The organism is Vitreimonas sp. (genome assembly GCF_035627415.1).
Taxonomy (GTDB): Bacteria; Pseudomonadota; Alphaproteobacteria; order Caulobacterales; family Aquidulcibacteraceae; genus Vitreimonas.
Genome location: NZ_DASPLU010000013.1, coordinates 1 through 56,664 on the forward strand (window position 1 = coordinate 1; position 56,664 = coordinate 56,664).

Annotated in this window: 51 protein-coding genes and 1 pseudogene (1 of these 52 only partly in view); 26 read left to right on the forward strand and 26 right to left on the reverse strand. The window is 66.7% G+C overall.

The genetic code is table 11. The annotated features are described in order from the left end of the window. Positions 1-277: pseudogene (locus tag VEA80_RS09545) on the forward strand (VCBS repeat-containing protein); the annotation flags it as partial. A gap of 31 nt (positions 278-308) precedes the next feature. Here the strand turns inward: VEA80_RS09545 and VEA80_RS09550 are convergent. The 4 genes from VEA80_RS09550 to VEA80_RS09565 all read right to left on the reverse strand — a co-directional run bounded on the left by VEA80_RS09550 (position 309) and on the right by VEA80_RS09565 (position 7,427). Further along, positions 309-1,673: a sulfotransferase gene (locus VEA80_RS09550; protein WP_325060500.1), complete on the reverse strand. Its 1,365-nt coding sequence runs from the start codon at positions 1,671-1,673 to the stop codon at positions 309-311. Positions 1,674-1,681: 8 nt separating this feature from the next. Beyond that, the gene (locus VEA80_RS09555) at positions 1,682-2,437 is read right to left on the reverse strand and encodes a TylF/MycF/NovP-related O-methyltransferase (RefSeq protein ID WP_325060501.1); all 756 of its coding nucleotides are present in this window, start codon (positions 2,435-2,437) and stop codon (positions 1,682-1,684) included. Positions 2,438-2,543: 106 nt separating this feature from the next. Continuing rightward, the gene (locus VEA80_RS09560; RefSeq protein WP_325060502.1) at positions 2,544-3,278 is read right to left on the reverse strand and encodes a class I SAM-dependent methyltransferase; all 735 of its coding nucleotides are present in this window, start codon (positions 3,276-3,278) and stop codon (positions 2,544-2,546) included. Positions 3,279-3,296: 18 nt separating this feature from the next. Next, entirely contained in the window at positions 3,297-7,427 is a 4,131-nt protein-coding gene (locus tag VEA80_RS09565) for a glycosyltransferase (RefSeq protein WP_325060503.1), read from the reverse strand. Positions 7,428-7,652: 225 nt separating this feature from the next. Here VEA80_RS09565 and VEA80_RS09570 point away from each other — a divergent pair, with 225 nt between their 5' ends. Continuing rightward, complete coding sequence (locus VEA80_RS09570; RefSeq protein WP_325060504.1) at positions 7,653-8,495, forward strand: class I SAM-dependent methyltransferase; 843 nt, start codon at positions 7,653-7,655, stop codon at positions 8,493-8,495. 3 nt (positions 8,496-8,498) lie between these two features. Here the strand turns inward: VEA80_RS09570 and VEA80_RS09575 are convergent, their stop codons facing one another. Genes VEA80_RS09575 through VEA80_RS09610 form a run of 8 tightly spaced genes read right to left on the reverse strand, consistent with a single transcriptional unit; the run spans position 8,499 to position 16,257 of the window. Further along, positions 8,499-10,229, reverse strand: coding sequence for a glycoside hydrolase family 99-like domain-containing protein (locus VEA80_RS09575; RefSeq protein WP_325060505.1), 1,731 nt, complete (start codon positions 10,227-10,229; stop codon positions 8,499-8,501). Next, the gene (rfbA, locus tag VEA80_RS09580) at positions 10,226-11,104 is read right to left on the reverse strand and encodes a glucose-1-phosphate thymidylyltransferase RfbA (protein ID WP_325060506.1); all 879 of its coding nucleotides are present in this window, start codon (positions 11,102-11,104) and stop codon (positions 10,226-10,228) included. Before rfbA ends, VEA80_RS09575 begins: the two co-directional genes overlap by 4 nt. After that, complete coding sequence (gene rfbD, locus VEA80_RS09585) at positions 11,101-11,964, reverse strand: dTDP-4-dehydrorhamnose reductase (RefSeq protein ID WP_325060507.1); 864 nt, start codon at positions 11,962-11,964, stop codon at positions 11,101-11,103. The genes rfbA and rfbD overlap by 4 nt, the downstream gene beginning before the upstream one ends. Continuing rightward, entirely contained in the window at positions 11,961-13,010 is a 1,050-nt protein-coding gene (gene rfbB, locus VEA80_RS09590; RefSeq protein WP_325060508.1) for a dTDP-glucose 4,6-dehydratase, read from the reverse strand. The genes rfbD and rfbB overlap by 4 nt, the downstream gene beginning before the upstream one ends. 10 nt (positions 13,011-13,020) lie before the next feature. Then, positions 13,021-13,569, reverse strand: a complete 549-nt coding sequence (rfbC, locus tag VEA80_RS09595; RefSeq protein ID WP_325060509.1) for a dTDP-4-dehydrorhamnose 3,5-epimerase — start codon at positions 13,567-13,569, stop codon at positions 13,021-13,023. Next, positions 13,566-14,672, reverse strand: a complete 1,107-nt coding sequence (locus VEA80_RS09600) for a hypothetical protein (protein ID WP_325060510.1) — start codon at positions 14,670-14,672, stop codon at positions 13,566-13,568. Before VEA80_RS09600 ends, rfbC begins: the two co-directional genes overlap by 4 nt. A 23-nt stretch (positions 14,673-14,695) precedes the next feature. After that, positions 14,696-15,466: an ABC transporter ATP-binding protein gene (locus VEA80_RS09605; RefSeq protein WP_325060511.1), complete on the reverse strand. Its 771-nt coding sequence runs from the start codon at positions 15,464-15,466 to the stop codon at positions 14,696-14,698. 2 nt (positions 15,467-15,468) lie between these two features. After that, positions 15,469-16,257, reverse strand: coding sequence for an ABC transporter permease (locus VEA80_RS09610; protein WP_325060512.1), 789 nt, complete (start codon positions 16,255-16,257; stop codon positions 15,469-15,471). Positions 16,258-16,488: 231 nt separating this feature from the next. Here VEA80_RS09610 and VEA80_RS09615 point away from each other — a divergent pair, with 231 nt between their 5' ends. The 3 genes from VEA80_RS09615 to VEA80_RS09625 all read left to right on the forward strand — a co-directional run bounded on the left by VEA80_RS09615 (position 16,489) and on the right by VEA80_RS09625 (position 20,512). Then, positions 16,489-18,855 (forward strand): HAD-IIIA family hydrolase, encoded by a 2,367-nt coding sequence (locus tag VEA80_RS09615; protein WP_325060513.1) that lies wholly within the window; start codon positions 16,489-16,491, stop codon positions 18,853-18,855. Positions 18,856-18,923: 68 nt separating this feature from the next. Beyond that, entirely contained in the window at positions 18,924-19,934 is a 1,011-nt protein-coding gene (locus VEA80_RS09620; RefSeq protein ID WP_325060514.1) for a DUF2793 domain-containing protein, read from the forward strand. A gap of 8 nt (positions 19,935-19,942) precedes the next feature. Then, a complete protein-coding gene (locus tag VEA80_RS09625; protein ID WP_325060515.1) occupies positions 19,943-20,512 on the forward strand; it encodes a class I SAM-dependent methyltransferase in 570 nt (189 codons plus the stop codon). A gap of 138 nt (positions 20,513-20,650) precedes the next feature. On the opposite strand, the gene VEA80_RS09630 is transcribed toward VEA80_RS09625, so the two are convergent. Continuing rightward, positions 20,651-21,304 carry a hypothetical protein gene (locus VEA80_RS09630; protein WP_325060516.1) on the reverse strand — a complete coding sequence of 218 codons (654 nt, stop codon included), beginning with the start codon at positions 21,302-21,304 and terminating at the stop codon, positions 20,651-20,653. 547 nt (positions 21,305-21,851) lie between these two features. Here VEA80_RS09630 and VEA80_RS09635 point away from each other — a divergent pair. Together VEA80_RS09635 and VEA80_RS09640 are read left to right on the forward strand one after the other, a co-directional pair. Next, positions 21,852-22,163, forward strand: coding sequence for a hypothetical protein (locus VEA80_RS09635; protein WP_325060517.1), 312 nt, complete (start codon positions 21,852-21,854; stop codon positions 22,161-22,163). After that, positions 22,160-23,146 carry a glycosyltransferase family 2 protein gene (locus VEA80_RS09640; RefSeq protein WP_325060518.1) on the forward strand — a complete coding sequence of 329 codons (987 nt, stop codon included), beginning with the start codon at positions 22,160-22,162 and terminating at the stop codon, positions 23,144-23,146. Before VEA80_RS09635 ends, VEA80_RS09640 begins: the two co-directional genes overlap by 4 nt. Here VEA80_RS09640 and VEA80_RS09645 read toward each other — a convergent pair. From VEA80_RS09645 to VEA80_RS09660, 4 genes are all read right to left on the reverse strand, one after another. Continuing rightward, positions 23,112-23,963 carry an SDR family oxidoreductase gene (locus VEA80_RS09645; RefSeq protein ID WP_325060519.1) on the reverse strand — a complete coding sequence of 284 codons (852 nt, stop codon included), beginning with the start codon at positions 23,961-23,963 and terminating at the stop codon, positions 23,112-23,114. The two genes, VEA80_RS09640 and VEA80_RS09645, sit on opposite strands and share 35 nt — an antisense overlap. After that, positions 23,960-24,829 (reverse strand): glycosyltransferase family 2 protein, encoded by an 870-nt coding sequence (locus VEA80_RS09650; RefSeq protein WP_325060520.1) that lies wholly within the window; start codon positions 24,827-24,829, stop codon positions 23,960-23,962. The genes VEA80_RS09645 and VEA80_RS09650 overlap by 4 nt, the downstream gene beginning before the upstream one ends. Next, positions 24,813-25,583 (reverse strand): DUF3108 domain-containing protein, encoded by a 771-nt coding sequence (locus VEA80_RS09655; RefSeq protein ID WP_325060521.1) that lies wholly within the window; start codon positions 25,581-25,583, stop codon positions 24,813-24,815. Before VEA80_RS09655 ends, VEA80_RS09650 begins: the two co-directional genes overlap by 17 nt. A 99-nt stretch (positions 25,584-25,682) precedes the next feature. Then, positions 25,683-26,306: a hypothetical protein gene (locus tag VEA80_RS09660; protein WP_325060522.1), complete on the reverse strand. Its 624-nt coding sequence runs from the start codon at positions 26,304-26,306 to the stop codon at positions 25,683-25,685. Positions 26,307-26,510: 204 nt separating this feature from the next. On the opposite strand from VEA80_RS09660, the gene VEA80_RS09665 reads away from it, so the two are divergent. From VEA80_RS09665 to VEA80_RS09685, 5 genes are all read left to right on the forward strand, one after another. After that, positions 26,511-27,668 (forward strand): O-antigen ligase family protein, encoded by a 1,158-nt coding sequence (locus tag VEA80_RS09665; protein ID WP_325060523.1) that lies wholly within the window; start codon positions 26,511-26,513, stop codon positions 27,666-27,668. A 79-nt stretch (positions 27,669-27,747) separates the two neighbouring features. Further along, on the forward strand, positions 27,748-28,758 hold the full coding sequence (locus VEA80_RS09670) for an NAD-dependent epimerase (protein WP_325060524.1): 1,011 nt from the start codon (positions 27,748-27,750) through the stop codon (positions 28,756-28,758). Further along, positions 28,748-29,653 carry a sulfate adenylyltransferase subunit CysD gene (gene cysD, locus VEA80_RS09675; RefSeq protein WP_349257242.1) on the forward strand — a complete coding sequence of 302 codons (906 nt, stop codon included), beginning with the start codon at positions 28,748-28,750 and terminating at the stop codon, positions 29,651-29,653. Before VEA80_RS09670 ends, cysD begins: the two co-directional genes overlap by 11 nt. Further along, positions 29,653-31,503, forward strand: coding sequence for a sulfate adenylyltransferase subunit CysN (gene cysN / locus VEA80_RS09680; RefSeq protein ID WP_325060525.1), 1,851 nt, complete (start codon positions 29,653-29,655; stop codon positions 31,501-31,503). The genes cysD and cysN overlap by 1 nt, the downstream gene beginning before the upstream one ends. Positions 31,504-31,582: 79 nt before the next feature. After that, complete coding sequence (locus VEA80_RS09685) at positions 31,583-32,647, forward strand: mannose-1-phosphate guanylyltransferase (protein WP_325060526.1); 1,065 nt, start codon at positions 31,583-31,585, stop codon at positions 32,645-32,647. Here the strand turns inward: VEA80_RS09685 and tkt are convergent. Next, positions 32,644-34,632: a transketolase gene (tkt, locus tag VEA80_RS09690; RefSeq protein ID WP_325060527.1), complete on the reverse strand. Its 1,989-nt coding sequence runs from the start codon at positions 34,630-34,632 to the stop codon at positions 32,644-32,646. The two genes, VEA80_RS09685 and tkt, sit on opposite strands and share 4 nt — an antisense overlap. 111 nt (positions 34,633-34,743) lie before the next feature. On the opposite strand from tkt, the gene fsa reads away from it, so the two are divergent. Continuing rightward, entirely contained in the window at positions 34,744-35,397 is a 654-nt protein-coding gene (gene fsa, locus VEA80_RS09695; protein WP_325060528.1) for a fructose-6-phosphate aldolase, read from the forward strand. 12 nt (positions 35,398-35,409) lie between these two features. Here fsa and VEA80_RS09700 read toward each other — a convergent pair whose 3' ends face one another. Continuing rightward, positions 35,410-35,688, reverse strand: coding sequence for a hypothetical protein (locus tag VEA80_RS09700; protein WP_325060529.1), 279 nt, complete (start codon positions 35,686-35,688; stop codon positions 35,410-35,412). A gap of 271 nt (positions 35,689-35,959) precedes the next feature. On the opposite strand from VEA80_RS09700, the gene galU reads away from it, so the two are divergent. The 6 genes from galU to VEA80_RS09730 all read left to right on the forward strand — a co-directional run bounded on the left by galU (position 35,960) and on the right by VEA80_RS09730 (position 41,247). Then, positions 35,960-36,853 (forward strand): UTP--glucose-1-phosphate uridylyltransferase GalU, encoded by an 894-nt coding sequence (galU, locus tag VEA80_RS09705; protein WP_325060530.1) that lies wholly within the window; start codon positions 35,960-35,962, stop codon positions 36,851-36,853. After that, entirely contained in the window at positions 36,853-37,539 is a 687-nt protein-coding gene (pgl, locus tag VEA80_RS09710) for a 6-phosphogluconolactonase (protein WP_325060531.1), read from the forward strand. Before galU ends, pgl begins: the two co-directional genes overlap by 1 nt. Before the next feature lie 100 nt (positions 37,540-37,639). After that, a complete protein-coding gene (locus tag VEA80_RS09715) occupies positions 37,640-38,455 on the forward strand; it encodes a hypothetical protein (RefSeq protein WP_325060532.1) in 816 nt (271 codons plus the stop codon). Continuing rightward, entirely contained in the window at positions 38,452-39,438 is a 987-nt protein-coding gene (locus VEA80_RS09720; RefSeq protein WP_325060533.1) for a TRAP transporter substrate-binding protein, read from the forward strand. The genes VEA80_RS09715 and VEA80_RS09720 overlap by 4 nt, the downstream gene beginning before the upstream one ends. 33 nt (positions 39,439-39,471) lie before the next feature. Then, positions 39,472-39,963: a TRAP transporter small permease gene (locus VEA80_RS09725; protein ID WP_325060534.1), complete on the forward strand. Its 492-nt coding sequence runs from the start codon at positions 39,472-39,474 to the stop codon at positions 39,961-39,963. Positions 39,964-39,966: 3 nt separating this feature from the next. Beyond that, positions 39,967-41,247 (forward strand): TRAP transporter large permease, encoded by a 1,281-nt coding sequence (locus VEA80_RS09730; RefSeq protein ID WP_325060535.1) that lies wholly within the window; start codon positions 39,967-39,969, stop codon positions 41,245-41,247. Here the strand turns inward: VEA80_RS09730 and VEA80_RS09735 are convergent. The 7 genes from VEA80_RS09735 to flgK are packed head-to-tail and all read right to left on the reverse strand — an operon-like array spanning position 41,244 to position 49,019. After that, positions 41,244-42,305: a DUF2332 domain-containing protein gene (locus VEA80_RS09735; protein ID WP_325060536.1), complete on the reverse strand. Its 1,062-nt coding sequence runs from the start codon at positions 42,303-42,305 to the stop codon at positions 41,244-41,246. The genes VEA80_RS09730 and VEA80_RS09735 overlap by 4 nt on opposite strands. Then, positions 42,302-43,057, reverse strand: coding sequence for a hypothetical protein (locus VEA80_RS09740; RefSeq protein ID WP_325060537.1), 756 nt, complete (start codon positions 43,055-43,057; stop codon positions 42,302-42,304). Before VEA80_RS09740 ends, VEA80_RS09735 begins: the two co-directional genes overlap by 4 nt. After that, the gene (locus VEA80_RS09745) at positions 43,054-44,217 is read right to left on the reverse strand and encodes a thiolase family protein (protein WP_325060538.1); all 1,164 of its coding nucleotides are present in this window, start codon (positions 44,215-44,217) and stop codon (positions 43,054-43,056) included. Before VEA80_RS09745 ends, VEA80_RS09740 begins: the two co-directional genes overlap by 4 nt. Continuing rightward, positions 44,214-44,708, reverse strand: a complete 495-nt coding sequence (locus VEA80_RS09750; RefSeq protein WP_325060539.1) for a PaaI family thioesterase — start codon at positions 44,706-44,708, stop codon at positions 44,214-44,216. Before VEA80_RS09750 ends, VEA80_RS09745 begins: the two co-directional genes overlap by 4 nt. A 24-nt stretch (positions 44,709-44,732) precedes the next feature. Then, complete coding sequence (gene mnmA / locus VEA80_RS09755; protein WP_325060540.1) at positions 44,733-45,890, reverse strand: tRNA 2-thiouridine(34) synthase MnmA; 1,158 nt, start codon at positions 45,888-45,890, stop codon at positions 44,733-44,735. A 39-nt stretch (positions 45,891-45,929) separates the two neighbouring features. Continuing rightward, positions 45,930-46,853 carry a flagellin gene (locus tag VEA80_RS09760; RefSeq protein ID WP_325060541.1) on the reverse strand — a complete coding sequence of 308 codons (924 nt, stop codon included), beginning with the start codon at positions 46,851-46,853 and terminating at the stop codon, positions 45,930-45,932. A 12-nt stretch (positions 46,854-46,865) separates the two neighbouring features. Next, the gene (gene flgK, locus VEA80_RS09765) at positions 46,866-49,019 is read right to left on the reverse strand and encodes a flagellar hook-associated protein FlgK (protein WP_325060542.1); all 2,154 of its coding nucleotides are present in this window, start codon (positions 49,017-49,019) and stop codon (positions 46,866-46,868) included. Between the two features lie 354 nt (positions 49,020-49,373). On the opposite strand from flgK, the gene VEA80_RS09770 reads away from it, so the two are divergent. The 7 genes from VEA80_RS09770 to VEA80_RS09800 form a co-directional block, all read left to right on the forward strand. Further along, entirely contained in the window at positions 49,374-50,774 is a 1,401-nt protein-coding gene (locus VEA80_RS09770) for a flagellar hook-length control protein FliK (RefSeq protein WP_325060543.1), read from the forward strand. Between the two features lie 11 nt (positions 50,775-50,785). Further along, entirely contained in the window at positions 50,786-51,454 is a 669-nt protein-coding gene (locus VEA80_RS09775) for a flagellar hook assembly protein FlgD (RefSeq protein ID WP_325060544.1), read from the forward strand. Positions 51,455-51,567: 113 nt separating this feature from the next. Next, the gene (gene flgE / locus VEA80_RS09780) at positions 51,568-52,881 is read left to right on the forward strand and encodes a flagellar hook protein FlgE (RefSeq protein WP_325060545.1); all 1,314 of its coding nucleotides are present in this window, start codon (positions 51,568-51,570) and stop codon (positions 52,879-52,881) included. 145 nt (positions 52,882-53,026) lie between these two features. Further along, entirely contained in the window at positions 53,027-53,308 is a 282-nt protein-coding gene (locus VEA80_RS09785; protein WP_325060546.1) for a DUF1153 domain-containing protein, read from the forward strand. Positions 53,309-53,551: 243 nt separating this feature from the next. Beyond that, positions 53,552-55,165, forward strand: a complete 1,614-nt coding sequence (fliF, locus tag VEA80_RS09790; protein WP_325060547.1) for a flagellar basal-body MS-ring/collar protein FliF — start codon at positions 53,552-53,554, stop codon at positions 55,163-55,165. 5 nt (positions 55,166-55,170) lie between these two features. Next, positions 55,171-56,244 carry a flagellar motor switch protein FliG gene (fliG, locus tag VEA80_RS09795; protein ID WP_325060548.1) on the forward strand — a complete coding sequence of 358 codons (1,074 nt, stop codon included), beginning with the start codon at positions 55,171-55,173 and terminating at the stop codon, positions 56,242-56,244. Beyond that, positions 56,244-56,664: the 5' portion of a hypothetical protein gene (locus VEA80_RS09800; protein WP_325060549.1), read on the forward strand. The gene runs 188 nt beyond the window's last position; 421 of the gene's 609 nt are visible here — the first part of the coding sequence; it begins with the start codon at positions 56,244-56,246; its stop codon lies off the right edge, out of view. Before fliG ends, VEA80_RS09800 begins: the two co-directional genes overlap by 1 nt.

The following is a 56,664-nucleotide window of genomic DNA, read 5'->3' on the forward strand; positions in this document are numbered from 1 at the left end:
CGACGGCTATTCCGACCTCATCTGGCAGCGCAATGACGGCCTCATCGTCAGCTGGCAGATGCAAGGTGCGACCGTGACCAGTTCGGGCGTGCTCGCCAGCATCGATCCGAGCGAATGGACGCTGCAGACTGTCGGCGATTACAACGGCGACGGCCGCGACGACATCGCCTGGCAGAACAACAATTCCGGCACCGTCTTCATCTGGCTGTTGAACGGCAATTCAATCCAATCCGCCGGCGCCGCCGCCAGCCTCGGCGACGAATGGGGATGGATCTGAGCGGCGGAGCGCACTGACGCGCTAGTGCGTGTCAGTGCGGCGCCCACAGGGTCTTCATGTAAGCCAGCACTCTGGCGTCGCCATTGCCCAGGACGGAGGCGACCGGCAACGCCGCTCTGCCGGCGTTCAACCTGATCAAGTAGAGCCGGCCACGTTTGGTCACGGCCGCCGGCGCCGCGTCACTCAACTTGATTGTGAGTGTCGTCAGCTTATCGATCGGCAGAGCCGCCTGCCCGACCGTTCGGCCCAGGCCGTCCCGAGCCGTAACCGACTGCTCGGCCAAGTCTAGGCTGGACGGGCAGAAAAGCCGCGCCGAGATGGCGTGGACGCCTTCCGGCGCGAACACCGCGAACCTTGCTTCGTCGCCGATCCAGCGGGTGGCAGGATTGGTGTCGCTTTCGAATGCGCCGTCCAGCGGCGCGGCGAAGAACGCCTCCGGCCCTTCATAGTCCTCGAGAACCGCGTCTTGCTCCGATCCATAATAATCGGAATCGTAACCGAGCAGCCGACGGGCGGGCGCCGTGATGCTCCGCACCAGCCAGAGGTCCTGCAGGTCGAAGCTTCGCCATGCATCGCGGTCCGATGCTGCGCTGACAAAGTTGCCGCTATAGCCGGCCGTCTCATCCCGGCCGAGTTGCTCCTGCAGCGGACGCACCAGCAAATCCGGGTCGCGGCACACAGCTTCGTAAGGCGCCTCTATCGCGCGCTTCGAGCGCAAGGCGGCGATCACGCGGATTGCGTAACGCTGATACTGCCCCAGACAAGATTCGAGTGTCGCCCAGTGGTCGGCGAAGGGATCGGCGCCGGCGCGCTTGCGCATGGATGCGATCACTGCGAACGGCTCGCGGTGACTGACGACCCAATGCAACGAGGGATCGTCACACAGATGCGTGAACGAGAAAATGTTGGTCGGCGTTTTCTCGGCAATGACCGGCAGGTCGGCGTAGTTTGCGAGAAATTCGTCCAGCGCACGGCAAGCCGCCAGCAAGGAGGAACGGACACTTGCTGCTTCATAAGCGCCGTCCACGACGGCGCACGCCAATCGATCGACATCCTCGCGAGAGGGGATCAGCAGTCCTTGGATGTCCTCGCGCGCCGCATTCCACGCCTGCATTTCCAGTAAGGCGAGCCGCAGCGTATGCGTGACAAACGCCTCGACCTGCTCGCGACAAGCGGGATTCGGCCGTCCGTTGGTCCACAGCAGCCGCGCCGTATCGACCACCGAGCTTTCGCCCAGCCACGGATAAACCCCGCAATGATCGCCGATCAGCCGCAGCATCATCGTCGTGCCGCCGCGCGGAATGCCGCCGACGAACACTTTCGCTGTCACGCGTTTGGCGACGTTTCTCCGCGCGGACGGCGCAGGTTCAGAGCGGGTGAGGTTCGCGGACGTCATGATCGCCATCAGTTCAGACCAACTCGAAACACGAAATGGGGATACGCCTGCTCACTGTGCAGACCGCGCAAGCGGATCAGATCCTCGACCGCCTGCATGGCGCCGATGCAGCTCGAGACCGTCGCGTCGTCATAAACGTAGTATCCCCCCTTGCACATGAGCGGCCACATTTGCTCCTGCGCGAAAACGGTCGGCTCGTAAATGTCCATGTCGAAATGGGCCAAGCCGAACTGCAGCGCGCGGGCCTTCGACGCGGCGAACGTCTCCTGCACCAATCCTTGCACGATGTGCAGCTGCGGCAGACTCGAACCCAGTCTCGCCTGCAGCAGACCCGAGAGGTCAGAATCGGAGAAGTCGCCGGCCTCGTGCAAGTCCGCGGCGTCATTGACCTTTGGCATGCCCTCGAACGTGTCGAAGGCGAACAAGCGCGCGCGCGGATAGAGCCGCCGCAACAGGTGCGCCATGAACAAGGCGCTGCCGCCTCGGTACGAGCCGAACTCGGCGATGTTCTGGTGCGGCAGCAGATTGAGATAGCAGGTGATGATCAAGAAGAGATTCATCAGCCGGTGTTCGCGCATCACCGACCTGCCGCGCGCCACTTCGAGCGCTTCGTTGTAGAGCGGATGAGCGGCGATCTGGTCGGCGAGCGTGCCGAACTCGAGTCCCCAGCCGCGCGCGTAGCCATGAGCAGGATAGCGCCCGGCGACCACGCCCGCTTCAAGGCGCGTGGTGATCGGCGGCAAATCCAAAGCCGGGTAGCCCATCTCCACGAGCCTGCTTCCCACGTCTCGCGTGCTGTCGGAATTCATTCGCGTTTCAAGAGGTCTTTGAGTCTCGCAGCTTGAACAAGCGTCGACTGGAGCAAAGCCGCTAGAGGTCGGACTTATCCCCAAATAGCGGCGCTGGAAGTTCCGCCGTTTTGAGAGCGGCTTGATCGTTACGGTATTGGTTGAAGTAGACCCGCTGTTCCGTCGCCGGCTGTGCGGTCGGCGGCAGCCGCCCGCCGGCGTCGAGTTCCCTCGCTGTGCGCTTGCGAACGATCATCTCGATGGCGCATTCGGCTACTGGCGTGAGGGTCTGGTCGAATCGCGGCAGCTCGAAGCGATAGGTCTCGTCGATGACTTCGATCTTGCGCACGTCCGCCGCGGGACCGAGCTCGCGCAGCAGCTCGAACACGTTGACCGATGCCGGGCACCAGGACCGGCTCTTGGCGATTGTGAAGCTCGACTTGTGATCACGGTTATGCGTCGAGGGCCAAACGCCCTGCTCGTAGAGATCCTCGTCCGGGATGGTGATGACGAGATGACCGCCGGGTTTCAGCACGCGGAACCAGTTGACGAGACCCTCGCGCGGATCGCGCAGATGTTCGAGGCAGTGGCTCGAGAACACGAAGTCGAACGCCTCGTCGGCGACGCCTTGCATCAGCTGCGCGTCGCCGTCCTCGATGTCCCACACCCGCAGCGCCGTGATGCCGGGAAAGAATTCGCGATAGATGCTGAGCGGATCGGGTTTGCCGCCGATGTCGACACCCGAGCCCACCAGATAGCGCGACGCGAAGCGGCTGTCCTTCAGCCGGCGCGGAATCGCCTTCGAACATTCCTTCATGATTGACTTCCTACCCCGTCAGGCGCCTGCAAGCGCCAGCAGCTCTTCGATGCGCCGCGCCGCGAGCTTGCTGCCGTAGCTGCGTTCCACGAAATCGAGCGCTTCGTCCGACATGCGCAGCCAGCGGCGCTCGTCATCGTAGAGCTTGACCACTTCCTCGGCGAACGCGCGCTCCTCGTCGCGGATGATGACGGCGGCGCCGTTCTTCAGCTCCATGCCCTCCGCCGCGCAGGAGGTCAGCACGCCCGGCACGCCATGTGCGAGACTCATCGCCACCTTGCCCTTGATGCCGGCGCCGTAGCGGATCGGCGCGACGCTGAGCCGGATACGGCCGAAGAACTCGGCCAAGTCGTCGACGAAGCCGACCACCTCGATGTTGTCGCGGCCGTGGAGCTGTAACAGCTCTTCCGGGCACTCGCTGCCGGCGACGATGAACTTCATATCCGGCCTGCGCGCGCGCACGTGCGGCCAGATCTTCTCGGCGAAGTAGCGCACGGCGTCGACGTTCGGGCTGTGCCGGTAACCGCCGAGGAAGGCGATGTCGCGCCGCGCCGCGAACGGCGCAGTCCGGCCTGCCGGATCGAGAATCCAGGGGAAGACGTAGACCTTGGCGTCGGGGGCGAGCGAAGCCATCGTGTCGCGCTCGAAGGTGGAGTGCACGATCGCGGCGTCGACAGTGCGCATGACGCCCAGTTCGCGTTCGCGCGTGGCCGCAACGGAGGCGAGCGCCGCGCTGTCGGCCTTCAGCCGCGCGGCGCGCTCCTCGCGCAGGAAATGCAGGTCCGAGGAATGAAAGATCACCCGCGCCTTCGGGCAGTGGCGGCGGATCACGTCGAGCCGCCGTTCGGCGACGCCGACGCGGAAGATCATGACGACGTCGAACTCGCCGCCGCGATCGGCAATGAAGCGATCGAAGCTTTCGACATAGGGCCAATAGAGCGCTTCGATGCCGAGCGCCTGCAGCCGGCCGGTCGCCTGCGGCAGATAGAGCAGATTGTCCTCGGCGACGAAGCTGACCTTGTAGCCGTCCGATTGCAGCGCCCGCATCAGTTCGAGGCAGGTGACGGAGCCGGCGTCTTTCTCCGGCTCCGGCGTGGTCGCGTCGATCACCAGCGCGCGCTTGGCGACGCCGCGGTCCTTTTCGAGCAGCGGCTGCTCGCCGTTCTCGCGGTGACGCGAGAGCGCCGGTTTCCAGGTCTCGAACAAGGTCTTGGCGTTGGCCACCTGGTAAGCCTTGACGCCGGTGGTGACGTCGGTGCCGGAGGTCTTACCTTCGTAATGGATGATCCGCGAGAGCGGCTGCAGCCAGACCTGCTCGCCGCGCGCATAACGCACCTTCAGCGCGAGATCGGAATCCTCGCCATAGGCGGGCTTGTAGCGGCGATCGAAGCCGCCGATCTCGTTCCAAGTCTTGCGGCTGATCGCCACCGATGCGCCGGAGACGTAGTCGACCGGGCGCGCATAGCAATATTCCGGTTTGCCGGGATCGTCGTTGCGGCCGTAATTCCAGGCCGAGCCGTCGCGCCAGATGATGCCGCCGGCTTCCTGCAGCGAGCCGTCCGGATAGAACAGCTTGGAGCCGACGAGGCCCGCATCTTTCAGCGATGCGAACGAAGCGATCAGCGCATCGAGCCAGCCGGCAACCACGCGCGTATCGTTATTGAGGAAAACGAGCCATTCGCCGCGCGCCTGCTCCGCACCGTCATTGCAGGCTTCGATGAAGCCGCCGTTCTGGGCGCGCGCATGCAGCCGCACGCCGCCGACGCGCGAAATCCAGTCCTTCGTCGCATCCGGCGAGCGATCGTCGACGACGATCACTTCGAACGCGTGCTTGGAGCGGTGCTGCAACAGCGAGTCGAGGCAGTTCAGCGTGTAGGCGAGCTGTCCGTACACCGGCACGATCACCGACACCGTGGGCCGGTTCGGCACGGCGCGTTGCAATCCGTTGAGATGCGCGACGGCGCCGGCATAGTCGGCGCTCGCGCCGGTCAATGCGTAGCGCGCCAGGAAGGCTTCGCCGCGCTCGGCCTCTTCCTTGACTATGTCGTCGGGACGAACCGCATAAGGATCGGACGGCACCGGCGCGCTCCGCTCGGGATTGGCTGGCGGCGTCAGCTCATGGTTGGGCGCGGACCTTCCCTCGCTGCGGCCGTGGCGCAAGTAGTGAAACAGCGGATTGGCGCCCGCGCGCACGACGTCCGGATTGCGGCGCAGATAGCCGGCGGTCGAGAAGCGCGCGGACGGATCGCGACCTTCGGCAGCGCCCGTTTCCAGATAGTGGATGACGGGGTCGCGGCCGCTCGCACGCACGTCCCAGCTTGCGGCGAGGTAGTGCTGGACGTCGAACTCGCCTGACCGGCGCACGGTTCTCGCAGCCGCTATCAACCTGGCCGCCTCGACCGGGCCGCGCTTGGCGCTGAGGCGCGCGAACTCCGCGGCGTCGGAAGCAAGCCGAAGCCACGACGAACGCCAAAGAGCATTGCGGAACCGCACGCCCAAAGGCCGGTGCTTCGTCAAGAACTCGGCTTGCGCTTCGGCGAGCGATTCGAAGCGCCGCCGTTCCTCGCCCTCGTGCCGCGCCGCCTCGGAAATCGAGCGAACCGATTCCTCGAGCGACGCGATGTGTGCGGCGTGTTTGGTCTCAGCCTCCTCGCGATCACGGCTCCACTGAACCTCGGCCGCGCGCGCCCGCGCGCGCTCGTCGTCGCGCTCGCGGGCCCGTTCAGTTCGTTCGCGCTCGATCTCGAGGACAAGGCGCGCCCTCTCATCGACCGCTTGGACGCGTTCGCGCGCGATCAGCGATTCAAGGTCGGCCTTCTCGTTGGCGAAACGCCCCAGATGCGCCTGCGCCTGAGCGAGTTCGGTGCGGCGCGCTTCCAGGTCCTCTTCCAGGATGCGTATGCGCTCGTTGCGAAGGTCCGCTTCCTCCGCCGCGAGCGCGAGCGCCTGCTCGGTCAGGGATTTCTGATCACGCAGAGCGGCTTCAAAGTGCGCCGACCGTTCGACCGACGCTCCGGCCTCGGCCCTTGCCGAGGCGAGTTCGTTTTCGAGCGCCTGGCGTTCGGCGCTCAGGTCCGCAATGCGGGTCTCCGCCGCGAGCAGATCGGCGTTCAGCGCCGCCAGCCGCTCCTCGCGATCACGCACATCCCCTTCCAGGGCCCAGATCGAAATATCGCGATCGCGGATGTCGTTCGACAGCGCGCCGGCGCGGCCTTCGAGCGCGCGCACGGCTTCGCGCAAAGAGGCTTCGGTCGCCCGATGCTCGGTGATCACCGGCGCGAAGATCGAGGTCGAGGCGGCGAAGTCGTCGGCGACCTCGTCGAGCAACTGTGCGTCGGGCTCGGCTTCGCGGGTGGCGGCCCCGGCCCAGGCGTACGCCTGCTTGACCCAGTCGGCCACGTCGCTGCGCTGATGAATGAGTTCGGGTGGAAGCTGATGGTGGCGATCGCGCCAGCTCAAATAGGCGTCGATCTCGCGCTCGGCGGCGGGCGTCCAGCCGGGGAAGCGCACGCCGAGTTTCGTTTCGATACGCCGCATCGCGGCGCGCCAATCGAGCAGGAAATCCTCGTAATGGACGAACACACGCTTGCTGCCGCGGCTCGCGCGCTCGGCCGACAGGAAATAGGTCAGCCACAGCAGGAGCGAGCGGCCCACCGTGAATTTGTTGCGTTCTCCGAGCGAGGCCGCCACTTCGAGCGGATCGCGCACCGGAATGATGACACACGGCGTAAAGCGCTGGTCGGCGAGCGCGTCCATCCAGAGATCGAGCAACAGCCCGACGCGCGGCTCCTTGAGCACCAGCGAGCGCGCCAGCGAATATTCGGAGCGCAGCACCTCGCCGATTCGGTGCTTGTATTCGCCGCCGATCAGGACCTCGCGGCGCCGGATGAGATGCGCGAGCAGATCGTCCCACGAAGAGCTGATCGAGCCGAGGATCTCGTCGTTGAGCGCGGCGACTTTGGCTGACTCCCAAAAGCCTTTCGGATTGTCGAATCCAGGCTGCATCAGGGTGAGCGGCAGTTCGGCGCCGAGCAGCGAGAGCACTCGAGATACGGCCGACGTGCCGCTTCGGTGCATGCCGGCGACGATGAACGCGTCCCCCAGCGCCGTTTGGTCGGCGATCACGCGCGCTGATAAGTGTTTGTTCATCCCCGCATGCCCGCTCGCTACGCCAGCTCCCACCGGGTCGGGAACTAGGCCGACCTCACCGCACAGGAGCCCCAAAAGTCACTAATGCCAGGTTTGAGAGCCGCCTTTCTTAAAACGCCCGTGTCGGCCCAGGCTAGGCTCTTCCGCACTGTTTTCGCGCATTTCGGCAGGGAATCCGGCTTAGGGCGTTGGACAGACGAAGGGCTCTGCGTCTAGGGAAAAGACATGAGCCGACTCCCCCATTACGAGCAGTTTCACGAAGTGCGCACGGGCTTTCCCGACCTAGAGGAATGGCGCGCTTTCGCACAGCGCTATCCCTGGATCTACGAAGCCGACTATGTCGAGGCGCTCGCCCGGACCATCGCCGAGCGGGGGTTTACCTCGGATTATCTAGGCTATTGCGCGCCGAAGCACATCGAGGTGGTCGGCAGGAACTACCGCGAAACGATTTCCGCGCACGGCTGCTCGGCGCGGTCGCGGGCTGTGCTCGACGAGATCGCGGCGACGCTGAAGCACACCGTCAACGCCCGCATTCTGATGCTGGAAGCGGTGACGCCGTTCGCGCTGGCTGTTCGAGGCCGCTATCCTTATGCGCTCGGGACGGAATATTTCGCGACGACGCAGGACCGCGCGCGGTACTTCCCGGTCTCCCACTGCGACATTCTGGCGTCCAACTTCCCGGGCGCCGTGTTCGATCTGGTCGTCAGCAACGACGTGCTCGAGCACGTGCCGGATCTGCGAACGGCGATGCAGGAAACACGTCGCATCCTGAAGCCCGGCGGCGTCTGCTTGGCCACCTTCCGGTTCGCCTCCGGCGCGCACGAGACGGTCGTCCGCGCCGTACTCGAAAACGGCGAGGTCAAGCACCTGATGCCGGCGGAATACCGCGGCAACCCAGTCGACCCGCAAGGCGGCTCGCTCGTTTTCGCGGCGCCCGGCTGGGACATTCTCGATCTCTGCCGCGATGTCGGCTTCAGCAAAGCGGAGATCGTGTTCTCCTCCTCGCTGCAGCGGGGCGTGGTCGGCGGCGACGTCGCCGGTGTCCACATCCTGCGCGCGGAAGCGTAGCGGCTAGTCGCCGGTCAGCGCCCGCGCCGTCTCCGCCAAGAAGGCGCGGCCGAAGGCGCGATCCGGTTCGAGATAAGCGCCCTCGGCCCACTCGTTCCAGGCATTGATGAAGACCAAGCGCCGGTTCTCCGGCAGCGTGCGCCGCGCCCGCGCGATCGCCGCGCGCAGCCATGCGCCGTACGCGCCAGGCTCGGCGTTGTGGTAGATCGTCCCGGCGCCCGGCCTGCGCGCCTCGTTGTCCCAGCCGGGCATCACGCCGGGAAAGACAACGCCGCGCGCCTGCGCGCGTTGTTGGCGTTGCACCTCCGCCGCGGCCACCCCGCCATAATCGAACACGGCGCCGCGATGATCGCGGTTGAGCCAGCGCAGCACGTTTCTGATCGGATCGGCGATGAAGCCGTGCGGCGGAAACTCGGCCAGCGCGTCGAAGCCGAGCCGCTCCGGCTCGTCGAAGCGGAACGCATTGGTGGCGACGAGATAAAGCCCCGGCCAGCCGCGCCGCGCCGCGCTTTCGCGCCAGATGTCCGTCATCGCCCGCGCGTCCGGGATGATGTCGGGACGATAGACGATGAGCAGCGGCTTGCCGTCGACGCGCAGATGGCGCGGATCGTTCAGGTGCCGCGCCATGTCTCCGAAGACGCGCGCGTGGTCTTCCGCCGAGTGCGTTTGCGCGATCAGCACTTGCGATTCATCGCCGTCCCAGCGGCGCGTCCAATTCTCGTTGGCCCAGCACAGGCAGAACTCGATATCGATGCTCTTGTCGGCGAGGAACGCCTCGATCGGCGCGTCCAGCAGCCGCTTGCCGCCGAACCAGTAATAATGGAACGCGAACGCGCCGATTCCGTACGCGCGCGCCAGCTCCGCCTGCTGCTTCAGCACGCCCGGCGTGCGCAAATCGTAGAAGCCCAGCTCGCCCGGCAGCCGCGGTTGATAATGGCCGAGGAATTGCGGCGCCGCTTTCGCGACATTGCTCCACTCGGTGAAGCCCTTGCCCCACCACGCATCGTTCTCGGCGATGGGATGAAACTGAGGCAGATGAAACGCGATGAGCTTTGTATCGCTGCGCGGCGGCGCCGCCGGCTGCTCGTCCGTATAGTCCGGATGGCGCAGGCCGCGGGCGACGCCGAGCCTGTTCTCGAAATCGGCCTGCAGCGCTTCGCTGTCGCCGTCGGCGCCGATTACAAAGCGTCCGCCGCCCTCCGGCGCATGGGCGCCGGCGCCGGCTTTGCGCACGCGTGACAGCCATCGCGCGCGCCTTCCGGGCGCGAGGATCGCCTGGCGCACTTCACGCGGCAGTTGGCGAAACAGCGCCCGGCCGATCGTCACCGCCCCCGCCTGTAACGACGGCTCGGCCTCCGCGCTGAACAGCGCCGTCTCGAGGCTTGCGCCGGCGAAGATCCATTCCGTTTTTGCGCCGGCCTCGAGCTTCAGCGCCGAAACGCTGCGCTCCACGGCGAGCGCGCAGCGCCAAGCGCCGGGCGTCGTCTCGACCAGCGCCTCGCCGCGCACCGCGCCATCGGCAAACTCGGTCACCAGACGCGGCGCGAGATCGCCTTCGACCGCACGCGCGCTGAGTTCGAACAGATATTCGCCCGGCGTCAGCCCGATCTTCTCGCCCGCCTCAGTCAACAGGCCAACGCTCGGCGCTTCGCCCGTCGCCCGCAGCAGCGGCAGCGCGGACGCGCCGTCGCTTTCCAGATCGTGCAGCGCGCCGAGCGAGAGCCTCAGCTTCAAAGCGCGCCCGCTTCGTCGGCGATCCGCATCAGGTATTCGCCGTAGGTCGACTTCGACAGCTTCTCGCCGAGCGCCCTGAGCTGGGCGCGATCGATGAAGCCGCGCCGGCACGCAACTTCCTCGGGGCAGGCGATTTTCATGCCCTGCCGCTTCTCCAACGTGCGCACGAACTCGGCCGCTTCCAGCAGCGAATCCGGCGTGCCGGTGTCGAGCCAAGCGAAGCCGCGCCCCATCTGTTCGACATTGAGCGCGCCCTGTTCGAGATAGATGCGGTTGAGATCGGTGATCTCCAGCTCGCCGCGCGGCGACGGCTTCAGCGCGCGCGCGATCTCCGCCACCCGCGCATCGTAGAAATAAAGCCCCGTCACCGCCCAATTCGATTTTGGCTTGGCCGGCTTCTCCTCGATCGAGAGCGCCCGCGCCTCAGCATCGAACTCGACCACGCCAAAGCGCTCGGGATCGGCGACGTGATAGGCGAACACGGTCGCGCCTTCGCGGCGGCGGGCCGCGCGCTCCAGCTGATCGACGAGGCCATGGCCGTAGAAAATGTTGTCGCCGAGCACGAGCGCGCAGGGCTCGCCGGCGATGAAGTCTTCGCCGATCAGGAACGCCTGCGCGATACCCGCGGGTGTCGGCTGCTCGGCATAGCTGAAGTTGACGCCCCAATGCGCGCCATCGCCCAAGAGACGCTGGAAGTGCGGCAGGTCCGCCGGCGTCGAGATGATGAGGATGTCGCGGACGCCCGCGAGCATCAGCGTGCAGATCGGGTAATAGATCAGCGGCTTGTCGTAGACCGGCGTCAGCTGTTTGGAGACGGCGAGCGTCACCGGATAGAGGCGGCTGCCGGTGCCGCCGGCGAGAACGATGCCCTTCATTCCACTCTCCAGCCGCCGGCGGCGATTTCGTCGAGGCAGGCGCCGAGCGCCTCGCGCCACGGCCGCATGACGAACCCATACTCGCGCGCCAGCTTGGCGCAATCCAGTCGCGAATTCGCAGGCCGCTTGGCGCGGGTCGGAAACTCGGCGCTGGCGATGTGCTTCACGTGGGCGTGCGGCCCGCCGCGCGCGCGCGACTGGGCGAAAATCTCTTCCGCGAACGCCGCCCAAGTGGTCTCGCCGGAACCGGCGCAATGATAGATGCCGGCGTGATGCGGATCGGCGGCGATCGCAAGCGCCGCCGCCGCCAGATCGTCCGCGAAAGTCGGACAGCCGTGCTGATCGGCGACGACCGTGATCACATCGCGGCTCTTCGCCAGGCGCAGCATCGTGCGCACGAAGTTCGCGCCGCAGGCGTCGAACACCCACGCCGTGCGCAGCACGATCGCGCGCGGGTTCGCCGCGAGCGCCAGCTGTTCGCCGCGCAGTTTCGAGGCGCCGTAGGCACCAGTCGGACCCGTTGGATCGTTCTCGACGTAAGGCGCCGACTTATCGCCGGCGAACACGTAGTCGGTCGAGACGTGCAGCAAAGCGGCGCCGATCTCCGCACTAGAGCGAGCGATCGCGCCGACCGCCTCGCCGTTGATGGCCATCGCCGCGTCCGGCTCGTCCTCGGCTTTATCGACGGCGGTGTATGCCGCGGCGTTGATCACAACGCGCGGACGGCGGCGCACGATCTCGGCGGCGATCGCGTCGGGCTGCAGCAGATCGAAGTCGGGCCGGCCGATCACCTCGACATCGCCGCGCCGCGCCAGGGCGCGCGCGACTTGGCCGCCGCGGCCGATCACCAGGATGGTCACGCCGGCAATCCCTGGCGCTTCACGCCGACGCCAGCGGCGCGCAGCGGCCCCCACCAGGCTTCGTTGTCGAGATACCAGCGCACGGTGCGCTCCATGCCGGTCTCGAACGTCTCTCGCGCGCGCCAGCCGAGTTCGTTTTCCAAGCGCGAGGCGTCGATCGCATAGCGCCGGTCGTGGCCCGGCCGGTCGGTGACAAACTCGATCAGTTCGCGGTGCGAATGTTCTTTCGGCGCCAGCGCATCGAGCAGATCGCAAATGCGGTGCACGACTTCGATGTTCTGCCGCTCGTTGCGGCCGCCGACATTGTAGCAGCGGCCGGCTTCGCCCTTCTCGGCGATCAGACACAGGGCGGCGACGTGATCGTCGACATAGAGCCAATCGCGCACGTTCGTGCCGTCGCCATAGACCGGCAGCCTGCGGCCGTCGAGCGCGTTCAGGATCGTCAGCGGGATCAGCTTTTCCGGGAGATGGTACGGCCCGTAATTGTTCGAGCAGTTCGAGATCAGCACCGGCAGCCCATAGGTGTGGAACCAGGCGCTGGCCAAGTGATCGGCGCCGGCCTTGCTCGCCGAATACGGCGAACGCGGATCGTACGGCGTCGTTTCGTGAAAGAGGCCCTCCTCGCCGAGCGAGCCGTACACTTCATCGGTGGAGACATGCACTACGCGGAAGCGCTCTTTCGCCGGCCCGCTCAGTTTCTGCCAATGCGCGCGCGAGGCTTCGAGGATGTTGAACGTGCCGACGAGATTGGTCTCGATGAACGCCGCCGCGTGCGTGATCGAGCGGTCGACGTGGCTTTCCGCCGCCAGGTGAAACACGACGTCCGGCTGATGCCGCGCGAACACCGCATCGAGCGCGTCGCGGTCGCAAATGTCGACCTGCGCAAAGGCGTAGCCCGGCGCCTGCGCCACCGGCGCCAGCGAGGACAAATGGCCCGCATAGGTCAGCTTGTCGACCACGACGGCGGACCAGCCGAGCGCGCCCACGACATGCCGAACGAGCGCCGAGCCGATGAAGCCCGCTCCGCCTGTGATCAACGCTTTCATGCGCGCCTTGTTAGAAAACCGCCTTGAGCTCGGCAAGGACGGGGAAGAGTCGATCGCGTTCGGCCATCAGCACCGCGGCTTCCGCGATACCCCAATCAATGCCGATCGCCGGGTCGTTCCAGGAGATGCCGCCCTCGTGTTCACGGCTGTAGAAGTCGCTGACCTTGTAGAACACCTCGGTGTCCGATTCGAGCGTCAGATAGCCGTGCGCAAAGCCCTTGGGCACGAAGATCTGCTTGCGGTTCTCGGCCGAAAGCTCGGCCGCGACCCATTTGCCGAATGTCGGCGAGCCGCGGCGGATGTCGACCGCCACGTCCAGCACCGCGCCTTTCAGCACGCGCACGAATTTGTCCTGCGCCTTCGGCGGCCTCTGGAAATGCATGCCGCGCAAAGTGCCTTTGGCGCGCGTCAGCGCCTGATTGTCCTGCACGAACGTGACGCCGCCCAGCGCTTCGGCAAGCGAGGCCGTGTTGAAGGTTTCGCTGAACCAGCCGCGCTCGTCTTCGAAACGGCGCGGCGTGTAGGTCCAGACGTCCGGGATCGACAGGCGTTCGATCACGCCGCGAGGCTCGCCACCTTGCGCAGATCTTCGCCGATGCGCCACGACATCACCCCGCCCGTGGTGAGGCCGGAAGCGAAGACGCGGCCCGGGAACGCCTCCAGCGCGCGCACCACATGCTGGCGCTTGCGCGGATCGACCAGGAACATCATGAAGCCGCCGCCGCCGGCGCCGGAGACCTTGCCGCCGAACGCGCCCGCAGCTTTCGCCGCATCGTAGGCGGCGTCGAGCTGCGGCGTCGTCACCGCCGAGGCGGTGCGCTTCTTGTGCGCCCAGCTCTCGTCGAGAATGGCGCCGACTTCGGCGATGCGGCCCATCAGCAGCGCCTGCTTCATCTGATAGGCGATGGCTTTGAGCTGGTGCATCGCCTCGACCGAGGCCGCTTCGCCGCCGCTCACATTGCGGGTCTGCTCGTCGATGATGCGCGCGCTCTCGCGCGAGACGCCGGAGAAGAACAGCACCAGCGAAGCCTCGAACTCGGCCGCCGTTTCCGGCGTGATCCTGAGCGGATTGACCAGCACGCCCGGACCCGGCCCGAATTCGATGAAGTTCACGCCGCCGAACGCCGCCGCGTACTGATCCTGCTTGCCGCCGTTGAGTTTGAGATCGATGCGCTCGATCTCGTAGGCCATGTGGGCGACGTCGTAGGCGCTCATGCGGGTCTGGAACAGTTCGTTGAACGCCTGCACCAGCGCCGTCACCATCGCCGACGACGTGCCCAGCCCCGAGCCCGGCGGCACGTCGGCATAGACGTTGATCGCCAGCGGCAGGCCGCGCCCTTCGTTGAACTCGGCGCAGAACCGGTTGTAGACGCCCTTGAGCAGGATGAGGTCGCCGCCGAGCGGCAGTTGCGCGCTCACCGGCCCCTTCCACGAGACGTCGCGGTCATCGAGATAAAGCTCGACCTGCCCGCTCTCGGACGGCGCGATGGTCACGTGCGCGTAGAGATCGACCGTGGCGTTGATGACGACGCCGCCATAGGTCTCGGCGTACGGCGATGTGTCGGTGCCGCCTCCGCCCAAACCCAGGCGGAGCGGCGCTCTGGCGCGTATGAACGAGTCCGGCATCCGCACGCCTTTCTGGCCCCGCAGCTTGGCTAACATGGCCCTGCGCTTACTCCCAGTTCTTATGCGACCGCTTCGAGCGGCGGCCGTTGATTGATGTACGCGTCCCAAACCGCATCCGGCGCGCCCGTCATCATCGGACGGCCGCCATGCACCCAGAGCGCCTGATTGCAGAGCTGCGTGGCGATTTCCCCGGAATGCGTCGCCAGCACCAGAATCTTGGCGCGCTCGAACATAGCCCGCACCCGCTTGGCCGCTTTCTCCACGAAGTGCGCATCGCCGGCGCCGATGACTTCGTCGACGATCAGGATGTCGCGCTCGACGCTGGTCGCCAGCGCGAACAGGAGGCGCACGGTCATGCCGCTCGAATAGGTGCGCACCGGCAGGTGCAAGAAGTCCGACAGCTCGGTGAAGTCAGCCACATCCTCCAGCAGCAGCTTGCGCTCCTTGCCGGAGACGCCGAGCAGTTGACCGATCATGTGCACGTTCTCGATGCCGCTCTTGTCGGGATCGAGGCTCGAGCCCAGCGTCAAGATCGAGGCGCGGGAGCCCCGGATGTCGACCTTGCCGCGGTCCGGCAGGATGAGGCCGGCGCACACTTTGAGCAGCGTCGACTTGCCCGAGCCGTTGCGGCCCATGAGCGCGAGGCGATCGCCTTCCTTGAGCTCGAACGAGATGCCGTTGAGCGCGGCGACGGTCGGGATTTGCCCGGCTTCGCGCGCGACCTTGCCGAACGAGGCGCGGTGGGCCGCGAACGTCAGAATCGAGCGCTGCCGGCCCGACGAATAGACCGGATACTCGACTTCGACGTCGGTGAGTTCGATGTGTGCCATGCTTAGAGCCAGTGATAGAGGCGGCGCCGTCCGATCAGGAACGACAGGAAGCCGAAGATGAAGAGCGCGACCGCGCCGCCGCCGGCGCTGATCCACATCTCCATCGGCGGCACGCGCCCGAGCAGCGGCTCGCGCGCCAACGTCACGTAGTAGTAGAGCGGGTTGTACTGATACGCCCACTCGTTCTCGAGCAGCTGATCGGCGCGCCACATCACCGGCGTGAACATGAACAGGAAGCCGACCGCCATCGACATCGCCGGCTGGATGTCGCGATAGCGCGCCCCGAACACGGCCAGGAACATGCCGACGCCAGTGCCGGCGATGATGACGATGAAGAGCGCCGGAATGGCGTACAGCATCTCGATCGTCGGCGTGACGCGCAGGATCGCCATCACCGCGAACAAAGTCACGATGTGATGCAGGAACAGCAGGACGTAGCTGATCGAGCGCCGCCACACCAAGGTGAGCCACGGCAACTCGAAGCTCTCGAGCACGCCCTTGTGCTGGATGAACGTGAAGGGCGTGTCGACAAGATACTGGGACATCAGAGCCCAGACCGGAAAACCCGCAGCGAGGTAGAGCGCGTATTCTTCCGGCGGCGTGTCGAAGAGACCGGAGAACACCAGAATAAAGCCGGCGATGATCGCCGCTTGGCCGATCGCGATCCAAAGCGGACCCAAAATCGTGCGCCGGTATTTGCCGTGGATGTCGTCCACCGCCAACCGCGCGGCCAATGGCAGCCGCGCGAGCGAGCCTGCCAAGTCGCGAAAGGCTACTGCCGCAATGCTCACGCAGCTCCCCCCAAAACCCGGGCCTTCTGGCCCGCCAATCGCCGCCGGCTACCACGCAGCAGTCAGTGGCGCTTCTACCATCGCCGCTGACGGCGCGTCAGCCGCCGGCCGCACATCCGCCTCACCTCGCCGCCGCTGTCGCAAAACTGGACGACGATGCTATGACACGCGGCGGCTTGCGCGAATCCGTCGAATTTATGCGCGGGATTCGCGCTGCGAGCGAGTGGGGTAATGCGTCAGGCTGTGATTCTCGTCGGCGGACGCGGCACGCGGCTCGGGGAACTAGCCCGTGATACGCCCAAGCCGCTGGTTCGGATCGCCGGCGAAACGCGGTTCCTCGATTACCTTCTGCACAACATCGCCCGCCACGGCGTCGCGGAGATCCTGCTGCTGGCCGGCCACCTGGCCGAGCAAGTCCGCGCCGAATACCACGAAAAACAGGTGCTCGGCGCGACCGTCCGCGTCATCGCCGAGCCCGCGCCCGCCGGCACCGCCGGGGCCCTGCGCCACGGCGCCGCAGCGCTCGACGACGTCTTCCTCATGGCCAACGGCGATTCGTTCTTCGACCTGAACTACCTCGCCCTCGCGGAGGCGCTGCGACCGGACGACATCGGCGCCATGGCGCTGCGCCGCGTGGGCGACGCCGCCCGCTTCGGCCGCGTCGAACTCGAAGGCGACCGCGTCGTCGCCTTTCACGAGAAGGACGCCGCCTTCAAGGGCGAGGCGCTCATCTCGGCCGGCGTCTACGTGCTGCGCAAAAGCGTGCTCGACCGCATTGCCAGGACGCCCTGTTCGATCGAGACCGACATCTTCCCTGGGCTCGCCGCCGAGCGCCGGCTCGCCGGCCGAGAGAGCCAAGGTTATTTCATCGATATCGGCCTGCCGGAAACGTTGGGCGAAGCGCGCGCGTCATTCGTGGATCAAATGCGCCGCAGCGCCGCGCTGTTCGACCGCGACGGCACCCTCACCGTCGACGAAGGCTACACCTACAAAACCGAAGCGCTCGCATGGCAGCCCGGCGCGATCGACGCGGTCCGCGCGGTGAACGATTCCGGCGCGCTCGCCATCGTCGTCACCAACCAAGCCGGTATCGCCCGCGGGCTCTACAGCGAAGCCGACATGCGCCGCTTCCACGCCCACATGCAGAGCGAACTGGCCAAGCACGGCGCGCACATCGACGCCTTCTACCACTGCCCGCACCACGGCGAAGGCTGCGTCGCGCAATACGCGCACGACAATCACCCCGACCGCAAGCCGAATGCCGGCATGCTGCGCCGCGCCTTGCTCGAGTGGCCGATCGACCGCGCGCGCTGCTTCCTCGTCGGCGACAGCGAACTCGACGTGCAGGCGGCGAGCGCGATCGGACTCAAAAGCTTCCGCGTCGCGCCGGGCGAATTGCTCGGCGCGGTGCAACAAGGCCTCGCCACGCTGCCGCCGGCGCGCAGCGTCAGCGCGCACGCCGCCGCGCAGCTGCAAGAGCGCGCCGCGCAAGCGAAAGACTGGCTCTTCCGCCATGCGCTGCCGCTCTGGTGGAGCAAAGGCTACGACCAGCACGCGCGCTGCTTCCACGAACGCATCGGCCTCGACGGCGCGCCCGTCGCTAACCTCGCGCGACGCATCCGCGTGCAGGCGCGCCAGACAGTCGTCTACGCCCGGGCCGGCGATCTCGGCTGGAACGGCCCCTGGCGCGCGGCGGTCGCAGCGGGCGCCGACGTGCTGCTCTCGCGCGGCCTCCGCGCCGACGGCGGCACGCGCCATCTGCTCTCGCCCGCAGGCGAGCCGCACGACGACCGCCGCGATCTCTACGATCTCGCTTTCGTGCTGTTCGCCCTCGCCGAAGCCGGCCGCGTGCTGCAGCGCGACGACTGCATCGCCGCCGCCGAAAATCTGCTCGCCTGGGCCGAAGCCAATTGGGCCCACCCCAATGGCGGCTTCCGCGAAGGCGACGTCACGCCGACGCCGCCGCGGCGCCAGAATCCGCACATGCACATGTTCGAGGCGCTGCTCGCGCTCCACGAAGCGACCGGGAAAACCGAGCATCTCGACCGCGCCGGCGCCATCGCTCAGCTCTTCCGTGACACGTTCTTCGACCATGGCCACGGCGCGCTGCCGGAATATTTCGACGAAGCCTGGCGCCCCGAACCCGATCCCGTCATCGAGCCCGGGCACCATTTCGAATGGAGCTGGCTGCTGCATCGCTTCAGCGCCCTGGGCGGCGCCAATCCGGGGGATATCCCCGAGCGCTTGCGCGTCCACGCCGAGCTCTACGGCGTCGATCCCGCCAGCGGCGTCACCTATGACGAAGTCCATATCGACGGCCGCGCGCGCACGCCGACCTCGCGCTTCTGGCCGCACACCGAGCGCATCAAGGCCAATGTCGCCCGCTTCGAACGCACCCGCGATCCCGCCGCCGCAGCCGCGGCGGCGCAAGCCTTCGACGTGCTGATGAGCTATTGCGACGTGCCGACAAAAGGCCTCTGGCGCGACCGCCGCCGCCCTGACGGCTCGTTCGTCGACGAGCCCGCGCCGGCGTCGAGTTTCTATCACGCCATGTTCGCGATGTTCGAACTGATCCGCGTCGCCGAGACGTTGGATTAGGCGGATAGAACCCGCGCCAATCCGCCCCTTTCGCTGCGGCCTTAAGCTGGCGGCGAAAGGAGAAGTCCATGTCCAATTCCTCGCGTCTCGCTTTGCCCTATCTCGCCGCCGGCCAGGCGCAGAAGCACGTCACCGTCAATGAATCGCTGCTGCGCCTCGATGCGTTGACGCAGCTCTCAGCCATTTCCGCCACCGTGAGCGCCGAGCCCGCTGCGCCCACGGACGGCGACATATATCTCCTCCCCGCCGGCAAGACCGGCGCCGCCTGGGGCGCGTTTGCCGACGGCGCGCTCGCCTACTGGCGCGACGGCGTCTGGGAAGAGCTGACGCCGAAGCCCGGCTGGCGCTGCTTCGTCGAGGACGAAGCCGCTTATTACGCGCGCACCTTCGCCGGCTGGGCCAAGCTCGCCGCCGCCGACGAACGGCGCCTCATCTTCACGCCCGGCGGCGACGGCGTCGTCTCGATCTATCGCTGCGACACCGCGCGCGTGCAGAACCCGCGCACCGTCGCCATCGCCTCGATCGCCGGCGATACGATCACGCTGACCAGCGCCGACGCCGGCCTCTTCTTCGCCCAGACCTACATGGCCGACGTCTCCTACGTGCGCATCTGGAATGTCTCGAAGACGCCGAACCAGCCGGCCTGGATCAAAGCCAGCCCCGCCGCCGACCAGCTCACCGTGCTCGACGCCGCTGCGATCTCCAGCTGGAGCGCCGCCGACACGATCCACCTCGGCGATCCCTTGGATCAAACCCCCGGCCGCGTCATCGCGCTCGATATTTCGCCGATGATGCAAACGGTGCTGGGACGTGTGTTCCGGCAGAAGGGCGTGCTGGTGAAGGGATTTGTGGAAGGGCTGGGAGTGCAGGCGGTACTCGATACAAGTGAGGATGGCCTGCCTGGTTCATTCAACGGGGTGCGAAGCGAAACCTCAGGAGGCCGCCTCAGCGGTCAGCTGACCCAGGTAACAAGCGTCCAATCCCCGCTTTCAGAGACGAATCTCGTGTTCGTGCGAGAAGCAGCCTCGGGAGCCGGCATGGGCATCGCACTATTGTCCGTCCTCGGCCTCTGGGTGTAGCACGCCGCATGATCGAAACACCGCGGGCGCCTCAGTACGCACACCTCGCAAAAAGAGATGACGTTGCTCTGCTACTGAGTCCAGGTGCCGTGGGCATAGAACTTGGCGTTGCCGAAGGCGAGTTCGCATATCGCTTGCTGCAGAAGCCAACCTTTAGCTTCCTGTACGGCGTCGACGCGTATGCGGGTGATCGCGGGCACGACATCGATCAGTACAAGCGTGTGTTGCGAAGACTCGATGTGTTTCGCAATCGGTATTCACTATTGCAAATGCGGTTCGATCAGGCTGTCGATCTCTTTGACGACCACACATTCGATTTTGTGTATGTCGATGGCTACGCACACACCGGGGAAGAAGGGGGCGCGACTTTCCGTGATTGGTGGCCGAAGCTCAGACCGGGCGGAGTGTTTGCAGGGGACGATTACGATCCAGCGTGGCCAGACGTCGTAAAGCAGGTCGATCAATTCTTGGGTGAACACGCACTCACGGGCTACCTGATTCCCTTCGTGGAAAAGGACACTCCTTACTGCAAGTATCCTACTTGGTTCACGATCAAGCCGACCCATCCTCGTCGGTAAGAGAATTTTACACCGTCATCCCGGCCGGAGGCGCGGAGCGCCGTAGAGCCGGGACCAAGGAGCGACCGCACTGCCGCTTGCCTCTGGGTCCCGGATCGCGCTCCGCGCGCCCGGGATGACGGTGCGTGGGGCGGAGGATCACCAGCGCGTCTCCTCGATCTCGTGAAGCGCCGCCAACCGACTGTAGATCGTGTCAGCACGAGCAGCTCGGGCAAGCAATTCGAGGACTATCTTCGACGCCGCAGTGTCGCGTGAGCAGACGGCCCTCGTTCGTGCCCACAAATTATGAATCATGTCACCGCCACCGACGACAAATGACGTCAACCCGTCGAACAGCGGAACAGGGTCAGTCATCGCGCTAAGCGGTTTTTGGACGACTCCAACGCCCCTTCGCTCTGTCTCGTACAGCTTGATGGTGTTCATCAGAGTCGAACCGACGCAGGCAATCGCGCGCTCCGCCGGATCTGGTGACACATCGATTATGGTATCGCACGCAGAGATCAACCAACGGGCGCTCAGACTGTTCAGGAGGTGCGGTGCTTGCTCGCGCCAAAGCTCATCGAACCGTTGCACCGCAAGCGGCTTTTCGAGATTGCGCCGAATGAGCACATTCAGCGTAGCGTGATAGAAATCAATTTGGGGATCGCCCGCGAATTCTCGCGTCAACCGTCCGAGGTGATGTTGGAGATCAGCATCACGCCCTCTGGGAATGATCTTTTCGGCGCCCGGCATTCGCGCTGTGCGGAGGGCCTCTAGGTTTGGCGTCCTCTCGGAAAGCGGCAGTCCGAACATGAGTTCTCCAACGACCATTTCCTACGACTCGCTGAATTGCGGATAACCCCCGCCTCTATCCCCCACATTTCGCGGATTTTCCTCAATCTTTTCCGCACCCGCGCCGAAATCAATCCGACAGCGCCGAAACCGGGTTAGAATGCTCCCATCGCGTTTGCAGGAGGGCAGTTGGATCCCTGCCGAGCCAATGCAAAGGCGAGACGGTCGAGCGTGAAGTCTCCGAAGCTCTGACGAGCCGACGAGGCCAAGCCCGCGGGAATGCGGCGAGGGCCGCCAACCGCGGGAAGTCACCGGGACCTTGCGTCGGCAAGCGCAAGACCCGCACGCCGCCGGCGCTCTTGCCAGAGGCGTGAAACACCGCCTTGTGCGGAGCCGGCGACAGCAGGCCGTCGGGGGCGCGGATATCCGCGTCTTTTCGCGCCGTGTCATGCGGCGCATGTCGGCGCGGATGTCCGCGCCCCCTGCCCTCCGTTTTTCGCGGCCCTGAGGCCCGAAGGCGCCTTCGCGCGCCCATCGAAAACCCGCGCCCATTTTCCAAGGAGAACCGATGTTCGACGCCGCTCACCAATTCTTCGTCGCGCTCGCGCACGCCCGCAAAGCCAGCCGCCGCGGCGACGCCGCCACCGCCGAACGCTGGCTGCGCATCGCCGAGCGCCACGCCGCGCTGGCCGAACGCCTCAACAAGCTCGCGCCGCCGCCGCCGCCGCGCAATCCGTGGCCCTACCCCGCGCCGGTCCGCGCGGCTTCCCCGGCCGGCGATGATGTTTACAATCGCGGCGGGGACTCGCCGTCCCCGCCGCCTCCGCCTCCGCCTCCGCCTCCGCCTCCGCCTCCGCCGCCACCGCCAGAGCCCGCGTGACTCCACTCGCCACCATCATCGTCGTCACGCACGACAGCGCGCGCTGGCTGGAGCGCATGTGCGCCGCCGTCGCCGCGCAAACCGAAACGCGCTGGCGGCTCGTTCTCGTCGACAACGCCTCGCGCCCCGACCAGCGCCCGCGCCAAAGCGCGCTGCCGCCGGGCGCGAGCGTCATTCAGTGCGAGAAGAATCTCGGCTTCGCCGAAGCCAACAATCTCGCCGCCCGCGACGCCGACACGCCCTATCTCGTCTTCCTCAATCCCGACGCCTTCCCCGAACCCGGCTGGCTCGCCGCTTTGATCGCGACCGCCGAACGCTTCCCCGCAGCGGCCGCGATCGGCTCGCTGCAATGGCGCGCCGACGCGCCCGGCGTGTTCGACGGCGCGGGCGATGTGCTGCACGCGAGCGGGCTCGCCTATCGCTCCAATTACGGCAAGGCGCACGCGCCCGCGCCGCCGCTTGGCGAAAGCTTCAGCGCCTGCGCCGCCGCGATGCTGGTGCGGCGCGACGCGTTCGAACAAGTGGACGGGTTCGATGCGCGCTATTTCTGCTATTTCGAGGACGTTGATCTGGGCTTTCGCCTGCGCCTCTTCGGCTGGCGCGTGCTGCAATCGCCGGACGCGGTGGTGCATCATGTCGGCGGCGGTGTCGCCGGCGCGCGCTCGGCCTTCGGCGATTTCCACGGCGCCCGCAACCGGCTCTGGACCTTCGTCAAATGCATGCCGGCCGCTTTGTTCTGGCCGCTGCTGCTCCCGCACCTCGCCGCCAGCGCGCTCGTCTGCACGATCGCCCTTTTCAGCGGCCGCGGTGCGCACGCCTGGCGCGGTTTTCTCGCCGGTTTTGCCGGCATCGGCCCGATCTGGCGCACGCGCCGAGACCTGCAGCGCACCCGCCGCGCCAGCACGGGCGCCATCGCCCGCGCGCTCGCCTGGTCGCCCGACGTGCTGCTCAGCCGCCGCCCGGTGATCCGTCCATTGCGCTGACGAGATGCGCGAGCCCCTCGCGCAATGTGGTGCGCGGCGCGAGCGCCGTCGGCAATGCATCTTGCGCAATGGCGACGCGATCGGCGTCCGCCCGCGCCGCCTGCTCGGCGCTCAACACGCCGGCCGCCGCGAGCAGCGCCGCCGGCATCGGCGCGACGAGGCGCGAAACGCCCGCCGCTTTTGCGATGGCCGCATACAGCGCCCGCATCGTCACGATCTCCGGCCCGCCCGCCGCGAACACGCCCGTCGGCGCATCCGCCTCGGCGAGCCCCGCCGCCAAGCAGCCGAGATCGTCATGAAACACCGGCTGCACCCGCGCCCGCCCCGAGCCCGGCAGCGCCATCGCCGGCCAACGCCGCGCCATCCGCACCAGCCGCGTCACCGTCGCGAGCCGCGGATCGCCATAGATCAAGGTCGGCCGCACGATGGCGAGCTGCGCAAACCGCGCCCGCAGCGCGTGCTCAGCGTCCGCGAGCGCGCGATAGCTCGGCGCCTCCGGATCGGCCGCGACATTGTTGCTGGAGAACACGACGATGCGCCCGACCTCCAGCTCCGCCGCTTCGAGCGTCGCGCGCGCGATCGCCAGATTGGCGGTGAGCAACAGCGCGTCGCACCCCTGCGCCGCGCGCGCCCATTCGGCGTGGTCCGGCAGATGATGGCGCATGACCTCCGCGCCCGCCGCTTCAAGCCGCGCGCGCACGTCGTCGCGCTCCTGGTGCATCGAAGCGGTGACGGCCCAGCCGCCGGCCAGCAGCTTATGCGCCGCCGCTTCGCCGACCGCGCCGCCAGCGCCCACGACGAACGCGCGCCGCGTCATCGGTTCAGCACCAGCCCGGCCAGCCGCGCCAGCGCCCGCTCGAACGGGCCTTGCGCGAACTTGTCGAGATATAGCGCAAGGCCCCGCCCCTTGTGCCTGGCGATGAAGCCCGCATCTGCGGCGCTGGTGGAGCGCACGTGGACGCCGTGCGGCCCCGGCACGAACAGAACCGGCCAGCCGCGCTGCTCGGCGCGGCGGCAGAGATCGATATCCTCGACATGGACGAAATACGCCTCGTCGAATCCGCCCAGCGCGTCGAAGTCGGCGCGCCGCATCGCCAGCAGCGCCCCGCTCACCGCGCCGACGCGCGCCGGCGCGACCGGCAGCGGATCGCGGTGGCGGTTGAAGTCGCGGAAGAACGGCAGCGCCGGCTCGAGCCGCGCCAACCCGCTCGCATATACGAACGCGCGCCAGGCCGTCAGCCGCTCGCGCCGCGAGCCACGCTCGGGCCGCCCGCGCGCATCGCGCAGATCGCCGCCGACGATCGCCGGCGGCGGCGCCTCGTTCAGCGCTTGCGCGAGCCGCGCCAGCGCATCGTGTTCGAGAATCACGTCCGGATTAACGAACGCCAGCGTCTCGCTCGCCGCCGCCCGCGCGCCCAAATTGCACGCCGCCGCGAAGCCGATATTGCCGTGCCCGCGCATGAGCCGCACGCGCGCGTCGGCTTCGACGAAAGCGTCGATCGCCGCCGTTTCCGCCGCCGCGTTGCCGTTGTCGACCAGCACGATCTCGTCGACGCCCGCCGCCCGCTTCAGCGCCGCAAGGCACGATGCGAGGGAGGCGCCGGTGCGATAGCTGACGACGATGGCGCAGAGGCTCACCTGTGTTGCGCTCCGCGCCGCAGGCGGCTCAGCCGATGCGTTCATAGCGACGCAGATCGAGCTGCGCCTGCCCGAGCGGCGTCGGCACGGTGAGCCGGAGCGGCGCGGCGAAGCCCGGCTCGGCCGGCAGCGCGAACCAGGCGTCGGCGGCGGGCACGCGGCCGCGCTCGAAATCGGCGCTGAAGCCGGCGATCGGCTCATAGCGGAAGCGGCAGTTCAGCGCCGGCCCGCGATAGCCGCCGCCGTTGAACGTTCCATGCCCGATCGGGGCGACCGAGAGTCTGTAATGTTGACGTCCGTCGAACACCAGCACCGCCCCCCGGCACGCCCGCGCCGCGCCGATCTCGCGCCCGAGCGCGAAGACGCCGGTGAGCGGATCGAACGAAGCGCCCTGCTGCGCCGCGCTCGCCGGCGGCGCGCCCAGATCGCCGTAGCGCGGCGTCACTTGCGCGGTGACCGCGGCGCCGGCGCGATTCATCTGGATGCGGCGAAACTTGCTCGCATACGCATGCGAGATGTCATAGCGCGACCAGGTGATCGCGCTCCCCGCGATCGCGCCGGTGGATGTGGCCGTGATCTCGGTCTGATCGAACAGCCGCGCCAGGCCCGACGTGCGCAGATTGGCGCGCACGGCGTAACGTGTCGGGCTCGCCGTCACCTCGTAACTCGCCGCCCCCAGCACAACGACGCCGAGCACCGCGGCTTCGTAGTTCAAACGATACGTCTCGGCGCGCGCCGGCGCAGCCGCAACGCCGACAAGAACCAGCGCGCACGCGATCGTCTGGAGAAACCGCAGCATCCAACTCTCCCGCCGATGCGGCGCAGTCGTAACGCACGCGCGCAGACGTGTCACGGCGAGGCCGCGCATCGCGCTCATGCAGCTTCAGTCAGTTGGAGCTCAGAAGTCCTCGTGCGCGAACATCAGTTCGGCGAGTTCGAGGTGCGGATCGCGATACGGCACGACGTAATCGGAGCCGCCGCCATTGCCGCTGTAGCTCACTTGCACCATTTGCGCCGGCGCGGGGGCAGTTTCCGGCGCCGCCGCTTCCTGCACCGCTTCCACCGGCGCGGGCTCGCTCAGCGTCAGGCGCAGCTCGGGCGCCGGCGCGGCGGCAGTCACCGCCGGAGCGGCGATGATTTGCGGCATGCGCGTCGCCGGCAGCGGCGCGAACGTCACCGCGCCGTCGGTCATGGCGATCTGGCGCACGTGATCGATCTTGGCTTCGGTCGCGGCGCGGGTGAATTCCATCGACGCCGCGGTCGAGGCCAGCTGGCCGCGGATCTCGGTCACTTCCTCGGCCGTCAGCGGCGAGGGGTAGGCGGGAAGGTTGGCGTAGGGATTTTCAGCAGCCGTCGGATCGACGCCCGAACCGGACGCCATGCTGGTGCCGACCATGCCGCCGAGACCCGCCGGGGAGATGATCGTGACGGCAAGCACGGTCGCAGCGACGCCGGTCAGACCCGACTTTACGATCGTGTCCTTCACTTCGCGTTCAAAGCCGCCCGCGCCTTGTCCCGACATCCTAACGCTCCCGCGCACGCGCACCGGCGCGCCGTCCCAGCCCGCCCTATACACGTGTGGGGGGTAACAAAGCTTAAATCTCGCCCGGCGCCAAGCGCTAAGGGCCGATTTCCAGTGACGAAGCCGACATGTTGGTTAAGCGCCGAGCGGCATTGCCCAAGCGGCGGGCGCCGTGACATGCGCTAGGGCCGACGGGAGGAGTCGATGCGGGTTACCACCAGCGCCATTGTGATCGCAGCTTTTTTCGCTCTGCTGCCGGCCGTTTCCGCCGGCGGAGCGATGGGGCTGCCGGTGCTGATGTGCCTCGCGGCCGTGCTGGCGTTCCGGCCCTCGCTGCTGCAGCAAGCTGTTGAAAACAAACTGATCGCACTCCTTGCCCTGCTCGCCTTCTGGGGCTGGGCCTTGGCCGCCAGCGCCTGGTCGGCGCAGCCCGGCTATGCCCAGGCCGGCAAGCTCGCCGCTCTCGTTCCGCTTGGACTCATGTTTGCGGCGGCCGCGGGCGCCCAGCGAAACCGCGATTTGACCCAGGCCAGCGGCGTGGCCGCTTTCGCGGTGTTGACGGCGCTGATGGTGATCGAGGCGCTCTGGGACATGCCGCTCAACCGCGCCGCCAATCCGGAGATTCCGCCCGGCGAAGTCGTCCGCAACATCAATCGCGGCGCCGCCGTGGTGCTCGCCCTCACCTGGGGGGCGGCGGCGAGCCTCCTCGCGAACGACCGTGGCGGCTGGGCCCGCGTGGTGCTGGCGGCCAGCGCGCTTTTGGCGATGCCATTGGGGCTTTGGGCCAATCTGGTGGCGTTCCTGATCGGCCTCGTCGCCTTCGCCGTCGCCTACAGCGCCCCGCGTTTCGCGGTCATGAGCGTCTCGGCTGGGCTCGCGTTCTGGATGATCGCCGCCCCGTTCGCGACGCCGCTGATCCTGGCCAACCAGCGCTTGGTCGATGCGCTGCCGCTGAGCTGGGCCGCGCGCGTCGGCATCTGGGACTATGTCTGCGCACGAATCATGGAACAGCCCTGGCTCGGCCACGGGCTCGACGCCTCACGCGCCGTGACCGATCAGATCGCGGTGCGCGGGATCGACATGAGCGCCGTGCCGCTGCACCCGCACAGCGGCAGCCTGCAAATATGGTACGAAACCGGAGCGGTAGGCGCGGCGTTGGCTGCCGCAACGCTGCTCGCCGGCGGGTGGGCGGTCTCGCGCGCATTCGCAAAAAACCGCCCGGCCGCCGCCGCCGCCGCGGCGACGCTCGCTTCGCTCGGAATCATCGCCAATGTCAGTTTCGGGATTTGGCAGGAATGGTGGAATGCGACCATGTTCGTAGCCGCCGCTTTGGTCGCTGCATTGGCGCGAGCGCGCGCATGAAGTTCGAAGCATTGCTTTTGCCGGACCTGCTGCGTATCGAACGCGGGCGCTGGGCGGCGCGGATGAGGCGTTGGCGTAGATGATTCCAGTCCTGGTGACCGGCGCCGCTGGTTTCATCGGCTTTCACTTGGCCGACCGGCTGCTGCGCGCCGGCCGGCCGGTCGTCGGCCTCGATAATATGAGCGCCTATTACGACGTCGCGTTGAAGCGCGACCGGCTGAAAGCGCTCAAGGAGCATCCGGACTTCACCTTCGCCGAGATCGACCTGGCCGACCACGAGCCGCTCACGGCGCTGTTCGCACGGCACAAATTCGAGATCGTGTTCAATCTCGCGGCGCAGGCCGGCGTGCGCTACTCGCTGCAGAATCCGCACGCTTACGTCCGCTCGAATCTCGACGGCTTCGTCAACGTGCTCGAGTGCTGCCGCCATCACGGCGTGAAGCATCTGGTGTTCGCGTCTTCAAGTTCGGTCTACGGCGCCAATACGACGATGCCGTTCGCGGTGGATCAGAACGTCGATCATCCGCTCTCGCTTTACGCGGCCACGAAGAAGTCGAACGAGCTGCTCGCGCACAGCTACAGCCATCTTTATCGCCTTCCGACGACCGGTCTGCGCTTCTTCACCGTGTACGGCCCGTGGGGGCGCCCGGACATGGCGATGTACCTGTTCACCAGCGCCATTCTCGAAGGCCGGCCGATCGACGTCTTCAACAATGGCGAGATGCAGCGCGACTTCACTTACGTCGATGACGTCGTCGAAGCTTTGGTGCGCGTCGGCGACCGGCCGGCGGCGCCCAATCCCGCTTGGCGCGGCGATGCGCCTGACCCCGCTTCGTCCACGGCGCCGTGGCGCATCTACAATATCGGCAACAACGAGCCGGTGAAGCTGATGCGGCTGATCGAAACCATCGAGAAGGCCACCGGCAAGACGGCGATCAAGAATTTCCTGCCGATGCAGCCGGGCGATGTGCCGGCGACCTACGCCAATGTCGACGCGCTGATGCGGGACGTGGGCTTTGCGCCGAAGACGCCGATCGAAGTCGGCGTGCAGCGCTTCGTCGATTGGTACCGGGGCTATTATGGCGGCTGAGACGCGACTTTCGCATCTGCAGGCGCTCGAAGCGGAAAGCATCCACATCCTGCGCGAGGTCGCCGCCGAGACCGAGCGGCCGGTGATGCTCTATTCGATGGGCAAGGACAGCGGCGTGCTGCTGCACCTGGCGAAGAAGGCGTTCTTCCCGGGCAAGCTCCCCTTCCCGCTCCTGCACGTCGATACGACGTGGAAATTCCGCGACATGTACGCGATGCGCGATGCGGCGGCGGCGGAGCATGAACTCATCGTCTACCGCAACCCCGATGCGGTGGCGCGCAACATCAACCCGTTCGAGCATGGCTCGGAGCTGCACACGCAAGTCTGGAAGACCGAAGGCCTGCGTCGCGCACTCACTGAGTACGGCTTCGACGCCGCCATCGGCGGCGCGCGGCGCGATGAGGAGAAGAGTCGCGCCAAGGAGCGCGTGTTCTCGATCCGCTCCTCGCACCAACGTTGGGACCCGAAGAACCAGCGGCCGGAATTGTGGAGCCTCTACAATACAAAGAAGCGTCCGGGCGAGAGCTTCCGCGTCTTCCCGCTGTCGAACTGGACCGAACTCGATGTCTGGCAATATATCGAGGCCGAGAACATCCCGATCGTGCCGCTCTACTTCTCCGCCGAGCGCCGCGTCGTGCGCCGCTCCGGCGCCTGGATCATGGTCGACGACGCGCGCATGCGGCTCGAGGCCGGCGAAGCGCCGGAAGTGAAACGCGTGCGCTTCCGCACGCTCGGCTGCTATCCCCTCTCCGGCGCGGTCGAGAGCGAAGCGGCGAGTGTCGGCGACATCATCCGCGAGATCGTGGAATCGCGCGCCAGCGAACGCCAAGGCCGTTTGATCGACAGCGACACCCCTTCTTCGATGGAGAAGAAGAAGCAGGAAGGCTATTTCTGATGGCCGAAGCGAAAACGCTCCTGCGCCTGGTGGCGTGCGGCTCGGTTGACGACGGCAAGTCGACCTTGATCGGCCGGCTCCTGTACGATCTCGGCACGATACCGGACGATACGCTCGAAGCGTTGGAGCGCGATTCCAAGACGGTCGGCACGCGCGGCGGCGAGCTGGACTTCGCGCTACTGGTCGACGGCCTGATGGCCGAGCGCGAGCAAGGCATCACCATCGACGTCGCCTACCGCTATTTCGCCACCGAAAAGCGCAAGTTCATCGTCGCCGACGGCCCGGGGCATACGCAATACACGCGCAACATGGTGACGGCGGCGTCGAATGCGGACGTCGCCATCCTGCTGATCGACGCACGCAAGGGCGTGCTGACGCAAACGCGCCGGCATGCCTTCATCGCTGCGCTGATGGGCGTGAAGCAAGTGGTGCTCGCCATCACCAAGATGGATCTGATCCGCTACGATCGCACGGCGTACGATCAGATCGTCTCCGACTTCGTCGAGCTTGCCGGAACGCTCGACATTCCGCGGCTGGCGGCGATCCCGGTCTCCGGCGTCAGCGGCGACAATATCGCCGCCCGCAGCGCGGCGACGCCCTGGTACGACGGCCCGACTCTGATCGAGCTGCTGGAGGGCGCCGAGCCGCGCGAGGCGCATCGCGCCGACCAGCCGCTGCGCATGGCGGTGCAGAGCGTCGTGCGCCCCAATCTCGATTTCCGCGGCTTCGCCGGGCGGCTGGCCGCTGGCGTCGTCAAGCCGGGCGCCGCTATCCGCATCCTGCCCTCGGGGCGCACTGCCAATGTCGCGCGCATCGTCACCGCTGACGGCGACCTGGAGCAGGCGGTCGCCGGCCAATCGGTGACGCTGACGCTCGACCACGAAGTGGATTGCTCACGCGGCGACATCATCGCCGCGGCGGACAATCCCTGCGAGATCGCCGACCAGTTCCAGGCGACGATCGTCTGGATGAGCGAGACGCCGCTCTTCCCGGGCCGCCGCTACGCCATGAAGATCGGCGCGGCGCACGCGTGGGCGACGGTGACGGAGATCCGCCACGGCTTCGACATCGACACGTTCCAGCACACGCCGGTGAAGCAGCTCGACGGCAACGGCATCGGCGTGTGCAATGTCAGCCTCGATCGCGACATCCCGTTCGATCCGTTCGAACAAAACCGCGAGACCGGCGGCTTCATCCTGATCGATCCGGACACGAACGAGACAGCTGGCGCGGGATTGATCCATTTCGCGCTCCGCCGCGCGCACAACGTGCATTGGCAAGCGCTCGAGGTCGACCGCAACGCGCACGCGGCGATCAAGAACCAGAAGCCGGCGATCCTCTGGTTCACCGGGCTCTCCGGCGCCGGCAAGTCAACGATCGCCAACCTTGTCGAGAAGCGGCTGCACTCTTTCGGCCGCCACACCGTGCTGCTCGACGGCGACAACATCCGCCACGGCCTCAACCGCGATCTGGGCTTCACGCCGGCGGACCGGGTCGAGAACATTCGCCGTGTCGCCGAAGTGGCGAAGCTGATGGCGGACGCAGGCCTGATCGTGCTGGTGGCGTTCATCTCGCCGTTCCGCGCCGAGCGCGAGCTGGCGCGGAGTTTGGCCAAGGAAGGCGAGTTCTTCGAAGTGTTCGTGGACGTACCGCTCGACGTAGCCGAGCAGCGCGACGTCAAGGGCCTCTATAAGAAGGCGCGCGCCGGCCAGCTCAAAAATTTCACCGGCATCGATTCACCCTACGAGGCGCCGGAGCATCCCGAAGTGCGGATCGATGCGGCCAAGACGAGTCCGGCGGATGCGGCGGAAGCGATTGTGAAAGCGATCAGCAGAAAGATCGCCCGCTGATGCCAGTTGAGACGTGCCAAATCGGCACAAACGCCAAGGCTCACCTTTTGCGACAGCGCCCGGCAGGCCACACTACGTCATGACCATCCGCATCATCCCCGCCATCATGTCCGGCGGCGCCGGCACGCGGCTCTGGCCGGTTTCGACCGAGGCGCGGCCGAAGCAATTCCACGCGCTGAGCGGCGGCGAGGCTTCGCTGTTCACGGAGACGGCGCTGCGTGTGAAAGGCGCAGCCGGCGCGGTGACGTTCGCGGACCCGCTGATCCTCTGCAATGCGCGCCACACCGCGTTGGTGCGCGCGCACCTAGCCGAAGCCGGCGTCCAGCCGGCGGCGCTCGTGCTCGAACCTCAACCGCGCAACACGGCGGCGGTCGGCGCCATCGCCGCGGCGCTGGCGCAGGAGATCGACGCCGATGCGCTGGTGCTGCTGCTGCCGGCCGATCACGTCATCGCCGACGCGGCGGGCTTTCGCGCCGTGATCGAGCGCGCCGCGCCGTTTGCGCGCGAGCGGATCGTCACCTTCGGCATCACGCCGGACCGGCCCGCCACCGGATACGGCTATATCAAGCGCGGCGAACGTTTGGGCGACGGCGTGTTCGCCATAGAGAGCTTCCGCGAAAAACCGAACGCCGAAACCGCAAGCGCCTATCTCGCCGGCGGCGGTTATTCCTGGAACGCCGGCATTTTCCTCTTCCATCCGGCGACGCTGCTGGCCGAATTCAGCGCCAGCGCGGACGTGCGCGACAAGGCGCTAGCGGCGCTGAAGGCCGCCGAGCGCGTCGGCGATGAAGTGCGGCTCGATGCGGCGCAGTTCGCGCAAGTCCCGTCGCAGCCGCTCGACATTGCGGTGATGGAAAAGACCGCGCGCGCGGCGGTGGCGCCGTGCGAGATCGGTTGGGCCGATCTCGGCGCCTGGGACGAGATCTGGCGCGTCTCGCCGCGCGACGCGGGAGGCAATGCGGTGCAGGGCCAAGCGATGGCGCTGGATGCGTCCGGCAATTTGCTGCGCGGCGACGGGATAAAGGTGTGCGTCGCCGGCGTCAGCGATCTGGTGGTGATCGCCACGCCCGAAGCCGTCGTCGTCATCCCGCGCGAGCGCGCGCAGGACGTGAAGCTTCTGCGGGAACTGGCGGCGAAGCTTTAAAGCAGCGCTTTCGCCGTCTCGACTACGGCTTCGGCCGTAATGCCGAAATGGGCGTAGACGTCTTTCGCGGGCGCCGAGGTCCCGAACGTCGACATGCCGACGAACGCGTCGAGCCCGAACGCCTCGAACCAGCCCTGCCCGACCGCCGCTTCGACGCCGATCTTCAGTTCGTCGTCGTCTCCGCAGACGCCGTCCTGGTAGACGTCGTCCTGCATCTCGAAGAGCTCGAAGCACGGCGCGGAAACCACGCGCGTCGGGACGCCTTCGGCCTGCAGCAGCTCGCGCGCCTTCACCGCGAGCGCCACTTCCGTGCCGGTGGCGAAGATGGCGACGCGCGATGCGCCGCCCTCCGCCGGGAGCAGCTCGTAGGCGCCGCGGACGCTCATGTTTTCGCTGGCGTCGCCGCGGAGCGCCGGCGTGGCTTGGCGCGAGAGCGCGAGGACGCTCGGGCCGTCCTCGTTCAAGAGCGCCGCCTGCCAGCACTCCGCCGCCTCGACGGCGTCAGCGGGGCGGAAGACGTAGAGGTTCGGAATCGCGCGCAACGCCGCCAAGTGTTCGACCGGCTGGTGCGTCGGGCCGTCTTCGCCGAGACCGATGCCGTCGTGCGTCATCACGTGAATGACGCGGACGCCCATCAGCGCGCCGAGACGGATGGACGGGCGCGAGTAATCGGCAAAGCACAGGAACGTGCCGCCGTATGGGATAACGCCGCCGTGCAGCGCCATGCCGTTCATCGCCGCCGCCATGCCGTGCTCGCGGATGCCGTAGCGGACATAGCGGCCGAGGCGGTTCTCCGCGGTGAAGTCGGGCGTGCCCTTGGCCAAGGTGTTGTTGGAGCCGGTGAGATCGGCCGAGCCGCCGAGCAATTCGGGGCAGGCGTCGAACATCGCCTCGATCGCGGCGCCCGAAGAGGCGCGCGTCGCCAGCGACGGCTTATCGGCCGCCATTTTCTGCGCATGCATGCCGAGGGCGGCGATCGCCGCGTCGACATTGCCGCTCATCGTCGAGGCGAAGGCGTCGCGCTGCGGATGCCGCTTCAATCTGGTTTCCCACGCTTCGCGGATCTGCGCGCCGCGCGCACCGATCTTGCGCCAAGCGCCGAGGATGTCGTCCGGCACTTCGAATGGGCCGTGCGGCCAGCCGAGCGCGGCTTTCGCCGCCGCCAGCTCTTCCGCGCCGAGCGCTTCGCCGTGCGCCTTCGCGGTGCCCGCCTTCTTCGGCGCGCCGTAGCCGATGATGGTCTTGCAAGCGATCAGGGTCGGCCGATCCGACTTCGTCGCCTCGTCGAACACCTTGGCGACGGCGTCCATGTCGTGCCCGTCGCACGACACCACATGCCAGCCGCTGGCGGCGAAGCGCGCTTTCTGATCGGTGGAGTCCGAAAGCGAGACGGCGCCGTCGATCGAGATCGAATTGTCGTCCCAGATCACGGTGAGCTTGTTGAGCTTCTGATGGCCGGCGAGCGCGATCGCTTCCTGGCTGACGCCTTCCATCAGGCAGCCATCGCCGGCGATGACCCAAGTGCGGTGATCGACAAGGTCGGCGCCGAAGCGTGCGTTCAAGTGAGCTTCCGCCATCGCCATACCGACCGCGTTGGCGAGACCTTGGCCGAGGGGGCCTGTCGTCGTCTCGATGCCATCAGCGAGGAAATTTTCCGGGTGGCCCGCCGTGCGCGAGCCGAGCTGGCGGAAGCGCTTGATCTCCTCCAGCGTCATCTCCTCGTAGCCAGTGAGATAGAGCAACGCATAGAGCAGCATCGAGCCGTGGCCGGCGGAGAGCACGAAGCGGTCGCGATCGGGCCAGTTCGGCTCCGACGCGTCGAATTTCAGATAGCGCGAGAACAGCACCGTCGCGGCGTCGGCCATGCCCATGGGCATGCCGGGGTGGCCAGACTTCGCCTGCTCCACCGCATCCATGGCGAGCGCGCGGATGGCGTTGGCCATGTCCTTGGCGCGGACGCCTTCGATTTCTTCGTGCTTGGCCATTCGGTATTCCCTGCTTCAAGGGTGTTTAGCCGCGATTCGGGCCGCTTGCCCTGCGCGCGCAGTCCGGTATCAGCGAGACGCGCCCGTTTCTACGCGGCAAGGGAGCTTCTTATGCAGATTTTCATCGACAGCGCCGACGTCGCGGAACTGAAGGCCCTGGCCGAGACCGGGCTGGTCGATGGCGTCACCACCAATCCCTCGCTCGTTGCGAAGGCGGGACGCGATTTCTTCGAGACGCTGCGCGAGATCTGCGCGGCGGTGCCGGGGCCGGTCAGCGCGGAGGTGGTGGCGCAGGATTACGAGACGATGCTGGCCGAAGGCCGCAAGCTGCGGACCCTCGCGGACAACATCGTCGTCAAGGTTCCGCTGACGCGCGACGGTTTGCGCGCCTGCAAGACGCTCGAGGACGAGGGCCATCCCTGCAATGTGACGCTGTGCTTTTCGGCGGTGCAGGCGCTGCTGGCGGCCAAAGCCGGCGCGACGTTCATTTCGCCGTTCCTCGGCCGGCTGGACGACGGCGGCCAGGACGGCATGCAGCTGATCCGCGAAATCCGCGCGATCTACGACAATTACGACTATCAGACGCAGATTCTGGCGGCGTCGATCCGTTCAGCGGCGCATGTGCGCGACGCCGCGATCGCGGGCGCCGACTGCGCGACGATCCCGCCGGCGGTGTTCAAGGCGCTGTACAAGCACAATCTGACTGACGCCGGCCTTGAGGCGTTTCTCAAGGACTGGCGGGCGACTGGACAGAAAATCGTGTAGGCGGCGGGGAGTTTAGCGGCCCGACAGGTTTTGCAGGCGGCGGATGTCGTCGTTCGTGGTGGCGCGAGCGGCCGCCATCGCGCGCTCGGCGTCGGCCAGCTGCGCTTCCACCGCGGCGACGTCCAGCGCGATTTCCGGGCGCTGTTCCACCGGCGACGCCATCGCCTCGCGCACGGTTAGACCGCCCTGCACGGCCACAGGCGCGACCAGACCCAACAGCATCATCGCGCTGACGCCAGCGGCGAAGCTGGCCACGACCATGCGGACGGTGGCATTGTTGGTGGACGACATTGTGGATTACTCCCGGACCGGCGCGCGGTCTGTTAACAAAAGGTTGCCGTATTGGCAAACGGTACTTTGCGGCGCCGAAGAGAAATCGTCCGTGACGGTGGTCACCACTCTCGACACCCACACCCGCCGTCTTCCGCGGCTTCTGCAGATCGTAACCGATAATCCTGAATTCAAGCCGAATCCGGGGCTCGGTTGCTGTTCTCGGCTGCAGCGGCTACGGCTCTAGCGGCATAGCGGATCACCGATGCTGCGCTGCAGCAAAAGGAACACAATGGCTAGCGTTTCCTCCTCGCCCCGACCGCTACGGAAAGCGGTACTTCCCGTCGCCGGCTTCGGCACCCGCGTACTGCCGGCAACCAAGGCAATCCCGAAGGAGATGCTCCCGGTGTTCGACCGGCCGGCCATCCAGTACGTCGTGGACGAAGCGCTGGCCGCCGGCATCGAGCACATAGTATTCGTGACGGGGCGCAATAAGGGCGCGATCGAGGACTATTTCGATCGTTCGTATGAACTTGAAGTAACCTTGCGCGAAAAGAACAAGAACGCGCAGCTCGAAGAGATCAACCTCTCCGTCCAGGCCGCCGGGTCGACGAGCTTCGTGCGTCAACAATCGGCGCTCGGGCTGGGGCACGCGGTCTGGTGCGCCCGCGACATTGTCGGCGACGAGCCGTTCGCGGTGATGCTGCCGGATATGCTGATGATGGCGCAGCCTTCGTGCTTGGCGCAGATGGTGGACGCCTACAACAAGGTCGGCGGCAACATCATCGCGGTGGAGCCCACCGACACGCCCGAGCGTTACGGCGTCATCACCCCCGAGAGCCGTGAAGGGCGGCTGATCAAAATGAAGGGCATGGTCGAGAAGCCGAAGCGCGAGGAAGCGCCGTCGAACCTCTTCATTAGCGGCCGCTACATCCTGCAGCCGGAAATCTTCGAGCTGCTCGCAAGCCAAGGCCCGGGCGCCGGCAACGAGATCCAGCTGACGGATTCGATGGCGCGCTTGATGGATGTGCAGCCGTTCCACGCGCTCGAGTATGACGGCGTCACCTACGATTGCGGCGACAAGATCGGCTACCTGCGAGCTACCGCGGCCTACGCGCTGGCGAACGAAGAGCACGGGGCGGCGGCCGCGCAGACGCTGCGCGATCTGTTGGCCAGCAAGGGCTGATGGAAAACTTCAGCGCCTTCGCCGACCGCCCTGCTTTGATGCAGGCGGCGGCGGAGCGCATGGCGCGAGCGGCGAACGATGCCATCGCTGCGCGCGGGTCGGCTTGCTTGGCCCTTTCCGGCGGCTCGACGCCGGAGCCGGCTTATCGCGCGCTCGCGGCGATGAAGCTCGATTGGTTGAAGATCACGCTTGCGCTCGTCGACGAACGCTTCGTGCCGCCGAGCGACAACGCGTCCAACGAAAAGCTGGTTCAACGCGCGTTCGAGCCGGTGTTTGCGCAAGGCGCGCAGTTCAAGCCCATGTTCTTCGCGACGTCGACCGTAGCTCAGGCCGCCGACTGCGCCGAGACGCTGTACGCGCCGCTGCATATCGACTTCGCGCTGATGGGCATGGGCGATGACGGCCACACCGCGTCCTGGTTTCCAGGCGCGACTGCGCGCCCGCTCGATCCGACGACGCGCCGGACTGTGATCGACGTCCACGCGCCGCAAGCGGCGGGTTCGCCCGACCGGCTGACGCTCACGGGTGGCGCCTACGGGCGAATTACAAGCGCGCTGCTGCTGATCGCCGGGCGCGACAAGCGCCAGCGGCTCGAACGGGCGGCGCGGCAGCCGGTCGATCAAGCCCCTGTCGCCGCGCTGTTCGCTCCCGGCGCGCCCAAGCTCGAGATCTTCTGGGCGCCCTGATCCCGGCTCCCCAGATGCACGTCCCACATTGCCAATGACACCGGTGTCCTCTATGGCTGGACGGGCAAGACCGGCGCGCATCAGCCGGCGGGGAGGCCATGTGAGCAGCACAGCACGCGACATCGCTGGGTCGTTCGTGGCCGCGCGCCAGAAGGCGAAGGCGCTGCCGGACTTTCCGGGCGAGCCGCCGCGGAACCTGGAGGCGAGCTACCGCGTCCAGGACGAGGCGATCTCGATGTGGCCGGATGAGGTCGTCGGCTGGAAGATCGGCCGGGTGCCGGCGCATCAGGTGCAGGCGCTAGGCGCCGAGCGGTTGGCCGGCCCCATCTTCAGGCACCTGGTTTGGACCGCGCAGGATGGCGCGGGCGTCGAGTTCCCAGTCTACGAAAACGGCTTCGCGGCAGTAGAGGCCGAATACGTCTTCCGTATCGGACAGGACGCTCCGGCGGACAAGCTGAGCTGGACGCGCGAGGAAGCGATTGATCTGATCGACGCCATGCATGTCGGCGTTGAACTGGCGGGCAGCCCGCTCGCGACCATCAACGATCTGGGCGCGACCGTCGTCGTCTCGGACTTCGGCAACAATCACGGGCTGATCCTCGGGCCCGAAATCGAGAACTGGCGCGCGAAGCTCGAACAGGGCCTCACCGCCGAGACCTTCATCGAGGGCGCCTCCGTGGGCACGGGCCGCGCGAGCGCGGCTGACGATGGCCCGCTCGATGCGCTGGTGTTCCTGCTCGAGCATCTCGCCAAGCGCGGCAAGCCGTTGAAGGCCGGCCAATTGGTCTCCACCGGCGCGGTGACTGGCGTGCACGACATCCGCGTCGGCCAGCATTCGCGGGTGAGCTTCAACGGCGACGGCGACATTCTCTGCTCGGCGGTGAAAGCAGCGCCGAACGGCAAAGGCTTCGCATGATCTCGCGGCGCGCGCTCCTTGGCACGGGCGCGGTCGCCGCGACCGGCGCTGGCCTTGCCTTCGCGCAAGCGGCGTCGCGCCAGGTGATCACAGCCGTCGACGTGCATCCGAGCGATTACCCCACGGTGGAGGCCGTGCGCTGGATGGGCCAGGAGATCGAACGCGAAACGGACGGACGCATCAGCTTCCGCATCTATCCGTCGGGCCAGCTCGGCACCGAGACCGACACCGTGAACCTCGCGCGCTTCGGCGTGCTCGACATCGCCCGCGTCTATCTCGGCGCCGTCAACAACGCCTTTCCGGCGACGCAGCCGCTGGCGTTGCCTTACACCTTTCGCGACGACGCGCACCTTCGCGGCGTGATCGACGGCCCCATTGGCCAAGCCATCCTGCGCACGTTCGAACAGCGCGACTTGATCGGCCTCGCATTCTACGATTCCGGCTTCCGCTCGATGTATAATGCGCGCCGGCCGATCCACACGCCGGCGGACATGCGCGGCCTCAAAGTGCGTGTGCCGCGCGCCGACATCTTCATGCAGATGCTCGATGCGATGGGCGCGAACGCGACGCCGATCCCGTTCGGCGAAGTGTTCACCGGCCTGCAAACGCACCTGATCGACGCAGCGGAGAACAATTGGGCGACGTTCCAGTCGACGCGCCAGTACGAGGTGGCGCGCTACTGGTCGCAGACCGATCATTGCTGCGCGCCCGAAGCGCTGCTGATTTCGAAAGCGCGCTTTGACTCGTTCTCCAGCGCCGACCGCGAGCTGATCCTGGCCAAGGCGCGCGAGTCCGTGCCGGTGATGCGGGGGCTCTGGGATCAAAAGCAGGCGGCGGCGCGGCAGACGGTGCTCGACGCCGGCGTTGCCGCCAACGACGTGGACAAGGACGCATTCCGCCGCGCGGTCGAACCAATGCGCCGGCGCTATCTCGCGGACGTATCGATCGCCGAGACGGTGCGGCGAATCGAAGAACACGGCTGACGATCGCTGAACGGCGACGAAGGGGGAGGAAACATGAGCCGCTCGAATGCGCTGACAGGCGCCTTCTCCGCGCTCGCGAGGCTGACCATCGCCATCGCCGCAGCCTCGCTCTGCGCGCTGGTCCTGGTGTTGGCGTGGCAGGTGGTCGGCCGCTACGTGCTCAACGCCTCGCCCGGATGGACCGAGCCGGTGGCGCTGATCCTGATGAGCGTCGCGGCGCTGTTCGGCGCGGCGATCGCGGTGCGGCTCGAGACGCACTTCAACTTCCCGACTTTGGTCGAGAGCGCGCCGGCGCCGCTGCGTGCGGCGCTCAAAACCTTCAGCCGACTCATCGCGCTCGCGTTCGGCGCGGCGCTCGCCTTCTACGGCGGCTTTCTGATGCTGGATTCCTGGAGCGTGCCAATGGCCGGCGCGCCGGCGCCGGAGGGGCTCTCTTATGTTGGCGTCTGCGCCGGCGGCGGGCTGATCGCGCTGTTCGCGTTCGAGCGCCTGATCAGCGGCGATCCCGAGACCGGAGACGCCTAAACCATGGAAATCGCCATCCTCTTCGGCGTGTTCGCGCTGCTGCTGTTGCTGGGCGCGCCGGTCGCGTTCTCGATCGCCGCCGCAACGCTCGCGACCATCCTCTATCTCGAGCTGCCGCCGATCGTCGTCGTGCAGCAGCTCGCCTCGGGTTTCGGCAAGGTGTCGCTGTTGGCGATCCCGCTCTTCATCTTCGCCGGCGAGCTGATGCTGCGCGGCGGCATTTCCGAGCGGCTGATCTCGCTCGCATCTTCGCTGGTGGGCCACTTGCGCGGCGGCTTGGGGCAAGTGAGCGTTGTCGCCTCCACCTTGTTCGGCGGCGTTTCGGGCTCAGCCCTCGCGGACGTCTCCGCCATCGGCTCGACCATGATCCCGCAGATGGAGAAGCGCGGCTTCTCGAAGGATTATGCGGTCGATGTCACGATCTCGGCGGCCTTGGTCGCGCTGCTGCTGCCGCCGTCGCACAACCTCATCCTCTACTCCGCCATTGCCGGCGGCGGCGTTTCAATCGCCGACCTGTTCGCGGCCGGCATCGTTCCGGCGCTGCTGCTGGCGCTCGGCGTCATGCTCGCGGCTTACCTGCTCGCCCGCGCGCGCAAGTATCCCACCGAGGCGTTCCCCGGCTTCGGCGCCGTTGGTGTGCGGCTGATTGCGGCGATCCCTGGATTGCTGCTGATTTTCGTTATCTTCGGCGGCATCCGCGCCGGCATCTTCACGGCGGTGGAGAGCGCAGCGGTCGCCGTGATCTACGCCCTGCTTGTGACGTTGATCGTGTACCGCGGTATGGGCTGGGGCGCGTTCTTCGGCGCCGTCGCGCACGCGGCGCGCTCATCGGGTGCGGTGCTGTTCGTGATCGGCGCAGCGGGCGCGTTCGGCTGGCTGATGGCGTATCTGCAAATCCCCTCCATGGCGGTCGAGGCGCTGCAGGGCTTCACCGACAGCAAAACCATCGTGCTGCTGCTGATGCTGGCGATCCTGCTCGTGCTGGGCACCTTCATGGATCTCGCGCCGATGATCATCATCTGCACGCCGATCTTCCTGCCGGTGGCGCGCGCCTTCGACGTCGCGCCGCTGCATTTCGGCGTGATCCTGGTGCTCGCCGCCGGCATCGGCCTGATCACGCCGCCGGTCGGCTCGGTGCTGTTCGTCGGCTCCGCGATCGGGCGGATCAGCATCGCCGAAGCGATGAAATCGATCTGGCCTTTCTACCTCGCGGCGATTGCGGTGCTGCTGCTGGTGACGTTCGTGCCTGCGCTCTCGCTGACGCTGCCGGCGATCTGGCGTTAGCGCTGCGCGGCATCGACACGCCGCACATGGCCGTCAGCGTAGCCGAGGATGCGGCGCTCCGCGCCGGGCCAAGAGACGAGATCGAACACCATGCGGGCGCTGTTGATCTCGCCGCCGAACAGGCCCTCGGGCTCGAGCCGAACCCAGGCGAGCGGCGCCGACGAAGTTGCGCGCGCGCCGGCGGATTCGATGGCGGCGGCGATGGCGGCGCGGGCTTCGCGCGGCGGGTATTGCAGGAAAACGGAATGGTAGACGATCGTCGCCGCGTCCTGCGCGCGTTCGTCGAGCTTGCGGGCGATCCACTCGGCGGCGTCGGCGCGTTCGACGCGAACATCGTTGGCGCGCGCGAGCGCCACTGCCCCTTCGAAACGGGCGATGCGATCGGGCTGGTCCGGCCAGATATAGGACTTGAGCCGCAACACTTGCGCGTCGTCGCGAACATCGAGTGGGTTCAAATCACAGGCGGCGCGGTTGCGGATGTGCGGGACAACATCGACCGGCGGCGGCGGGCCGTTCCAGTTGGTGTCGACGACGACCGGGCTGTCGGCGCCCCATGACCAGCCGTTTGGACGATAGGCGAACTTGTCCCAGTGGAGGTTAAGACCGGCGCTGGCCCCGAGTTCGAGCATGTCGGTCGGCCCGCGCCAATCGCGCGCAAAGGTGAGAAAGCACGCGAGCAGCGCGATCGAGCGGCGGGTCTCGTTGGTCTGCGGCGCGGAGCGGATGAAGTCGCGCACCCAATCGTACTCGCGCTCGAACAGCGCGCGGACGGCGGGCCAGACCTCGCTCATGCGCCAGTTCGGGTTGTGGGCGGGATAGAGCGCGGCGAGCGCTGGATCGCGGCCGGTGAGCACCCCGGCGTGGGCGGCGCCGGTGAGGCGCAGCGCGACGGCGTCCGCCCGCGGATTGCCGGGCCAGTCGGCGACGAGCGCGGCGGTGGGGCCGCCGGCGATGATGTCCTCGCGCATGCGCTCGACCAGTTCGCCGGTGAACGGCGAGCCTAGCGCGGTGCAGAAGCCGGCTTGTTCGGCGAAGTGGGCGAGCAGCCTTTCGTTCATTCGGCCCGTTCTCGAACCAAGCGGATGCGGCCCTCTTCGATGCTCCAGACCCCCTGTTCGGCGCCGACATACAGCGGCAGCCCCATCGACAAGTTCAAGAAGACGTGAGTCTCCGTCGGCATCGGCGTGGTGAGATGAGTGAAAAACAAACCCGCAGCGCCAGGCCCGCGCTGCAAAGTCAGGCACGACCGGCTGAACGCTTGTGTCTCGACGATCTCATTGGTTGCCAGGTTCACTCGCAAGCGGTGCGCGCCGCCGACAAGGACGAGGTTGGCGTCGGTCGTGCCAGGGAGCAGATAGATGTCGGCAAAAGCGCCGTCAGCGCTTGGCAAGGCGACAGTGTTGTAGGTCGGCGAACAAGCGGCGAAGTCCGATTGCAGCGCTCTCTGCCTCGCGCGGTACAGCGCCAACTGATGCACGGCAAGCGGCGCATTGGCTTGTCCGCGCCCCACAAGGGCTCCATTGCGCAACACAGCGCGGTAGAGGCTGCGCGGCCGATCACCGTCGCTCGTGACGAACGTCGCCACGACGTCATTGCCCTGACGCTCGGTGATCCAGCCGCGCAAGATACGGCCGACATCGTCGCCCATGTCTTCACGAATCGCGTCCGTGCCGAGCCATGCGGCACGGTCGTGCTCGTAGATCTCCCGGCCGACGCGCTCCGCCTGCTCGATCGCCGCCTGTTGCTCCGGCGTTTGCGCGAAGGCAGCGGAGCTCAGGGCGAAAAACGCGACAGCGAGCAGCCGTCTCACGCCCGCTCCACCGCGAGCGCGATGCCTTCGCCGCCGCCGATGCAGAGCGAGGCGACGCCGCGCTTGGCGTTCTGCGCTTCCATCGCCGCGAGCAAAGTGACGAGGACGCGAGCGCCGCTGGCGCCGATCGGGTGGCCCAAGGCGCAGGCGCCGCCATTGACGTTTATGATGTCGTGGCTGAGGCCCAGCTCCTTCATCGCGATCATCGGCACGATTGCGAAGGCTTCGTTGATCTCCCAGAGATCGACGTCGCTCACTTTCCAGTCGGCGCGCGTCAGCGCCTTCTGGATGGCCGGCACGGGCGCGGACGTGAACTTCGACGGCTCCTGCGCGTGCGAACTTTGCGCGACGATGCGGGCGATGATCTTGCGGCCCTGCTTCTCCGCGTCGGAACGGCGCATCAGCACGAGGGCCGCGGCGCCGTCGGAGATCGCCGACGCGTTGGCGGCGGTGACCGTGCCGTCCGGCGTGAAGGCGGGCTTCAGCGACGGTATCTTGTCAGGCTTGGCCTTGCGCGGCAGTTCGTCGGTGTCGAGTGCGCCGGCCTTGGTTTCGATGGCGGCGATCTCGCGCTTGAAGCGGCCTTCGCTCGTTGCGCTTTGCGCGCGGCGCAGCGTCTCTAGCGCGTAGGCGTCCTGCGACTCGCGGCTGAACTGATACTCTTTCGCCGCCTGATCGGCATAGACGCCCATAGCGAGGCCTTCGTAGGCGTCTTCGAGACCGTCGAGGGCCATGTGATCGTGCAACTTGTCATGGCCGTACTTTTGACCAGCGCGGTGCTTCGCCATCAGGAACGGCGCGCGCGTCATGCTTTCCATGCCGCCGGCGATAACGGTGTCGCTCTCGCCCGAAAGCAGCGCTTGGCGCGCCATGGCGACGGCTTGCAGCCCCGAGCCGCACATCTTGTTGAGCGTGACGGCCTGCGTGCCCTTGTCCAAGCCGGCCTTCAACGCGGCCTGGCGCGCGGGCGCTTGGCCCTGGCCGGCGGAGAGCACGTTGCCCATGAAGATCGTGTCGGCGCCCGTGACGCCCGCTTCCTTCACCGCGGCTTTGACCGCGACAGCGCCGAGTTCAGGCGCGCTGATGTTGGCGAGATCGCCCAGCAAGCCGCCCATGGGCGTGCGGGCCATGCCGACGATGACGATATCTTCCTGGCTCATTGTTGGGTCTTCCCTTCTGGGCGCTGGCCTTCTGGGCGCAGGACCATAATGGTTGACGTGCCGTGCGCCAACAGGCGCCCGCGCGCGTCGGTGATCTTGCCTTCGGTGGTGATGATCGTGCGGCCGCGGGCGATGACATGGCCTTCGGCGCGGACTTGGCCGGTGTCGGCGCTGATGGCGCGGACGAAGTTCACTTTCGTTTCGACGCTGGTGTAGCCGACGTTCGCCGGCAGAGTCGTGTGCGCGGCGCAACCGGTGCAAGAATCGATCAAGGTGAGCGCCCAGCCGCCATGGACGATGCCGAGCGGATTGAGGATGCGGTCAGAGGTTTCGCCGATGAACAGCGCCCGGCCGTCTTCGACTTCGGCGAGGTATAAGCCCATCGTGGTTGCGATAGATGGCGGCGGATGATTGCCGGCGATCAGCGCCCGCAGCGCGTCGAGTCCGGAGAGAGTGAGCAGCTCTTTGGCGGCGGTCTTGGCGTCGGACATCGGCCCTCCTTGGAGCGCAGATAGCTATTCCGTGCGCGCGATCCAACCGCCGCCGAGGACGCGGGTGGAGTTTGGATCGTAGAACACGGCCGCTTGCCCCGGCGCGACGCCCTCTTCCGGAACGTCAAGTTCGACGCTCCAGCCGGCGCCGATGCGCAGCTTGGCCGGAACGGGCGGGCGGGTGGAGCGGACGCGGACGAGGATATCGCGGCCGTCGAGCTCGTCTTCGCTGGCGACGGGCTCGCCGATCCAGTTGACGTCCTTCAGCGCGATGCGGCTGACGCCGAGCGCTTCGCGCGGCCCGACGATGACGCGCTTGCCGGCGGCGTCGAGCTTGACGACGAAGAGCGGCTCGCCAGTGGCGACGCCGAGGCCGCGGCGTTGGCCGACAGTGAAGTTGATGACGCCGTTGTGCTCGCCCATGACGCGGCCGTCGATATGAACGACCTCGCCCGGCTCGATCGCGCCGGGGCGCAGCTTTTCGACGACGGCTTGGTACTTGCCGTTCGGGACGAAGCAGATGTCCTGGCTATCGGGCTTTTCGGCGACGCGAAGGCCGAGTTCGTTTGCGAGCGCGCGGGTTTCGCTCTTCGGCAGATGGCCGAGCGGGAAGCGCACGAACGCGAGCTGCTCGCGCGTGGTGGCGAACAGGAAATAGGTTTGATCCTTGCCGGCGTCGGCGGCGCGGTGGAGTTCGGGCCCATGCGGGCCTTCGAGGCGCTGTACGTAATGGCCGGTGACGAGGCAATCGGCGCCGAGATCTTCGGCGACGCGCTTCAGGTCCTTGAACTTCACGGTTTGATTGCAGCGCACGCACGGGATTGGCGTTGCGCCGGCGAGGTACGTGTCGGCGAAGTCTTCCATCACGGCGTGGCGGAAGCGGGATTCGTAATCGAGCACGTAATGCGGAAAGCCCATCGCGTCGGCGACGCGGCGGGCATCGTGGATGTCCTGCCCGGCGCAGCAGGCGCCCGGCTTGTTGACGGCGGCGCCGTGATCGTAGAGCTGCAGCGTGACGCCGATGACGTCGTAGCCCTCGCGCTTCAGCATCGCTGCGACGACCGAAGAATCCACGCCGCCCGACATGGCGGCGACGACGCGGGTTTGCGACGGCGGCTTGGCGATGCCCAGTGAATTGAGGGTGCGCGCGCTCGCGGGCGGCGCGGTAAGCAGATCGGCCATTCTCATCCTCCCCCTGGGTTCAAGGCCCAGGGCGAAGGCTTACAGATAGTCGAGCAGGCTGAGCTTTGAAAGCTCGGAGAACGTCTTGGCGGCGGCTTCGTACTGCACCAGCAGCGAGGAGAGCTTGACCGAGACCTCGGCGACATCGGCGTCGGCCTGGTCGCCGATCTCCTTCAGCAGCAGGTTTGAGCGCTCCTGCAGGCGTACGCGCTCGGTGGCGAAGCGCTTCTGCAGCTGGCCGGCGCGGCCCTCCTCGTTGGTGAACTTGGTGGCTTCGTCGTCGAGGCGATCGGCGAAGTTCTGCAGCGCGGCGTTGTGCGCGGCGCTGATCGGCTGCCCGATCGTGCCGCCGGCGCCGTCCAGCAGCTGCTTCAGATCCGAGAGCGTCTCCAGCAGACCTTGCGAAATCTCCGACGCCTTCGCCGAAAGCACGATCGGCTCGCCGACGCCGAGATCGAGCACCTGGTGACGTGTCGCTTCGTCGAAGATGTCGTCCGGGCCGGCGGCCGCGGTGAGTTCGTCGAGCGTGTTGATCTTGATCGGCCCCGCGCCCTGGCGCTCGCCGGCGAACAGAGGCTGACCGTTCCAAGTTTCGTTGAGCGCCGAGACGATGCTGTTGAACGAAAGCTCGAGCTCGGTGGCGATGCCGCGGCCGTCATTGGAGGCGATCGCTTCGCGGATCGACTGGGCCAACATCTGTGCGCTGTCCGAAACCTGGCCGAGCGCCGCGCCCTGAACGCCGAAACGCGCCTGAAGCTGTTGGATCACCGAGGTGCGCGAGTCCGCGTTGGCCTTCAGGCTTTGCGCGTTGAGCAAGCGGCTCGCGCCGCCGCCGAAGCCCAGCAGATCGTGCGCCGCATCGCCGGATGCGACCTGCCGCTGCAGATTCGACAATTCGCGCGTGATGCGCCGGATGTCGAGCTGAGCTTGGGTGGTGAAGCGAAAAGTGAGTGCGCCGCTCAAGTCTCTCTCCTATCACCGATAGCCGAGGGTCAGCAGCGTATCGAGCATCTCGGTCGCGGCCTGGATCACGCGCGCGGACGCGGCGTATGCGTTCTGGTACACCGTCATCTTCATCAGTTCGTCGTCGAGGCTAACGCCTTCGATCTGCGCCCGGCGATCGCCGGCCGCAGTGGCGACCGCTTCAGCGCCAAGCGCGGCGCGCTCCGCATCCTGCGCCAGACGGCCAGCCTCGCCGCCGAGCCGCGAAGCGTAAATCGCAAGTGTGGTCGATTGGGCGCCGAGCAGACCGGCGCTGTCGAAGCTGCGGACACTGTCGCGCGCGGCGACCAGCGCGGATGCGCCGCGATTGTCGCCGGCTTCGATCACACGCTCGCCGAGCGCCGCCGTGAGATCGGGCCTGCCCACCGCCAAGCGTGAGGGATCGGCGGCAATCAAGGGCTCGATGTCGACTTCGAGCGCCCGACCGGCGGTGGCCGCGGTGGAAAGGCCGTTCAGAGCGGTGAACGAGACGCCGGTGCCGCCGCGCGAGGTGGAGTCGGCGATCAGATCCACTTGGAACGGCGGCGTGGGCGTGAAGGTGATGCGGCCGGTGTCTGCGTCGAGCGCGAACTGACCGTACTCGCCAATGCCCGTGCCTGCCGTATTCAGCGCTGTGACCACATCGCCCCAGTCGGCGCCGGGTGCGGCGAGCGCACCGGCGATCGAGATCGTGCGCTCGGCGACGAAGCGGCCGGAGGAATCGCGCACCCGATAGCTGATTTCGCCGCCTGCATTAAGACCATGCGCATCGGCGGCGTCGAGCCCGCTTTCGAAGAACATCGGCGTCGGCCGCGCGACCATGTCGTTCAGGCCGAAGAAGTGCGAGAAGCCGCGGCCGCCGCGGTCGGCGGGATCGGCGGCGTCCTGCTGGATCACCAGCCCGCCGCTGTTGCTGACATTGAGCGACAGCACGCCGTTGGCGAACGAAGCGCCGCCGGAGGGCGTCGAAATGCCGAGAGCTGTGTTGAGCACGCTGGTGAAGCTCGCGACAGTTCCGGCGGCGAAGCTCAGCGTGCCGTTCGGCGCCTCGGTCGTGATCGTGCGGGCGTCGAAATCGATGTGGAGCCGGTTGCGCAGCACGCCGCCGACGTCGACGACGCCGATCGTGGCCTCGCCGGTGAAGCCGATCGCGTCCGTGCCGAGCAATCCGGTCTGCCGGCCCACCATCTGCGACACCGCCGGCGAGGAGGCGTTCTCGTTGTGCACCTCGTTCAAGGCGTCGCCCAAGGCGGCGGCGAAGCCGCCGAGAGCCTCGGCGAGCCCTGCGAGATCGCGATCGCGCACATCTAGGAGCCCCTTGATCTCGCCGCCGAGCAGCATCGGTTCGAGATTGGAGTTCGTGCCGAGATGTTCGTTGATGCGGATGACGCCGTGCGTAGTGAACTCCGACGAGTTTGGCTGGTATTCGAGCACCGCCGGAGTCTGGCCGACCAGCAGCGCGCCGCCGCTTGTGCGTACGTGCACGCCGCCCTCTTCGAGCGGCGAGACGCGCACGTCCAACAGCGCCGCGAGCTTGTCGACGAGCGCGGACTGCACGTTCTCCGCCCCACTCGAATCGGCGCCGGTGCGTTTGTTGAGGCGAATCTCCTCGTTCAGCTCGGAGATGCGGTTGATCAGGCTCTGCGCCTCGGAGACGGCGTCGCCGATGCGCTGGTCGGCTTCGGCGATCAGATCCTGGATCGATTGCCCGATGCGCTGCACTTCGGTGTAGGTCGATTGGAGTGAACTGACGGCGTCGACGCGCCGCAGCGCAGAGGCGGGATCGACGCCCAGTTCGGTCAGCGAGGACCAGAACTGGTCCAGCATCGCGAACATGGATGTCGTGCTGGCGGGATCGCCGAAACTCGATTGCGCGCGCGCGAGGATATCCGCGCGCACGGCGGATGAGCCCTTGGCGCCCTCGGCGATGTAGCTCGCGGTGGCGAGAAAACGGTCGGCGGCGCGCCGAACGCTCTCCACCTGAACGCCAGCGCCGGCGCCCAGATGGGTCAGCGGCGACAGGTTGACTTCGGTGCGGACGTAACCCGGCGTGTTCGCGTTGGCGATGTTCTGCGAAACGATGCCGATGCCGGTCTGCGAGGCGCGAAGACCGCTCAGGCCGGAGAGAAGAACGGTCGAGATGCTCATGCGCGCGCACCCGGCAAAAGGCGCCTAGCGGCAGGCGGAATCTGCCGCGTGGCGCGGCGGGTCGAACGCAGCCCGCGGGGGCATGTAAGCACCTGACGCAAAACGTTTTTCTCCGCAGCTCCGCCGCGCCGCGCGGGGCGGCGGTTCGGGCCTTTGCAGTTAACCCTCGCAAGGCTGGGGCCAAGCGGACGGACCCCGGCAGAAGATGCCGGGCGGCGGCGTTTATTGCCGAGCCACGGCGCCAGGCAGATCAGATCAGGACGTTGTTTTTTCTGCATTTTATATGGTTAGCGGCGTGGCCCGGCGCTTGCTGATAGCTCCGAGCCGGCATCCGCGCGGCGCTTGGGGGACGAGATGGATTTCGCGGCTGACGCCGTCATCGATGCGATCGCACCGCCGCCGGCGCGTCCGGCCGCGCGCGCGCCGGATGCGCCGTCCGGCCAGAGCTTCGACGATCATCTCGAAGCCGCGAACGCCGACGACGCGCCCGAGACGAACGCGGAGCACACAGAAGGTAAGATAGAGGCGGCGGACGACGCGCCTGCCGATGAGACGCTAGCGCAACCTGCGCCGTCCTCTTCTCCGCAGCCGCAGCAGTCGACGGCGGTGATGACGCAGCTGATCGGCCAAGCCGCCGCGCCCGCCGCCGAAGCGTCAGGCGAGGCTGAGCCGCATCCGGCGCCTGTCGACCAATCCGCACCGGACACCGCACCCTCCCTTCCGCGTGCGCCGGCGGGCGCAAATGAGGGCGACGCCCCACCGGTCGAGGCGGCGACGGCCAGCGACGAGCAGAACGCTGAGACCGAGGGCGCGCCTCAGCCTGACGCCCAAACGACGGCGGACGCCGCGAAGCGCAGTGAAGCGCCAGCGAACTCCGTTCAACCTCACCAGCAAACGCAGCAACCGCAACAGACGGCAGCCGTTTCGCAACAGGCGGCGCCCGCGCCAACGCCAGCGACGCCTACACAGACGCAGCAGCCAGCAACCGAGGCCTCGCAGGACGTCGTCGCGCTCGCTCAAACGGCGCCGACCGATCGTCCCGCGCCGCCGCGAGCAGCCGCGGCGCAATCCGACAAGGCCGAGTTCAGGCGCGGCAATGCCAAGAGCGACGCCGCCGAAGCGAAGGCGTTCGAGCAAGCGGTCGCGCAAAAGACTCAGGCGCGAAATGGCGGAGCAACGCAGACGAAGACGGAAGCAACGTCGTTCGCCGCCGCCAACGCTGCGCCCGAGGCCGCGCAAGCGGTACAGACGCCGGCGACACCCATCGCCGGCACAACGACGTCAGTCGCAGCGCAGGCGCAGCATGCCGTGCTGGAGAATAGCGCCGCACGCGCGGCGCCTGCCGCTGCTCAGGTGGCGCGCGAGATCGTGCGCCGGTTCGACGGTGAGACCACGCGGTTCGAAATGCGGCTCGACCCGCCGGAGTTGGGCCGCATCGAAGTGCGTCTCGAAGTTTCGCGCGATCATCGCGTGACGGCTGTAGTCGCGGCGGATTCTCCGCAAGCGCTCTCCGAGCTGGCGCGCCATGCGCGCGAACTCGAGCAGACGCTGCAATCGGCCGGCTTGCAGCTGAGCGACAATGGCTTGTCATTCGATCTGCGCCAAAGCCATGGCGGGCCGGACGACGAAGCATCGAGCGGCGGACGCAATGGTGGTGACGGAGGCGCAGATGAAGTGCTCGCCGATGCGCCTCCGGCGGCGCGCCCGATCGGATACGAACGTTGGCGCGGCGTGCGCGTCGACGTAATGGTTTGAGGAGCTGAGACATGCCGGTAGGCGGCGTAACCAATAACGTGCCGAGCCAGGCTGCGGGCGACCGCAACCGGCTCTCGGACAATTACGACACGTTCCTCGTGCTATTGACAGCGCAGTTGCAGAACCAAGATCCGCTGGCGCCAATGGACTCCACGCAGTTCACGCAGCAGCTGGTGCAGTTCAGCCAGGTCGAACAGCAGATCCGCACCAACGAGCAACTCGAAGGCTTGGTTGGACAGTATCAGGCCGCCACGGCGGGGGCCGCCCTCTCCTATCTCGGCAAGGATGCGATCATCGAGGCGGACGAAACCTATCTCGCCGGCGGCGCAGCGAACTGGGCGTACAATCTGCCACAGAACGCGACGACCATGACCGTGCACGTGCGCGATGCGAGCGGCAAGATCGTCTACACGACGACAACCGCGGCGCGCACAGCGGGCGAGCACCTGTTCACCTGGGACGGCAAGACCAACAACAACACGACGGCGCCGGACGGGGTCTACACGCTGACGTTCGAGGCGAAGGACGCGGCGGGTGAGGAAATCGATCCGACCATCAATGTGCGCGAGACCATCATGGGCGTAGACTTCTCCGGCGGCACGCCGGTGGTGATCACGCCGTCGGGCACGCGCTCGATCGATCAGATCAGGTCGGTGCTGAACAACAGCACCACGGGCTGATCGCATTGGAATTCGCGCCGGCCGAATGCCGGCGCTTAATTTGCGCAGAAGCGCTCCATCACTGATTCAACCGCCGCGCAGGCTTGGACGCACGCGGCCATGGAGCTGGACTGATGTCTATTTATACCGCTCTGCGCGCGGGCGTTTCGGGCCTCACGGCCAATTCGAGCGCGCTCGCTGTGATTTCGGACAACATCGCCAATGTGAACACGGTCGGCTACAAGCGCTCGGGCGTCGACTTCTCCGCGCTCGTCAATGCGCAGAACTCGAACACGACGTACAATGCCGGCGGCGTTCTGCCGCTGACGCGTCAGCAGATCTCGCTGCAAGGCTCGCTCGAGCAATCGCGCTCGACGACGGACCTCGCAATCTCCGGCGACGGCTTCTTCATCGTCTCGCCGAACAACCAACAGCTCTCAAACGGCGGCTCGGTGCTCTTCACGCGCGCCGGCTCGTTCACCATCGACGCCGACGGCTACATGGTGAACGCGCAAGGTCTCTTCCTGCAGGGCTGGCCGGTGAACTCGGACGGCAGCGTCGTCTCCTCGCCGACCTCCCTCTCGGCGATCGAACCGATCAACATTTCCGGCGTCGGCGGTCTTGCCGAAGCGACCGCCAATGTCGGCATCAACGCCAACCTCAATTCCGACCAAGCCAATTATGCCGGTCCGCCTGCCTATGCGGCCGGCGACATGGCCGACGGCACGATCTCGCCGCACTTCGAGAGCTCGCTGGAAGTGTTCGACAGCTTGGGCGCGCCGCGCACCATTGCGTTCGGCTTCCTGAAGACGGGTCCGAACACATGGCAGGTCGAAGCCTACGCCCGCCCGAACACCAACATCACCGGCGGCGCCTTGACCGGCGGTCTGCTCGCCACCGGCACGCTGCAGTTCAACGCCGACGGCACAGTGCAAAGCGTATCTGGCACCATCGGCTCCACCTTCACCGTCAACTGGGCCGCCTCCACCGGCGCCGCGCCGCAGGATCTCGATCTCGACCTTTCGACCGGCATGACCCAGTTCGCCAAGAGCTTCGGCGTCACCAGCGTGACGGCGGACGGCGTGCCTCCGGGCGATCTCGTCGGACTGGTGCTGGAAGGCGACGGCTATCTGACTGCGCAGTTCTCGAACGGCCGCGCGCGCGCACTCTATCAGATCCCGCTGGCGACGTTCCTCAATCCGAACGGCCTTGCGCCAGATCAGGGCGGCGCATTCCGGACGACGCTGGAATCTGGCCTCTACAACATCAACGCGGCGAACGCGGGCGGCGCGGGGCGGATTGTCTCCGGCGCCCTCGAAGCATCGAACGTCGATCTCGCAGCGGAGTTCACGAACCTCATCACAACGCAACGCGCGTACTCTGCAGCGTCGCGGATCATCACCACGGCCGACCAAATGTTGGAAGAGCTGCTGATGATCAAGCGCTAGTGGATTGGCGCGATCGGGTAAGAAATGAGTAAGAGACTCATGTTCTAATTCGAGACACGCTTTTGCACTTTTTCCCGACGGCGTCTTAGTCGTTTCTTTAGCGCTCCGAGTTATCGTGAGGCGTAAGAACGAGGAGAAAGGCGCTATGCAGAAGCAACGCCGCTATGATGGGGTGGTGATGGGTCCCGACGGGAATCCCCTCACTTTGGACGATCTGCCACCGCCGGGCACGACCCGTTGGGTCATCCGGCGCAAAGCGGAAGTTGTCGCGGCTGTCCGCGGCGGCTTGCTGACGCTCGAAGACGCGTGCGCTCGCTACGGGCTCTCGGAAGAAGAGTTCGAAGGCTGGCGCAAGTCGATCGAGAAACACGGCCTTCCGGGTCTGCGCACCACTCGCATCCAGCACTATCGCGGCGCCGGCATGTAATGCCGGCCCCGCGCTTTGCGCGGGCGCATTCATCGCGGCCCACGAAAGGCCCCCGCCTCGCGGCGGGGGCCTTTGTCGTTCTCGCGGCGCCGGCCCGGCTCCTTGCTCGCGCGGTCCAGCCCTCCTGCGCATGGCTAAGAGCGCTTAACCATTGTTTCACGTCCGACCGGGCAATTTCTGCCGACCGGCGAGATTTGCCCACCTGATTCTGGGCGCTCGTCTTCGTGCGTGCAGAGGCTGGGCGTGAACGGTTTTGCCGATCTGTTGCTGAAAGCGGGGCCGACGCGGCTGTTCGCGGCGCTGGGCATCACCGCTGTCGCGGCCGCCCTGCTCTTCACGCTCGTGCTGCGCATGGGCGGGGAAGAAAAGTCGCTTCTGTTCGCCAGCGTTGACATGCGCGAGGCGGGTGAGATCACGCAGCGTCTCGACCAGGCCGAGATCCCCTACGAGCTGCGCGGCGACGGCAGCTCGATCTTCGTTGCGCGCTCGCGCGTGCTGGAGGCACGGATGATGTTGTCAGCCGAGGGCCTGCCCTCGCGCGGATCGATCGGCTACGAAATTTTCGACGAGCCCGACGCGCTCGGTCAAACGCAGTTCCAGCAGAACATCAACCGGCTGCGCGCGCTCGAAGGCGAGCTGGCGCGCACGATCGGCTCGCTCGACGGCATCGCCGCCGCGCGTGTGCACCTAGTGCTGCCAGAGCGACAATTGTTTGCGCGCGAAACAGAGCAGCCTTCCGCCTCTATCGTGCTGAGACTGCGCCGCGACGAGCTGACAGAGGGCCAAGTCCGCGCCATCCGCAACCTAGTCGCGAGCGCGACGCCCGGGCTCACGACGAGCCGCGTCACCATCATTGACGAGACTGGCCGCTTGCTGGCCGCGGCGCAGTCCGAAGAAGGCGCCGTCGCCGAGGGCATCGACTCCCGCCAAACCGCCACGGAGGAACGCATCCGCCGTACGGTGACCGACATCGTCGAAGGCGTAGTCGGTCAAGGGAATGCGCGCGTGCAGGTCACTGCGGAAATGGATTTCAACCGCGTCAGCGAGACCTCGGAGCGCTTCGACCCGGAAGGGCGCGTCGTGCGCTCGACTTCCACGACGGAGGAAACCGCCGCCAGCAACGAGCGCGCAGGCGGCGCGACGGCCGGCGCGAACGTGCCGGACCCGACCGGCGGTGCTGGCGGCGGCACGCAGAACAACAACAATTCGAGCCAAGAAACGGTCAACTACGAAATTTCGCGCACCACGCGCACCGAAGTAAGCGAAGGTGGGCGCATCCGCCGGCTCTCGGTCGCCGTCGCTGTCGATGGCGTGTTAACGCCGGGTGAGAACGGCGCCGAAGGCGCTTATGCCCCGCGCAGTGAGGAAGAAATGCAGCGGCTGACGGCGCTCGTTCGGTCGGCCGTGGGCTTCAATGCCGAGCGCGGCGATATTGTCGAAGTGGTCAACACACAGTTCGCGCGCATCGCCCCGCCAGGCGGCGAACTGGCCGAGCCGGGCATGTTCGCCTTCCTCGGCGATCTCGACGTCATGCGCATCGTCGAAATCGTCGCGGCGCTGGTTGCCGCGTTAGCTTTTGTCTTCTTCGTGCTGCGTCCGCTGATTGGCGGTTTGGTGCGCGGCGCGGGCGGCGGCGCTTCCGCGGACGCGCTTCCGGCGAGTACGCCGGCGCTGCCGGGCCCATCGGGCGCCGCGGCCGCCCTTTCCGCTCCGGATGATCCGGAGGCCGTCATCGACATTGCGCAAATCCAAGGCCGCGTCCGCGCTTCGTCGGTGAAGAAGGTCGCGGAAGTCGTCGACAAGCACCCGGATGAATCGATTCAGATCATCCGCGGCTGGCTCAACAACGCGATGTGACGCCCATGAACGCTGTCGCAAAACCCCAACCGAACGCCGCTCCGGCGCCTGCCGCGGAAACGTCGACGTCCAACAAGGTCGACACGTCGAAATATAGTGGCGTGGAAAAGGCCGCGATCATCCTGATGTGCCTTGGCGAAGAAGCAAAGGCATTGTGGCAGCTGCTCGACGAAGAAGAGATCAAGGAAATCTCGCAGTCGATGTCATCGCTCGGCCTCGTGCCGGCGGCGACCGTCGAGGCTCTGGTAATCGAGTTTGTCAACAAGCTGTCGGGCTCGGGCGCCATCATGGGCTCGTACGAGCAAACCCAGCGCATGTTGTCGGCCTTCTTGCCCAAAGAGAAGGTCGAGTCGCTGATGGAAGAAATCCGCGGCCCGGCCGGCCGCAACATCTGGGACAAGCTCGCCAACGTGAACGAGTCGGTGCTCGCGAGCTATTTGAAGAACGAGTATCCGCAGACGGTCGCAGTCGTGCTGGCGAAGGTGCGCCCGGAGCACGCGGCCAAGGTCCTTGCCGAATTGCCGGAGGATTTCGCGTCGGAATGCATCATGCGCATGCTGGCGATGGAGCCCGTGCAACGCGACATCTTGGAGAAAATAGAGACGACGCTCCGCACCGAGTTCATGTCGAACCTCGCGCGCACCTCCAAACGCGACAGCCACGAGCTGATGGCGGAAATCTTCAACAATTTCGACCGCCATACCGAGAGCCGTTTCGTCTCCTCGCTCGAAAGCAAGAATCGCGAGAGCGCCGACCGCATTCGCGCGCTGATGTTCGTGTTCGAAGACCTCGGCAAGCTCGACTCCGGCGGCGTGCAGACGCTGCTGCGCTCCGTCGACAAGAGCGATCTGGCGCTGGCGCTCAAGGGCGCCTCGGATGCGCTGCGCTCGCTCTTCTTCTCGAACATGTCGGAGCGTGGCGGAAAGATCCTAAAAGAGGAGATGGCGTCGATGGGTCCGGTGCGCCTGAAGGACGTCGACGCCGCGCAGACGCGCATGGTGGCGACGGCGAAGGAGCTCGCCGCGCGAGGCGAGATCGTGCTCAGCGACGGCAAGTCGGAAGATGAGCTGATCTACTGATGGCCAACATCCGCCGATACGCCTTCGACACAGAGTTCGCCCCGGACGGCGCGATCGTCAGCGCTGCGCCCAAGCCGCTGTCGGCGGATGAAGTCGAGGCCGAACGCGCGGCCGCTTACAAACGCGGCTCGCAGGATGCGACGGCGCAGTCAGAGCGCGAAGCCGCCGCCGCCCTGCAAGCACTGGCGGGCGCCGCCTCCGCGATACTGACGCGGCTCGACGCGGAGAGCCGTTCCATGCGTGAGGAAGCCGCGCGCATCGCGCTGACCGCGGCGCGCAAGATTGCGGGGGCGGCGCTCGACGCCTATGGCGCCGAGCGTGCGGCCGCGGCGGTAGAGGCGGCGATGGATACGCTGCGCCACCAGCCGCGTCTCCTGGTGAAGCTGTCGCCCGAAGCAGCCGAAACGCTGAAGCCGCGTA

Coding starts and splice junctions, on each gene's coding strand:
- VEA80_RS09550 (WP_325060500.1), bottom strand. CDS start 1,673: ATGACGTCCGCGAACCTCACCCGCTCTGAACCTGCGCCGTCCGCGCGG.
- VEA80_RS09555 (WP_325060501.1), bottom strand. CDS start 2,437: ATGGGCTACCCGGCTTTGGATTTGCCGCCGATCACCACGCGCCTTGAA.
- VEA80_RS09560 (WP_325060502.1), bottom strand. CDS start 3,278: ATGAAGGAATGTTCGAAGGCGATTCCGCGCCGGCTGAAGGACAGCCGC.
- VEA80_RS09565 (WP_325060503.1), bottom strand. CDS start 7,427: ATGAACAAACACTTATCAGCGCGCGTGATCGCCGACCAAACGGCGCTG.
- VEA80_RS09570 (WP_325060504.1), top strand. CDS start 7,653: ATGAGCCGACTCCCCCATTACGAGCAGTTTCACGAAGTGCGCACGGGC.
- rfbA (WP_325060506.1), bottom strand. CDS start 11,104: ATGAAGGGCATCGTTCTCGCCGGCGGCACCGGCAGCCGCCTCTATCCG.
- rfbB (WP_325060508.1), bottom strand. CDS start 13,010: ATGAAAGCGTTGATCACAGGCGGAGCGGGCTTCATCGGCTCGGCGCTC.
- VEA80_RS09600 (WP_325060510.1), bottom strand. CDS start 14,672: ATGTTAGCCAAGCTGCGGGGCCAGAAAGGCGTGCGGATGCCGGACTCG.
- VEA80_RS09605 (WP_325060511.1), bottom strand. CDS start 15,466: ATGGCACACATCGAACTCACCGACGTCGAAGTCGAGTATCCGGTCTAT.
- VEA80_RS09615 (WP_325060513.1), top strand. CDS start 16,489: ATGCGTCAGGCTGTGATTCTCGTCGGCGGACGCGGCACGCGGCTCGGG.
- VEA80_RS09620 (WP_325060514.1), top strand. CDS start 18,924: ATGTCCAATTCCTCGCGTCTCGCTTTGCCCTATCTCGCCGCCGGCCAG.
- VEA80_RS09625 (WP_325060515.1), top strand. CDS start 19,943: ATGATCGAAACACCGCGGGCGCCTCAGTACGCACACCTCGCAAAAAGA.
- VEA80_RS09630 (WP_325060516.1), bottom strand. CDS start 21,304: ATGTTCGGACTGCCGCTTTCCGAGAGGACGCCAAACCTAGAGGCCCTC.
- VEA80_RS09635 (WP_325060517.1), top strand. CDS start 21,852: ATGTTCGACGCCGCTCACCAATTCTTCGTCGCGCTCGCGCACGCCCGC.
- VEA80_RS09645 (WP_325060519.1), bottom strand. CDS start 23,963: ATGACGCGGCGCGCGTTCGTCGTGGGCGCTGGCGGCGCGGTCGGCGAA.
- VEA80_RS09650 (WP_325060520.1), bottom strand. CDS start 24,829: ATGAACGCATCGGCTGAGCCGCCTGCGGCGCGGAGCGCAACACAGGTG.
- VEA80_RS09655 (WP_325060521.1), bottom strand. CDS start 25,583: ATGCTGCGGTTTCTCCAGACGATCGCGTGCGCGCTGGTTCTTGTCGGC.
- VEA80_RS09660 (WP_325060522.1), bottom strand. CDS start 26,306: ATGTCGGGACAAGGCGCGGGCGGCTTTGAACGCGAAGTGAAGGACACG.
- VEA80_RS09665 (WP_325060523.1), top strand. CDS start 26,511: ATGCGGGTTACCACCAGCGCCATTGTGATCGCAGCTTTTTTCGCTCTG.
- VEA80_RS09670 (WP_325060524.1), top strand. CDS start 27,748: ATGATTCCAGTCCTGGTGACCGGCGCCGCTGGTTTCATCGGCTTTCAC.
- cysD (WP_349257242.1), top strand. CDS start 28,748: ATGGCGGCTGAGACGCGACTTTCGCATCTGCAGGCGCTCGAAGCGGAA.
- cysN (WP_325060525.1), top strand. CDS start 29,653: ATGGCCGAAGCGAAAACGCTCCTGCGCCTGGTGGCGTGCGGCTCGGTT.
- VEA80_RS09685 (WP_325060526.1), top strand. CDS start 31,583: ATGACCATCCGCATCATCCCCGCCATCATGTCCGGCGGCGCCGGCACG.
- tkt (WP_325060527.1), bottom strand. CDS start 34,632: ATGGCCAAGCACGAAGAAATCGAAGGCGTCCGCGCCAAGGACATGGCC.
- fsa (WP_325060528.1), top strand. CDS start 34,744: ATGCAGATTTTCATCGACAGCGCCGACGTCGCGGAACTGAAGGCCCTG.
- VEA80_RS09700 (WP_325060529.1), bottom strand. CDS start 35,688: ATGTCGTCCACCAACAATGCCACCGTCCGCATGGTCGTGGCCAGCTTC.
- galU (WP_325060530.1), top strand. CDS start 35,960: ATGGCTAGCGTTTCCTCCTCGCCCCGACCGCTACGGAAAGCGGTACTT.
- pgl (WP_325060531.1), top strand. CDS start 36,853: ATGGAAAACTTCAGCGCCTTCGCCGACCGCCCTGCTTTGATGCAGGCG.
- VEA80_RS09720 (WP_325060533.1), top strand. CDS start 38,452: ATGATCTCGCGGCGCGCGCTCCTTGGCACGGGCGCGGTCGCCGCGACC.
- VEA80_RS09725 (WP_325060534.1), top strand. CDS start 39,472: ATGAGCCGCTCGAATGCGCTGACAGGCGCCTTCTCCGCGCTCGCGAGG.
- VEA80_RS09730 (WP_325060535.1), top strand. CDS start 39,967: ATGGAAATCGCCATCCTCTTCGGCGTGTTCGCGCTGCTGCTGTTGCTG.
- VEA80_RS09735 (WP_325060536.1), bottom strand. CDS start 42,305: ATGAACGAAAGGCTGCTCGCCCACTTCGCCGAACAAGCCGGCTTCTGC.
- VEA80_RS09745 (WP_325060538.1), bottom strand. CDS start 44,217: ATGAGCCAGGAAGATATCGTCATCGTCGGCATGGCCCGCACGCCCATG.
- VEA80_RS09750 (WP_325060539.1), bottom strand. CDS start 44,708: ATGTCCGACGCCAAGACCGCCGCCAAAGAGCTGCTCACTCTCTCCGGA.
- mnmA (WP_325060540.1), bottom strand. CDS start 45,890: ATGGCCGATCTGCTTACCGCGCCGCCCGCGAGCGCGCGCACCCTCAAT.
- flgK (WP_325060542.1), bottom strand. CDS start 49,019: ATGAGCATCTCGACCGTTCTTCTCTCCGGCCTGAGCGGTCTTCGCGCC.
- VEA80_RS09770 (WP_325060543.1), top strand. CDS start 49,374: ATGGATTTCGCGGCTGACGCCGTCATCGATGCGATCGCACCGCCGCCG.
- VEA80_RS09775 (WP_325060544.1), top strand. CDS start 50,786: ATGCCGGTAGGCGGCGTAACCAATAACGTGCCGAGCCAGGCTGCGGGC.
- flgE (WP_325060545.1), top strand. CDS start 51,568: ATGTCTATTTATACCGCTCTGCGCGCGGGCGTTTCGGGCCTCACGGCC.
- VEA80_RS09785 (WP_325060546.1), top strand. CDS start 53,027: ATGCAGAAGCAACGCCGCTATGATGGGGTGGTGATGGGTCCCGACGGG.
- fliG (WP_325060548.1), top strand. CDS start 55,171: ATGAACGCTGTCGCAAAACCCCAACCGAACGCCGCTCCGGCGCCTGCC.